The 42,524-nt window shown below is 72.1% G+C and carries 21 protein-coding genes and 2 pseudogenes (1 of these 23 cut by a window edge); 10 read left to right on the top strand and 13 right to left on the bottom strand.

Annotated features, from left to right (window positions below):
- A partial coding sequence (locus SM793_RS07370; RefSeq protein ID WP_320437221.1) for an RHS repeat-associated core domain-containing protein occupies positions 1-6,348 on the bottom strand: 6,348 nt, incomplete at its 3' end.
- 1,007 nt (positions 6,349-7,355) lie between these two features.
- Between SM793_RS07370 and SM793_RS07365 the strand changes: the two genes are divergently transcribed.
- The gene (locus SM793_RS07365) at positions 7,356-10,907 is read left to right on the top strand and encodes an RICIN domain-containing protein (RefSeq protein WP_320437220.1); all 3,552 of its coding nucleotides are present in this window, start codon (positions 7,356-7,358) and stop codon (positions 10,905-10,907) included.
- A 227-nt stretch (positions 10,908-11,134) separates the two neighbouring features.
- Complete coding sequence (locus SM793_RS07360) at positions 11,135-12,595, top strand: serine/threonine-protein kinase (protein WP_320437219.1); 1,461 nt, start codon at positions 11,135-11,137, stop codon at positions 12,593-12,595.
- A 20-nt stretch (positions 12,596-12,615) separates the two neighbouring features.
- Here the strand turns inward: SM793_RS07360 and SM793_RS07355 are convergent, their stop codons facing one another.
- Complete coding sequence (locus tag SM793_RS07355; RefSeq protein WP_320437218.1) at positions 12,616-13,365, bottom strand: TetR/AcrR family transcriptional regulator C-terminal domain-containing protein; 750 nt, start codon at positions 13,363-13,365, stop codon at positions 12,616-12,618.
- 453 nt (positions 13,366-13,818) lie between these two features.
- Between SM793_RS07355 and SM793_RS07350 the strand changes: the two genes are divergently transcribed.
- The 4 genes from SM793_RS07350 (at position 13,819) to SM793_RS07335 (ending at position 18,060) form a co-directional block, all read left to right on the top strand.
- Entirely contained in the window at positions 13,819-14,805 is a 987-nt protein-coding gene (locus SM793_RS07350) for an aldo/keto reductase (RefSeq protein WP_320437217.1), read from the top strand.
- A 325-nt stretch (positions 14,806-15,130) separates the two neighbouring features.
- A complete protein-coding gene (locus SM793_RS07345) occupies positions 15,131-16,669 on the top strand; it encodes an FAD-dependent monooxygenase (RefSeq protein ID WP_320437216.1) in 1,539 nt (512 codons plus the stop codon).
- Positions 16,670-16,709: 40 nt separating this feature from the next.
- Entirely contained in the window at positions 16,710-17,381 is a 672-nt protein-coding gene (locus tag SM793_RS07340) for a TetR/AcrR family transcriptional regulator (protein WP_320437215.1), read from the top strand.
- 136 nt (positions 17,382-17,517) lie between these two features.
- On the top strand, positions 17,518-18,060 hold the full coding sequence (locus SM793_RS07335) for a DUF4188 domain-containing protein (protein ID WP_320437214.1): 543 nt from the start codon (positions 17,518-17,520) through the stop codon (positions 18,058-18,060).
- A gap of 89 nt (positions 18,061-18,149) precedes the next feature.
- Here the strand turns inward: SM793_RS07335 and SM793_RS07330 are convergent, their stop codons facing one another.
- A complete protein-coding gene (locus SM793_RS07330; protein ID WP_320437213.1) occupies positions 18,150-19,010 on the bottom strand; it encodes an SCO6745 family protein in 861 nt (286 codons plus the stop codon).
- Positions 19,011-19,295: 285 nt separating this feature from the next.
- On the opposite strand from SM793_RS07330, the gene rpe reads away from it, so the two are divergent.
- On the top strand, positions 19,296-19,979 hold the full coding sequence (rpe, locus tag SM793_RS07325) for a ribulose-phosphate 3-epimerase (RefSeq protein ID WP_320437212.1): 684 nt from the start codon (positions 19,296-19,298) through the stop codon (positions 19,977-19,979).
- Positions 19,980-20,060: 81 nt separating this feature from the next.
- Here the strand turns inward: rpe and SM793_RS07320 are convergent, their stop codons facing one another.
- Complete coding sequence (locus SM793_RS07320) at positions 20,061-26,393, bottom strand: RHS repeat-associated core domain-containing protein (RefSeq protein WP_320437211.1); 6,333 nt, start codon at positions 26,391-26,393, stop codon at positions 20,061-20,063.
- Positions 26,394-27,117: 724 nt separating this feature from the next.
- Between SM793_RS07320 and SM793_RS07315 the strand changes: the two genes are divergently transcribed.
- Complete coding sequence (locus SM793_RS07315) at positions 27,118-31,854, top strand: FG-GAP-like repeat-containing protein (RefSeq protein ID WP_320437210.1); 4,737 nt, start codon at positions 27,118-27,120, stop codon at positions 31,852-31,854.
- 125 nt (positions 31,855-31,979) lie between these two features.
- Here the strand turns inward: SM793_RS07315 and SM793_RS07310 are convergent, their stop codons facing one another.
- The 4 genes from SM793_RS07310 to SM793_RS07295 are packed head-to-tail and all read right to left on the bottom strand — an operon-like array spanning position 31,980 to position 35,476.
- Positions 31,980-32,951: a hypothetical protein gene (locus SM793_RS07310; protein ID WP_320437209.1), complete on the bottom strand. Its 972-nt coding sequence runs from the start codon at positions 32,949-32,951 to the stop codon at positions 31,980-31,982.
- On the bottom strand, positions 32,948-33,736 hold the full coding sequence (locus tag SM793_RS07305; protein WP_320437208.1) for a hypothetical protein: 789 nt from the start codon (positions 33,734-33,736) through the stop codon (positions 32,948-32,950). The genes SM793_RS07310 and SM793_RS07305 overlap by 4 nt, the downstream gene beginning before the upstream one ends.
- Positions 33,733-34,557: a hypothetical protein gene (locus SM793_RS07300; RefSeq protein WP_320437207.1), complete on the bottom strand. Its 825-nt coding sequence runs from the start codon at positions 34,555-34,557 to the stop codon at positions 33,733-33,735. The genes SM793_RS07305 and SM793_RS07300 overlap by 4 nt, the downstream gene beginning before the upstream one ends.
- Positions 34,558-34,600: 43 nt before the next feature.
- Positions 34,601-35,476 (bottom strand): hypothetical protein, encoded by an 876-nt coding sequence (locus tag SM793_RS07295; protein ID WP_320437206.1) that lies wholly within the window; start codon positions 35,474-35,476, stop codon positions 34,601-34,603.
- Between the two features lie 501 nt (positions 35,477-35,977).
- On the opposite strand from SM793_RS07295, the pseudogene SM793_RS07290 reads away from it, so the two are divergent.
- Positions 35,978-36,769 (top strand): annotated as a pseudogene (locus SM793_RS07290) (MFS transporter); the annotation flags it as partial.
- 56 nt (positions 36,770-36,825) lie between these two features.
- Positions 36,826-38,079: pseudogene (locus tag SM793_RS07285) on the top strand (UDP-glucose dehydrogenase family protein).
- A gap of 58 nt (positions 38,080-38,137) precedes the next feature.
- Here the strand turns inward: SM793_RS07285 and SM793_RS07280 are convergent.
- From SM793_RS07280 to SM793_RS07260, 5 genes are all read right to left on the bottom strand, one after another.
- Positions 38,138-39,169, bottom strand: coding sequence for an ABC transporter substrate-binding protein (locus SM793_RS07280; RefSeq protein ID WP_320437205.1), 1,032 nt, complete (start codon positions 39,167-39,169; stop codon positions 38,138-38,140).
- A gap of 145 nt (positions 39,170-39,314) precedes the next feature.
- Positions 39,315-39,899: an ABC transporter permease gene (locus tag SM793_RS07275; RefSeq protein ID WP_320437227.1), complete on the bottom strand. Its 585-nt coding sequence runs from the start codon at positions 39,897-39,899 to the stop codon at positions 39,315-39,317.
- A 383-nt stretch (positions 39,900-40,282) separates the two neighbouring features.
- Positions 40,283-41,590, bottom strand: a complete 1,308-nt coding sequence (locus SM793_RS07270) for an MFS transporter (protein WP_320437204.1) — start codon at positions 41,588-41,590, stop codon at positions 40,283-40,285.
- Positions 41,587-42,417, bottom strand: coding sequence for an LLM class F420-dependent oxidoreductase (locus SM793_RS07265; protein WP_320437203.1), 831 nt, complete (start codon positions 42,415-42,417; stop codon positions 41,587-41,589). The genes SM793_RS07270 and SM793_RS07265 overlap by 4 nt, the downstream gene beginning before the upstream one ends.
- Before the next feature lie 90 nt (positions 42,418-42,507).
- Positions 42,508-42,524: the final stretch of a zinc-dependent alcohol dehydrogenase gene (locus tag SM793_RS07260; RefSeq protein ID WP_320437202.1), read on the bottom strand. It continues 1,012 nt past the right edge of the window; the window shows 17 of its 1,029 coding nt (coding positions 1,013-1,029); its start codon lies beyond the right edge, outside the window; it ends in the stop codon at positions 42,508-42,510.

Raw genomic sequence — 42,524 nt, 5'->3', positions numbered from 1 at the left:
GTCGAGGATCGGGTCCGGGCTGATGAAGCGGCCGGTGCTCGGGTCGTACTGGCGCGCTCCCAGGTTGGTGAAGCCGGTGGTGTCGTCCTTGCTGCCGCCGACGAAGCCCTTGGTGCCGGCCCAGGCGGAAGCGTTGGGCTGGGCGCCGCGGGGGTTGCCGAAGGGGTCGGTGGCGCGACGGGTAACCGACTGAGGGCCGTCCGCGGTGATCTGGACGCCGTTGGTGCCGTGCGGGTCGGAGGCCTGGATGACGACCGTGCCGCCGCCGATGGGGGCGGTGACGCGGGTGTAGGTGAGGCCGCCGCCGGCACCGACGGTGCGGACATTGCTCATCGCACCGGTGGCGGTGTCGAGCGTCAACTCGTCCGTGGGCAGGTTGAGCGTGATCTTGCCGGGGTTGCGGCGGATCAACTGGTTGCCGTCGGCGTCGTAGAGGTAGGTGGTGGCGCCGGCCTGGCCGGTCCTGGTGACGGAGCTGAGCTTGTCCTCGCCGTTCCAGGTCAGGCTGGTGGTGCCGCCGGTGTCGGTGATGGCGGTGGTGTTGCCCTTGGCGTCGTACTGGTAGCTGACGACCTTGGTACCGTCAGCCGTGACCGTGCTGGAGGCCAGCAGGGCGTGAGGCCCACCGGTTCCGCCACCGGTATTGGGCGCGTGGGTGGGGGTGTTACTGCTCCTGGCAGGCCCGAAGGTCTGAGTGGTGTTGCTGCCCCCTGTGGTGTAAGTCGGAACGCCTGACCAGGCCGACCAGTTCTTGGTCTCACCGTTGCGCACCGTCTGGTTGACCTTGCCCGATCCCAGGACGACAACCTTGAGATCGGCGCCTGGGCCTGCCGCACTGACGCCGGTGGCAGGGTCGAGCCGGCCGGCGACGGTGGTGATGTCCCCCCAGCTGGACCAACTTCCGGCACTGTCGCGGACGACGTGCCAGGGCCTGCCCTCGGCGAGTGCGACGACCTGAAGCCCGTCGGGAGTGTTGGCGAGTGCCAACTGTCCTTGGCCGGTCTGAGCTTCGGGAAGAGTCCCGGTCGCGCTGTAGACGTCGCCCCAGCCCTGTGCCTGCCAGTTCCCGTCGGGCTGGCGGACGGTGTGCCACAGCCTGCCGCCGGCGCCGACCGCGATCTCCAGGCCGGAGTTGGTGGCGGCGGCCGCCATCTGAGTGGGCGAGGCCAGTGTGCCGACGGCGCCGTAGACGTCGCCCCAGCCCTGTGCCTGCCAGTTGCCGTCCGGCTGGCGGACGGTGTGCCACAGCTTGCCACCCGCGAAGGTCAGGACTTCGAGTCCCGAGCCGGTGGCGGTCAGGGCGAGCTGGCTGGGCTGGGAGAGGGATCCGACGGCGCCGAAGACGTCGCCCCACCTCTGCCAGCCGTTGTCGCCCTGGACGGTGTGCCAGATCTTGCCGCCGGCGACGGCCATGACCTGCAGCCGGCCGTCGCTCACCGCGGCGGAGACGGCGGTGACGGTCGGAAGGGAGCCGGCTTCGGCCATCAGGTCGGTGAACTGCGACCAGGATCCGTCGCCGTTCTGTGTACCCAGCCAGAGACTGCCATTCGAAAGGGCCACGGACCACGTCCGGTCGCCGTTCGTCGCGCTTGCGATCTGGGTGATCTGAGCCGGGTCCAGAGGCGTAGTAGCAGTGGAACCATGCTGAGCAAGCGTGGTGCGGTTGCCGCTGGCGTCGTACTTGTAATCCTGCCAGTACGGTGCTGGACCACCGACAGTGTTGGAGCCGTTCGCCGCCGTCGTCGGACCGTCGGCGTTGTCACAACCACCGATGCCCGGCACGGTCGACGAGCTGCCCGTGCCGTGCGGGACACCTGATGAGTCGATCCAGTCGGCGGTGGTGTGGGTGCCCGCGATGTCTGTCCACGCCCGGGTCAGACGCCCGAGGTGGTCGTAGGTGAAGCACTGGTTGTCGCGGGCCGTCGCGTTCTGGAGGTCGGTGACGGAGGAAATCCGGCCGGACGGTGCGTAGGTGTAGCTGGTCTGGTCGAGCGAGACGGTTCCGAGCTGGCGGTCGAGGAAGGAGTTGATGACCCGACCTGTTGCCCAGTCGTACTGCTGAGTGGAGACCGCCTGGCTGCCGTACTCGCCCATCGTCGTCCGGGTCGGCCTGGCGAGCGCGTCGTAGGCGACCGCCGATACCACCAGCTTCTTGAGGCTGGCGGAGCTGGTAAGCAGGCCGGTCACCGTCCGGCCGTAGCTGACGGTCTCGGCGGGGAGTCCGCCCGCTGCGGAGATGCCGAGTGACTTCGGTGCGCCGAGAACGGGGCTGTAGGAGCTGCTGGTGGTGTAGGTCCCGGCCAGTGCGCCCTCGACGCCCTCCACCTTCGGGACGGTGACCGAGGTGCCAAGGGGCCGGTAGGCGGTGTCGTAGCCGGTGACACCCTTGGTGTAGGCCGCCCCGCCCGAGCCACCCACATAGCGGGTGGAGGAGGTCTGCTGACCCTTGGCGAGGGTGTCGTACGTCCAGCCCGCCAACTGATTCGCCGGCGCGACGCTTCCGGTGTACATGCCCGTCTTACGGCCGAGCAGGTCGTAGCTGTAGGCGAGGGTGTTGCCGGCGGCGTCGGTGGTGCGCTCGACCTGCGAGTCGGCGTTGTAGTACGTCCGGCTCACGCCCGTGTCCGGGTCGGACGCGGTCACCTGGCGCCCGCGAAGGTCGTACTCGTAGGTCCAGTTGTTACCGCTGCTGTCGGTCCGCCGCGAGGACAGGCCGCCGGCCGTGAAGCCGAACGTGGTGACGTCCGCGTCGGCGGCGCGGCCCGTGGCGGTCGGCGTACGGTACTGCCAGGCGGCGACCGTCCGCCCGCGGGCATCGGTCACGACCGAGGTCGGGGCGGCCCCGGCGGGCGGCGTGACGTCGGTGCGGTCCGCACCGGGGTACGAAGTGGTGCTGGCCCATTGGGGGTTCGCGTTGGAACGGAACTCCGAGCGGACGACCCGGCCGTTGCCGTCATAGGTGTTCCAGGTCGAGCTCGGTACCTGACTGTCCTGCGGCAGGAAGATCGTGCCGGTGGGGAAGGCCGTCCCCTCGTAGTACGGCGCGGTGGTCTTGATGACCCAGCCGTGCGAGTCGTACGCGGTGTCGCTGATCAGGCGACCGGTGGGCTTGGCGGCACTGGTGCTCTGTGTCTGTCGTGACCGGCCCAAGCCGTCCAGGATCTCTAGGGCCGCTTCGGACGTGGCCTTGTCGTCGTTGAGGGTCTCGGACATGACCCAGGACGGGCCATCGGTACCCCGTACCGCGTAGGTGAAGCTCTTGTTCGGGAGCTCATTGGTCGGCCGGTCCGGTGCCCACACCGCGGTGATGCGGCCCAGGGCGTCGTACCTGGCGGTGGTGACGCGCCCGTTGATGTCCAGATTGGTCAGCGGTGACCCGCGTGCCGGGTCCTGGGTGAGGCCGGTGGTCCAGCCGGCGCCCATCGGGCCGGTGGTCCACACCTCGGTCGGCAGTACGCCGGTGGCCGGGTAGAGGGCCACCGTCGTGACGGCGGGGGTGACCGAGGCGCCGCTGAGCTGGGCGCCGTCGCGGTTGTAGGTCGAACCGTCGGTGGTGGAACTGGTCAGGCTGCGACCGTAGGCATCGAAGGTCGCGCTGCCAGTGTTGACGTAGACGGGGTTGCCGGCCTGGTCGAAGTGGTCGAGAACCTGGGTGCTGGTCGGATCGCCGGCGGTGCGGAACTGCCCGAGCGGCTTTCCGTCGTAGAGCGTGCGGCTGCCGGTGATCGTGTTGGCGGCCGTGGGAGCGGTCCCGCACGGGCCCTGGACGGTGACCTGCTCCGAAGCGAGGGTCAGGGTCTGCGGGCTGTCGGTGGAGCTCGCGTACTTGGTGCTGGTGCAGGTTTCCGGGGTGGCGGCGGTGCCGTCGCCCTTGTCGTCGATCTGGAGGACGCGGTTGCCGTTGACCGGGTCGCTCACCGTGACGATCGTGACCAGGCGCCAGCTGTTGTCCGCGAGCTTGGCCGCCGAGAGCGTCGTGACCTGCGATTCGGGGCGGCGGGCGTAGCTGTTGGGCGCGCCTGCCTCCTGTTTGTGGGTCGCGCTGACCGGGTTCTCGCCCGGGGCCGTGCTCGACGTGCTTCCCGACACTGTGCGGACGGGCCCGTCTGCCTGGCTGTAGACCTCGGTGGCGAGGACCTGACCGTTCCGCCAGTCGCTGTCGAGGACCGAGGGTCCGCCGAGCGGGTTGGCCGCCGCGACGCTGCGCCGGGTGCCGTTGGCGAGGTAGTCGCCGTCCATGCCACGCAGGTAGGTGGCCTTCTGCTGGGACTGGGGAGCCTCGCCGGTGGCGCCGCTGCCGGTGGTCGTGGTGACCGTCGCGTAGCCGCGGAAGTTGTCCCAGGTCCGGGTCTTGGGGTCGGTGAACTCGGCGTCGTTGCGGTGCCAGGCGGCCCGGCGCACACCGTCGGCGTCGCGGTAGTCGTAGCTGGTGACCTTGCTGACGGCCGGGCTGGTGACCAGGTCCTGCTCGGTGATCGTCTCGACGACCGGCTTGTTGAACCAGTCGTTCACAGGGTCCGGGGAGGACTGGCCGGGCAGGTACCACTTGACCGGTATGCAGGCCAGGGTGTTGCCGTCCTCGGACGCCGGCATGCGGCCTCCGAGACGGGAGCACTCCGGGCTGCTGTAGACGACGTTGACCCGCCCGCCCGTCTCGGTGGTGATTCCCTTGAGGCGCGGGCGCATGAAGAGCTTGCCCTCTCGCACCCCGCTCTGCAGTTCGATGCCGTCGACGCGGTTCGCCATCATGTCGTACTCGAAGGCGACCGGCGGCAGGTTGTCGATCGCCGCCTGCCCGTTGCTGGGGACGCGCTGGACGGAGTCGAGCTGGAGGATGCGCGGGGTACCGTCACCGGGGTCCGCGAGGCGCTGGTTCAGCTTCCACGTGTCGACGGTGCGGTAGGCCGAGTCCACCAGGACCTGGGTGGAGATCTCGGTCAGCCGCTTGGTGGTGAAGAACGTCGGCGACGCGTTGTCGCAGGAGTCGCCGGCGCAGATCTGGTCGATCGGCACGTCCGGCCAGGCTTCCTGGTTGGCCGTGGTGCGCTGGCTCTCGTCGCAGCTCGACGCCTTGGCGGGGTCACAGCGTTCCTCGACCTTGAACAGGACCTTCGCCGCGGGGTTGAGGGTGCCCTTGGCCGCCCGCTGGTCGTCGAGGCGCTGGCCGTAGCCGATCTCGCGCAGGTAGCCGGCGCGCTCGTACTTGGTCGGGGTGCCGGTGCCGCCGCCCTGGACGTAGCCGCGGCTGTACTTGTTGACCTCGGCCGCGTAGCCGTAGTTGGTGAGGTTGCCGTGGGGGTCGACGACGTGGTCGAGCTGCCAGCGCCAGGCCATCTGGCACCACGAGTTGCTGCCGGTGGCGGCGTTGTAGCAGACGTCCTTGGCGTTCGGCGAGTACACCGGCATGGTCAGGACGGAGTTGGCCGCCGGGTCGGTGCCGTCGCCGCCGGGGAGGTGGTTGAGGCCGAAGTAGTACTGGGTACCGTCGGTGGTGGTGATCCGCCAGTACTCCATGGCGTGGTAGTCGACGTCGAGTCCGGTCCGCGGTGCGCCGGTCAGCCGCTCGACCTTGGAGCCGTCGTCGTTCTGCAGGTGCCAGCTGCCGGTGGCGTCGTCGCGCACGATGGTGCCGGAGCGGCCGCCCAGCACGAGGGTGGCGTTCTCGCCGCCCCAGCACTGGTCAGCAGAGTGGGCGATCCCGGCCTTGTCGCACGACTTGTAGGAGCGCTCGATGTAGCCGGGCTCGTACGTCCAGCCGTCGCCGATCCAGGACGGCTGGGCGTTGGTCGCCGAGGTCTTGCCGTCGACCGAGGCCGAGTTGTAGGCGAGGGAGACACCCGGCGCCGTGCCGCCGAGGGACGGCGGGACCTGGATCGGGTAGCTGTAGGTGAAGTTGCCGCTGTTGGAGCCGGCGCTCCAGGCCGCCGACGGCGAGAGCGGGGTCGCGGCGTAGTTGCCGAGGGCGCCGTTCGGCGCGGGCGCGGCGGCGAGCACCATCGCGCTGCCCGAGCCGGCGGCTGCTGCGGCCGCAGGGGCCTCGGCAGCAGCGAGCGAGGCCTTCCCGGCCCCGGCGGCATCTGAGGAGGACGCGGTGGCCTTGCCCGGAGGCAGGGTGATGTCGGCGGTGATCTTCCCCTTGCCGTCGGTCCGCGAGGGGACCCGCGTCGTCGTCCGGCATTCCGGACGCTCGGGGGTCGTCAGCGCACAGCCGGGCAGGGCGACGAGGACCGCTCGGTCGGACCACCCGGCGGCCTGCAGGGCCTTGAGGTCCAGGGTGACGCTCGCGCTGCGGCCTTCGGCGGTGGCTGCCGGCTCGGCGTCGGAGAGGGCGATCAGGGGCGCGTTCACGCCCGCTGCCTTGCCCCGGGCCGGTTCGGTCACCTGAACGGTGACCTTGCGGACGCTCTCGCCGTTCCCGGCGGCCGGGGCGATCTCGACCGCCAGCGGGCCGGCCTTGGCGGCCGATCCGCCGCCGGAGGCCGGGGCCGCACCGTCGGTCGCGGAGCGGGCCGCCTTGGCCCCGGGGCTGTCCGCCCCGATCGTGACCGTAGCCGTACCCGTGACGACCGGCGGCGCGACCTGGGGCTTCCAGTTGTCCGGTTTGGGGGCCGGCCTGCGGGCCGGCGGTTGGGCGTCATGACCCTGTACTGACGGAGTCCCGCTCCCCAGCGGTGTGTTCGGGGGCGTCCAGACCTTTCCCTTGGGTTCGGGGAACGTCCATGCCGCCGCGGGCGGGACCGTTACCCCCGTCAGTGCCAAGGCGACCATCGCCGCCGTCGCGGGTGAGCGCCATCGGCTCCCCGTTCGTCCACCAGCCCGTTGCCGGGCAGGCCAAAGTCTCACGGTGACTGCTCCTTATTGCTATCGACATGACGTCATATAGGCACAGAAATCCCAATGATCGACATGACGATATGTGACTGCTCCGATGCGATGCCAGGTCGTTTGGCTACCATGCATGTGATGTTTATGGATTCTTGACCTGGCAGGAAAGGCGGTTCCGGACATCTCCGCCCACATCGGTATTCGGTTTGACCTCTCTACGGGTCAGGGGTCATCGTTCCGACCCGAACGCTGCCCCAAAGTCGGGGCCGCCACCCGGGAGGGGTCACAGAATCGACATGTCCACCACCTCACGCCCACCTGCGGGCGCACCGATGTCACCACGCATACGCCAACGCGCTCTACGGATGGCCGCCCTCGGCGCCAGCTGCCTGCTCGGCCTTGGCTTGCTGACGGCACCGGTCTCCGCAGCCGCCGACGGCGTGCGACCCGCCTCCCACGGCCCGGCCGGAGGCGTGCCGCCGCTGGTTCCCCCGGCGACCGCACCGCAGCGGACCCCTGCACAGCAGGCGATGCTCGACGCCGTTGCGAAGGCCCGCTCCACCGGTAAGCCGGTGGTCGTCGAGGCGATGACTGACCAGGCCTCGCGAACGGTCGCGAACCCGGCCGGAACGCTGACGACCACGGACAATGCGCAGCCCGTCCGCACCAAGCACGACGGCGCGTGGGTCGACCTGGACGCCGCGTTGCGACCGAACGCGGACGGCACCGTCGGGCCGGCCGTGGCGAGCCTTCCGGTGGCGTTCTCCGGCGGTGGCGGCGGACCGATGGCGACCGTTTCGACCGTCGACGGCAAGAAGCTCGCCGTCGACGCCCCGTTCCCGTTGCCCCGCCCCACGCTGAACGGCGCGACCGCCACCTACTCCAACGTCCTTCCCGACGTCGACCTCCAGCTGACGGCGCTGCCGGTCGGTGGCTGGCGGGACGTGATCGTGGTCCACACGGCCCAGGCGGCCGAGCACCCCGCGCTGAGGACCCTGCGGTTCCCGCTCACCGCACAGGGACTGACGGTCACCTCCGACGAGCGCGGAGGCATCGACGTCAAGGACGACAAGGGCGCGCTGCGCTTCCGCTCCCCGGCACCGCTCCAGTGGGACTCCTCACGTCCCGTGGCGGGCTCCGGCACCACAGCCCCGGTCAAGGCGGCATTCGCCTCCTCCGCGGTGACCACCGCGAGTGAGCCGCAGGCCGCAGACGGGATCCGGTCCACGGCCGACGCTCCCGGGGACGGGGCCAAGGTCGCCGCGATCGGCAGCAAGGTCTCCGGCGGCGCCATCGAGCTGACTCCCGACCAGGACGCACTGGGTTCCGGGGCCGGCCCCTGGTACCTGGACCCGACCCTCACCGCGGTCACCAGCTCCGTCGAGGGCTCGGTCCAGGTCCAGGAGAACTACAAGGAGGTCGCCAACTACAACAAGAAGTCCAATCTCTCCACCGGCTTCTGCGGCTACCACAGTAGTGACCCGGCCCAGGACTGCATGAAAGAGGGACGCGAGCGGGCCTACTTCCAGTTCAAGGTGAACCCGGCGATCCACACCAAGGTCCCCGGCGCCGAGTACCCGCCCACCCTCTTCGCCTCCACCCTCAACGGGCAGGTCAGCGGCGCCTCCAGCCCCGGTACCCCGACCGACCTCGGTGTCTACTGGGCACCTAGGGGAATCGGTGAGCCCACCACCTGGAACAACCAGCCCTGCGGCACCAACGGCAATGTGGTGATGGAGGGTTGCTCCTACGTCGGCGGTCAGAAGATCACCGGCACCGGGCCCCTGGCTGTCGACGTCACCGACATCATGAAGCAGGCCGCGGCCGGTACCTGGAGCACTTGGACCATCGGCATAGCCCCGACGGCCACCGAGTGGGAGAAGCTCTACCGCCACGCCGTCGCGAGCAACCCGAGCATCACCACCACCTACGACATCACCCCCGCCGTCTGGTACCCGCGTACCAGCCCGGCGCCCGGCTTCGCGAGCAGCAACAGCACGGCCGAGTGCACCAGTGGTGGCGCCAACCCCTGGGACAACCCCGGTTGGGTCGGCAACAACCTGAACCTCTACCTGACCGTCAACAGTTGGTCCCCCGCCGGGCAGAACGTCTACACCGGCTACACCCTGTGGGACGACAATGATCCCAACTTCCGTATTGAACAGGGGAGCTGGGGCGGTGCGCAGAACAACCCCGGACCGTCACTGAGTGTCGGCTCGCTCGCCGACGGCCACCAGTACGGCTGGCTGGCGCGGGCGACGGACACCCTTCTCACCTCGCCCAACAGTGCCTGGTGCTACTTCCGCGTCGACCGTACCAACCCCCGGTTGAGCATCGCGTCCAGTGACTTCCCGCCCTCCGGCACCCCCAACGACCACCCCGCCCGCTATGCCGGTGACAGCGGCTCCTTCTTCGTCAACGCGGAGGACCCGGCGCCCGGAGACGGCCTCCAGGCCTCTGGAGTCGCGTGTGTGCGGTTCAGTGCCGACCCGACTCCGGTCGTCGGTTGGACGTGCGGTCAGCCGGGTACGTACGGACCTGGTGCGCAGGTCCCCTTCACCCCACGCAACTGGGGGACCAACATCGTCTACGCCTGGGCAATGGACAACGCGGGCAACTACAGCCAGCCCGCCTCGTACAGCTTCTACGCACCCTGGAAGCCCGGTACCCAGCCCCTGTTCGGTGATGTTGACAACGACCAGAAGCCCGACATCGTCGCATCGGACGCCAAGGGCGATCTGCGGATCATCGGTGGCACCACCGACCCGGTCAACTCTGCAGCTGCTCCGGCTGCGGCGGCCCCTGGCAATCGACAATTCGGAGCTTCCTGGGCGGACTTTCAGATCAGCCACCACGGAACTCTGGCCGCGGGGCAGGCTGTTGACCAGATCGTTGCTCACTACACCAAGGAATCTCCGAGCGAACTCAAGAATGCTCTCTATCTGGTGCACAACGACGGGACGGGGCGCTACGACCAACTGAAGGCCAGTGCTTTGACCCGTCCAACAACCTGCACGGTCTACGGCAGCGAGAGTGCGTGTCCCGACTATGTGGCGAGCGGCTGGGGCAGGGTCTCCCAGGTCGCTGCGATCGGAACACCCGAAGGTGAAGCTGTTGGCGGATCCCCTGTGGACCCGACCCGCACTATTATCATGAGCCAAACCGCCGTCCTGACCCTGGAGCAGGACAGTCTCTACCTTTTCCAGGCCGACGGTCTCGCCGATGACCTCCTGACCGCAACCCAGATCCCCACGGTGAGCGGAAGCTGGGCGGACTACGAACTCCTCAGCCCGGGCGCCGCCAACGGCGCCGGCGTCAAGCCTGGCTCGACGACCCCCGTCAACCAGACCACCGTCTGGGCCCGCCACCGAACCAACGGCAACATCTACTCCTACGCCCTCGGCTGGAACGCCGACGGATCGGTCGACTACTCCTCCCTGACCCGTCCGGACGCCGGCTTCCTCATCCTCTCCGGGGCCGACTGGACCACCGCGGCGCAGCCGCAGGTCGGTGCGGGAGACCTCAACAACGACGGCTTCCCCGACGTCTGGGCCATCGACAACAACCAGGCCATTACGGTCTACCCCGGCCGGAGCAGTGACGGCACCCAGAACAAGGTCGACGGCTTCAACCCCCTGCAGTACCTCGGCTACGCGAACGCAGGCGTGTCCATCCGCTCCAATCGCGTGAACTCGCGCTGCGTCGACGCGGAGGGCGGACCGCACGACGGAGCCACCGTCGCGCTGTGGGGTTGCTGGGAGACCGCGAACCAGCGGTTCAACTTCGCCACCGACGGCACGGTCCGAGCGGGCGGCTACTGCCTCTCGACCAAGGACGGCGGTCTCGGTGACGGGACGGCAGTCGTTCTCGCGTGGTGTCAGGACGGCAAGGGGCAGAAGTGGGCGCTGCGTCCCGACGGCCGCCTCTTCCTGCCCGCCACCGTCGATGGTGATCACCCCGCCGGCCGCTGCCTGGAACTCCCCGGCTGGGCGACCGATCCAGGCACCCGTCTCGACATCTACGAGTGCCCCGGGTTGCAGGACAACCAGCAGTGGTCGCTTGTCCCCGAGCGGACTCCCTGAGCTCAGCTCGCGGTGACGGGAGGCCATAGCCGGCCGTCACCTTCCACACCTCTGCCCGCCCGATCGTCCCACCGACGTGTGGAGCGATCGGGCGGGCATCGTGCTACCGGCCCGTCGGCGGCGGACCGCTGTCGACGGACTCGATGTGGGATGGGCATGGGGGATGGGGGAAACGATTTGCTGATCCGGCGTCAATGGTGGGTGGGGCAGCCGCTAGGGTTTGGCGCGTGGCAGCGGTGGTCGGGGCAGTGGTCGGGGGCCGGTATCAGCTCGTGGGGCTGATCGGCCAGGGTGGCATGGGGCGGGTCTGGCGGGGGTGGGACACCACCTTGGGCCGGGATGTCGCGGTGAAGGAGGTGCTGCTGCCGCAGGGCGTGACGGACGCGGAGCGGGAGCAGCTCGTGCAGCGGGTGCTGCGGGAGGCGCGGGCGGCCGCGCGGTTGAACCATCCCGGGATCATCACGGTGCACGATGTGGCCGAGTACGAGGGTGCGCCGGTGATCGTGATGGAGTTCGTCGACGGGGAGTCGCTCGCGGCGGCCGTCGCCCGGGGTGGGGCGTTGCCGGTGGCGCGGGTGGCGGAGCTCGGGGCGGCGATGGTGAAGGCGCTTCTGCAGGCCCATGGCGCGGGCATCGTGCACCGGGACCTCAAGCCGGACAATGTGCTGCTGATGGGTGAGCGGGTGATCCTCACCGATTTCGGGATCGCGCACATGGCGGATGCCACCACGGCGCTCACCCGGACCGGGGCGGTCATCGGCACGCCCGCGTACATGGCGCCGGAGCAGTTGGAGGGGCGGCCCGCGGCTCCCGCCAACGACCTGTGGGCGCTGGGCGCGACGCTGTACTCCGCGGTGGAGGGCGAGGCGCCGTTCAGTGGGGACACCTTCGGCGCGCTGTGCGTGGCAGTGGTGACCAAGGAGCCGCGGCCGGCGGTGCGGGCGGGGGCGCTGGCGCCGCTGCTGGGTGCGCTGTTGGCGAAGGACCCGGCGGCGCGGCCGTCGGCGGAGCAGGCGTTGGCGGCGCTGGAGGCGGTGGCACGGGCGGGTGCGGGTGCGGCGGGTGCGGTTGCGCCGGGGTTCGGGGCGTTCGGGCCGCCGCCGGTGATGTCCGGGGGTGTGCCGCTGGGGCCGGTGCGGATCCCGCCGCAGGTCGGCCCCGGGCCGCTGGCGTCGGCCCGGCCGACGGGCGAGTTCCCGCACGGGGGTTGGCAGGATCCGGTGGCGGTGGGGTGGGGGAGCCCGATAGCGGAGACGGCGGCACCGGTACCGGTACCGGCACCGGCACCGGTGCCGGAGCGGTCCAGCGCGAATCCGGCGGTGGCGGTGCTGGTGCGCTTCATCGGGTGTCTGGCGCTGATCTGGACGGTGGGCTCGGTCCTGCCGTGGAACTACCTCGACCGAGTCGTCGGGGGGTTCACGCCGTTGGCGATGGCCATCACCGGCGTACTGGCTCTGGCCAACGCGCTGCCCCGGCCGCGTTGGCACCCGGCGGCGGTGTGGGTCGCGGCCGTCGTCGCGGACTTCGCCCTCTGGTACCTGACCGCCGTCCTGCTGGAGGTCAAGTACGGCGGCTGGTTCACCGGATTCGGCGAACTGCCCTGGCAGATCGCCGTGAACATGCTGCTGCTCGGCACGGGTGCCTGGCTGCTCTGGATGTTCGTCCCGGGCAGCCGCCGTAGGTCGTAGGCGTTAGGCCGTAGCGGGGGTCAGACGGGCCCGACCGGGGTCAGGGCGGCTGTGATCACGCGGTCGAGTGAGCGGTCGAACACGGCGTCGGGGGTGTCGGCCGACGGTCCGAGGTTGGCGAACGCGGCTGCCAGGTGCGGGAATTCGCCGCCGGCGGCGGCGCGGCCGAGGTAACGGGCCAGGTCCGCCTGCCACTTGGCGCCGGCCGCCGCCGTGCGTTCGTACTGCGCGTACTGGCACACGAACCCGTTGAGCAGGGCGAGCGCCTCCATGCGGGTGGTGCCGTCCAGGCCGCTCGGCTCGGTGACGGCGAGGAAGTGCTCGGTGTAGCGCAGGGCATTGGGGCCGAGTCCCGGCCGGGCGATCACCAGGGCGGGCACCCAGGGGTGGCGGCGCAGGGCGGCGAGCTGCTCGTGCGCGAGGCGGCGGAGGTCGGCCCGGCAGTCACCCGTGGGGGCGAGGCCGGAGTAGTCGTACTCACCGGCGACGGCGTCGAGCATGAGGTCGAGCAGGTGCTCCTTCTTCGGCACGTAGTTGTAGAGCGACATGGTGCCCGCGCCGAGCGCGCCCGCGACCCGGCGCATGGAGACCGCGTCCAGGCCCTCGGCGTCGGCGATGACGATCGCGGCGGCGGCGATGGACGTCCGGCTGTGGGCGGGGCGGGGGCCCCGGCCGGTGCGCTCGGGGCGCAGCCAGATCAGTTCGGGGGACTCGCCGGGGGTCGGCGCGCCGGCGGGGCTGCTGCTGTTCGGGGGCTTGCTGGACGGCACTGGTTGATCACCTCGGTTCCCCATCTTAGATACGTACGGCGTACGTAGTACGATGCGCTTGCGTTCGTTTCTACGTACGCTGTACCTAGTGAGAGGGTGGAGAGGTATGTCCGGTACCGCCTGGGGTCTGCTCGGCTGGCTGTGCCACCTCGGTGGCCGGACCGCCGGGAGCCGCGCCGAGGAGTTGCCCGTCACCCGGGGGCCTGGGGAGGCCGACCGGGTTGCCGAAGCCGTCGTCATGGTCGACCGCGGCGCCGCCATCGCGACCGGCCCGCCCGAGGAGTCCGAGGGGTTCGGGCAGTCCGAGGGGTCCGAGGGGTCCGAGGGGCCGATCGGGCGATTCGGCCCGGGGTCCGGCGGTCATCGGGCGGACCAAGGCCGACCCGGGCAGCCCGCTGCCCACGGGGCGGAATGTGCTGGACAGCACGGCCGGTGCGGCGGAGGGTGGGGCGCATGGAGTTCACCCACCTCGGCCGCACCGGCCTGACCGTTTCCCGACTCTGCCTGGGCACCATGAACTTCGGTCCGCACACCGAGGAGTCCGACGCCCACCTGATCATGGACAGCGCCCACGAACGGGGCATCAACTTCTTCGACACCTCGAACAGTTACGGCCGCGACTCCGAGGGCAACCACAAGGGGCGCACCGAGGAGATCATCGGCCGCTGGTTCGCCAAGGGCGACGGCCGCCGGGAGCGGACCGTGCTCGCTACCAAGGCCTATGCGCCGATGGGCGATTGGCCGAACGAGGGGCGGCTGTCCGCCCTCGCGATCCGCCGTGCCGTCGAGGGCAGCCTGCGCCGGCTGGGCACCGACCACATCGACCTCTACCAGATGCACCACATCGACCGGGACACGCCCTGGGAGGAGATCTGGCAGGCGATGGAGGTCCTGGTCGCCCAGGGCAAGATCATCTACGTCGGCTCCAGCAACTTCGCCGGCTGGCACCTCGCGCAGGCCCAGGAGGCCGCCAAGGCACGGCACTTCCTCGGCCTGGTCAGCGAGCAGTCCCTCTACAACCTGCTGGACCGGACCATCGAACTCGAAGTGATCCCCGCCGTCGAGCACTACGGGCTCGGCCTGCTGCCGTGGTCCCCGCTGCGCAGCGGTGTGCTGGGCGGTGCGCTGCGCAAGGAGCGCGAGGGGGGCCTGGTCCGGAGCGGTCTCCAGCACGCGGGCGAGATCCTGGCGGCCAACCGGGACCGCATCCAGGCCTACGAGGACCTCGCGGACGAACTCGGCGAGCACCCCGCGGACCTGGCCCTCGCCTGGCTGCTGTCGCGCCCCGCCGTCACCGCCCCGATCGTCGGCCCGCGTACCCTCGGCCACCTCGACGCGGCCGTGCACGCGCTGGACATCAAGCTCGACGACGAGCTTCTCGCCCGCCTGGACACGCTCTTCCCGGGCCACCGGCCCGCCCCGGAGGACTACGCCTGGTAGGAGGAGCCGGAGTTGTCCGTCGCCCCCGTGCCCGCCGACCGGTGATGGGCACGGGGGCGACGTTCGTCGACGGCCGAAGCAGGGGCAAAAACAAAGGCAACGAGGAAAACCCACTCGTTGCCACTCTCAACTTATAGCGGGTGGGGGGCCTTGCCGCAAGGGGGTGGGGGTGGCGCAGAATGACCGACCTGAACCGGGCGAGGATGAAAACGGCTGATTCATGGAGTTTGGTCTTCTTTGTCTTCCCTGGTGGATGACAGGGCACGGCGGGACGGGGCAATCGGTGATGGATATGCGGTCGACGACAGATGCGGATGTGCGGTCGGTGACGGATGTGATCGTGGTCGGCGGCGGGCCGACCGGGCTGATGCTCGCGTGCGAGTTGCGGCTGCACGGCGTCGGCGTCGTGGTGCTGGAGCGGCTGGCGGAGCGGACGGCCGAGTCGCGCGGACGCGGTCTGCACGCGCGCAGCGTGGAGATCATGGACCAGCGGGGGCTGCTGGAGCGGTTCCTCGCGGTGAGCGAGAAGTTCCAGGTGGGGGGACTGTTCGGCGGCGTCATGGCGGCCTGGCCGGACGGCCTGGACACCGCTCATCCGTACGGGCTGGCGACGCCGCAGGCGGTCACCGAGCGGCTGCTGGAGGAACGGGCGCGCGAGCTGGGCGCCGGGATCCGGCGCGGCCACGAGGTGGTCGGGCTGGACCAGGACGCGGACGGGGTGGACGTCGAACTGGCGGACGGCACCCGGCTGCGCTCGCGCTACCTCGTCGGGTGCGACGGTGGGCGCAGCACGGTGCGCAGGGCGCTCGGGGTGGGCTTCCCCGGTGAGCCGGCCACGGTCGAGACGCTGATCGGGGACCTGGAGCTCACCGAGGACCGGGCGAAGGTCGCCGAGGTGGTCGAGCGGGTGCGCCGGACCGAGCTGCGGTTCGGCGTGGCGCCGGACGTCGACGGCCGTCCGGGGGTCGCGCGGATGATCGTGCCGGCGGAGGGGGTGGCCGAGGACCGGTCGGCGCCGCCGACGCTGGAGGAGTTCAGGGCGCGGCTGCGGGCCGTCGCGGGCACCGACTTCGGCGCGCACTCGCCGCACTGGCTGTCCCGCTTCGGCGACGCGACCCGGCAGGCCGAGCGCTACCGGGTCGGCCGGGTGCTGCTGGCCGGCGACGCCGCCCACATCCACCCGCCGACCGGTGGGCAGGGGCTCAACCTCGGGGTGCAGGACGCGTTCAACCTGGGCTGGAAGCTCGCCGCCGAGGTCGCCGGGTGGGCGCCGGAGGGCCTGTTGGACAGCTACCACGCGGAGCGCCATCCGGTCGGCGCCCGGGTGCTGACGAACACCCGCGCGCAGATGACGCTGCTCGGCGCCGAGTCGGGGCCGACCGCGCTGCGCGAACTGCTCACGCGGTTGATGGAGTTCGAGGAGGTCAACCGCTACATCACCGGCATGATCACCGCGGTCGACGTCCGCTACGACTTCGGCGGCGGCCTCCCGGACGACCAGGACGGCGACCAGGACGGCGGCGGCCACGAACTGCTCGGCCGGCGGCTGCGGGACGTGCCGCTGTCCGGTGGCCGCCGCCTCTACGAGCTGATGCACGGTGGCCGGGGCCTGCTGCTCGACCGCACCGGCGGGGGACTGTCGGTCGACGGTTGGGCGGACCGCGTCGACCACGTCGTCGACCACGTCGTCGACCACGTCGTCGACAACGAGGACGGCGAGGGCGGCGACCACGAAGCGACCGTGGACGCGCCCGCGCTGCTGCTGCGGCCCGACGGCCACGCGGTCTGGGTCGGCGAGGACCGGCAGGAGCTGGAGGCCGCGCTGACCCGCTGGTGGGGCGCCCCGACCGGCCGGGCGCGGTAACGGCGGCGGCGCCCGCCGGTGGTGTGATAGCACTGCCCGCATGACGGAGAGGCCCGCGGGGCGCGGGAGTTACCACCACGGGGCGCTGCCCGAGGCGCTGGTCGGGGTGGCGTTCGAGCTGCTGGACGAGGTGGGGCAGGACCAGGTCACCATGCGGGAGGTGGCCCGGCGGGCAGGGGTGTCGGCGGGGGCGCCGTTCCGGCACTTCGCGGACCGGCGGGCGCTGCTGACGGCGGTGGCGGACCGGGTGCTGGCGGACTTCGAGGGCTGGCAGCGGGCCGAGGTCGCGGCGGCCACGGGATCCGGGCAGGGATCCTGGCAGGGGGCGGGGCCGGAGCCGAGGGCCGGCGGTGGGGCGGGGGACCGGCGGGCCGTGCTGCGGGCGCTCGGGCTCGGCTTCGTCCGGTACGCCGTCCGGCACCCGCACCGGTTCGCGCTGGTGCGGTCGCGGGTGTTCGCACCGTCCCCGCAGCCGGAGCTGCGGGAGCGGCTGTCGGGGATCGACCGCGCGTACACCGAGGTGATCGTGGCGGACCAGGCGGCGGGCCTGCTGCGGCCCGGTGATCCGGAGCTGGTCGGGTTCGCGGGGCAGGCGCTGGTGTACGGGCTGGCGCAGATGGTCCTGGACGGGTACCTGCCGGCCGAGAAGGCGGAGGAGGTGGCCGCGCAGGTGCTCGACACCTTCGGCCGGGGGATCGCCAACCCCCGCTGAGCGGAGGGAATTTCGCGTGCGCGGAGGGTTGACCTGGTCGGTCCGCGCTGATGTAATCACCGCTTACATCGACCTCTACCCGCGAGTAGCCCAAGGGGCGGGAGGGTCGGAAGAGCCGACAGGGCTGGGGGTAGACGTGTTCGCGAAACCGACTCCGGGCTTCACCACCGCGGCCGCCACCGGGGATACCGTCGTCCTGCTCATCGGGATGCGGATCAACCGGTTCTGGGCCGTCCACCAGTGGCTGCCGATGCTGCTGGCGATGTTCCGGATGCTGCACGAGCTGGGCCGGGACCCGGACCGCGGCCTGCGCGGGAAGGTCCTGCTGACCGCCTCGCCGCGCACCTACTACGCCGTCCAGTACTGGGAGTCCGAGGAGAAGCTCTACGCGTACGCGACCGCGCCGGACGCCTTCCACCACCGGGTCTGGAAGATCGCCGACAACAAGCTCAAGAAGGGCAGCATGCGCGGGCACGTCGGCCTCTGGCACGAGGCGTACATCGTGCCGGAGGGCGGCTACGAGTCCGTGTACTTCGACATGCCGCCGTTCGGGCTCGCGGGCGCGACCGGGGTGCTGCCGGTGGAGGGCCGGGGGCGCAGCGCGCGGCAGCGGCTGGCCTTCCGTTCGGGGAAGGGCGCAGCTGCGACCCCGGGGGACGCGTCGGACACGTCGGAGTGAACGACGGCGGCCCCCCGCGGACTCCCTCCGCGGGGGGCCGCCACCGGTCGGGCGGTGGTCCGCGAGGCTCGGGCAGCGGTGCGCGAGGCTCAGGCGGTGGTGGTCGCCGGGAGGCCGATCGGGTTGATCGGCGGCAGTGCGGCGCGACAGAGTGCCGAGATCGGCTTGAGCGCCGCGGCGAGGCGGTCGAGTTCGGCCCGCTGGTGGTGCTCCCAGACCCGGGCGGCGGCGAGGTCGGTGGCGGCCTCCAGTGCCTGGTGCCGGATCCGGCCGCACTCGGTGATGGTGCCGCGCTCGGTGATCCAGCCGCGCTCGACCAGCCGGGCCGCCGCCGCGTCCCACTCCTCGTCCGTCCAGCCGCGCACCGGCTGCAGCGCCTCGCGCCGCACGTCCAGGGCGCAGCGCACCACCAGCGCCTCGCAGCCGTCCAGGCCGGCCGCGACCAGGGCGGCGACGTGGCCGTCACCCCGGTGCTCGCGCATCACCGTGGCGGCCTGCCAGAGCCGCCCGTGCGGGTCGGACGGGCTGGGGAGGGCGGCGTTGGCGGCGGCCAGCACCCGGCCGGCGCAGTCCAGCCGGGTGACCGCGTCCGCCAGCAGGTCCGCCGCCAGCTCGATCTGCGCCGGGTCGACGTGCTCCAGCAGCCGCTTCAGGGCTGCCGAGGCGCCGCCGATCCGGGCGGCGAGCGCGGCCTCCGGGGCGGCCAGCTTCCAGATCGCCGGGAGGGCGCGCTCGATCGGGGCGGGCGCGAAGTTGAAGAACGCGGCGATCACCGGTGCGGCGTCCACGGGGCCGAGCGGGGCGGCCCGGCCGCCGAAGTAGCTGCGGGCGACGCCGCGCAGGCCGGCCTCCTCGAAGGCGGCGAGGCCCTCGGGGGTGAAGTAGGTGACGGCGTGCACGGGTTCGAAGAGCCACCACAGGGCGCGGGCGGGGTGGACCAGTTCGGCCAACGGAGGACCTTCCTCGAAGGGGCGCGGGGAGCGCGAGGGGGAGGGATGCGGTGTCGTACAGGCCTGATGACCACGGTGGCCGTCACGATAACCCTGCCCCCGGTGTGATGACGGTCACGGGGAGGTCTCGCTGGTGACACGCCCCCGACGGCGCGAGGGATGATGGGCGCGGGTGCGCCCCGCGCGCGCCCCGGACCCCCGGTCCTGGGCCCCGAACCGCCGGGCCCCGGACCCCCGGGACTCCGAACACCCCCGGCACGCAGGCAAGAAGAGGTAACAGGCCCCATGGCGCAGATCAACCCCAGCATCCTGTCCGCGGACTTCGCCCGCCTCGCCCAGGAGGCCGAGGCCGTGCGGGGCTCGGACTGGCTGCACGTCGACGTGATGGACAACCACTTCGTGCCGAACCTGACCCTCGGCGTCCCGATCGTCGAATCGCTCGCCCGGGCCACCGACATCCCGCTCGACTGCCACCTCATGATCGAGGACCCGGACCGCTGGGCGCCCCAGTACGTCGAGGCGGGCGCCGGCTCGGTCACCTTCCACGCCGAGGCCGCCGCCGCCCCCGTCCGGCTCGCCCGCGAGATCCGCGCCAAGGGCGCCCGGGCGTCGATGGCGCTCAAGCCGGCCACGCCGATCGAGCCCTACGAGGACCTGCTGCCGGAACTCGACATGCTGCTGATCATGACCGTCGAGCCCGGCTTCGGCGGCCAGGCGTTCCTGGACATCATGCTGCCGAAGATCCGCCGGACCAGGGAGCTGATCTCCAAGCACGGCCTCGAACTGTGGCTCCAGGTCGACGGCGGGGTGTCGGCGAGCACCATCGAGCGCTGCGCCGAGGCGGGCGCGGACGTCTTCGTCGCCGGTTCCGCGGTGTACGGGGCGCAGGACCCGGCCGAGGCGGTCGCCAAGCTGCGCGCCCTCGCGGAGGGCGCCACCGCCGCCGCCGGGTGGGCCTGCGCGCACTGAGGCCCGGCCGCCCGGAGCGGACGGGGTCGGTCCGGGGGCGTGCCCGACGCGGCACGCCCCCGGACCTGCGGACGCCGGGGCTCAGGACCCCGGTCCGTGCGGGGTCGACCAGGAGTCGTTCGGGACCTTCCACTTGAGGTCGCGTCCGTCGACCCCGGGGATCCACTTCGTCCATCCCTGGGTGGCCGCGACGCCGAGACCGGAGGCCTTGTCGGTCCCGATCATCCGGGGTGGCCGGCTGGCCCGGTACTGGATGGCCTCCACGTGCGGGTAGTCGTCGCCCTTGACCTTCACGGAGATGCCTTCGTCGAAGCCGCAGTTGTTCTTCGGCACGCCCAGTTCGACGTTGTAGTTGACGGAGAACTGGTTGGCGCCCCGTTTGTTCGGGATGAAGCCGTCCAGGCCCTTGATGGTGGCCTTGAAGCCGTCGCCGGTCAGTTTCAGGTTCTTCAGGTCGGTGCCGTCGCCTTCCGGGTGCGCTCCGATCTCCGGCTGGTAGGTCCTGGGCGGACCGGCGGGAACCCCGAACGGGACCGTGTGGCTCGGGGACACGTCCATGACCACTTCGCCGGTGTCGGTGTCCCAGGCCAGGATGAACCGGTAGGGCGCGTCACCGTCGGTGGTGAACCCCCGGTCGTCCCCGGCGAAGGCGCCGCCGGCGGTCTTTCCCGCGATGAAGAAGCGCACGACGACGATGCCGTTCCCCGGACGGACCGGGCCGCTCCTCCTGATCTTCGTGTGGCCGGGCTGCTGGGGCTGCGTGAAGAGCTTCTTGACCTCCTGGTAGTCCTGGTCGATCGCCAGGAGGCCGATGGCCAGTGCGATCGCCCCGATCCCGGGGATCAGCCCGCCCGCCAGCAGGCCCGTCGGGTCGGACGCGCTCGCCGGTGCGTTGTTCGCGTAGGCGTAGCCGTTCATCTGCTGGGGGTCGCTCAGGTCCATGACGGGATCGACGCTGACGAAGCGGCCGAGCGCCGGATCGTACTCGCGGGCCCCGATGTGGGTGAGCCCGCTGCTGTCCTGCGGTTTGCCGAGGAAGCCCTTGTCGTCCGGCCAGCTGCCGGCCGCTGCGCCCTGCGGGGGCTGGGCGCCCCGGGGCGCCCCGAACGGTGTCTGCTTGCGCCTGGTGACCTGCTGGCCGGCGCCGTCGATGCTCGTCGTGGCCGTCCCGTGCTGGTCGGCGGTCTGGAAGGTGACGACGGTGCCGCCGGTCGCCGTGGCGGTGCGGACGGCGACGACGACGCCGTCGTGGCTGTAGCTGCGCGTCCCGAGGACCTGGACCGACACCTTGTCCCAGGTCAGCTCCGTCTCGCCCAAATAGAGGGTGACGAGGCCGGCGTCCTTGCGGAGCAGGCGGTTGCCGTCGGCGTCGTACACGTAGGTCGAGCCGCCGCTGCCGCCCGTGGGGCTGTTCGCGGCGAGGTGCCCCTGGTCGTTCCAGGTGAGCGTCTGGTCGAAGACGTTCCCCGATCCGCCGGCCGTCCGGCGCCGGATGTTGCCCGTGGCGTCGTAGGCGTAGCTCTCGGTCCTGGTCCCGCCGGGGCCGGACTCGTGCACCCCGGTGGTGCGGTGGCCGGTGTTGCTGTAGGTGCGCACGGTGTCGCCGGTGCCGGCCGGCCCGCCGGTCGGTCCGTGCCGGGTCTCGGCGCTGCGGTTGCCGGAGGCGTCGTAGGCGTAGCTGGTCCAGTAGGCGTCCGGGCCGCCGACGTTGGCCGCCGGGCCGGTGGTCGTCGGCGGTGCGGCGCACTGGTCGGTCGCCGTCCAGGCCTCCGTCGTCCGGCGCAGGGCGTCGTAGGCGAAGCACTGGGTGTCGGTCTGTTCGGGACCGGCGCCGGCCTTCTGCTGCTCGCCGATCGCGGTGACGTTGCCCGCGGGATCGTAGGTGTAGTGCGTGTCGGTGAGGTCGACCGGTGCGGTGTCGCGCTTGACGCTGACGTCGGTCAGCCGGCCGGTGTGCAGGTCGTGGCCGAGGCGCTGGTAGACGCGCCTTCCGGTGATCGAGGAGTCGACGCCGTTGATCCGGCCGTAGTTGTCGTACGTCGTGTTCTGGACGTACGGCACGAGGCCGGCGGTGGTCAGCGGCAGGCCGAGGAGGTTGTCGTAGGTGTGGCCGACGGTCTCCGCGCCGAAGCCGCCGGCCGCCGGGAGGTCGGTGCCTTCGAGCTTGCCGGTCTGCTGGTTGTAGGAGTACTTCCAGGTGTAGGTACCGGCCAGTCTCTGTTCGGCGGCGGGGACGGTGACCGTCCGGCCGGTCGGCTGCCCGCGGTCGTCGTACCCGGTGACCGCGGTGGTGTAGGCCTGGCCGTTCTCGAAGCTGGTGGACGAGGTCAGCTGCCCCTTGGCGACCGTGTCGAACACCCAACTGGACCGCAGGACAGCGGCGTTGCGGACAGCAGTGGTTCGTCCGAGGGCGTCGTACTCGGTGGTCAGGGTGTCGCCCCGGGCGTCGGTCGCGGTGACCGGGCGGTCGAGGGCGTCGTAGGTGAGGGTCAGTGCGCCCTTGTCGGGGTCGACGGTCGTGGTCCTCCGTCCCCGGACGTCGTAGGCGTACGTCCACACGCTGCCGCCGGGGGCGGTGACCTTGGTGAGCAGGCCGCGGTCGCCGTACTCGTAGCCGGTCGTCGCCCAGGCCGTCCGGGCGGCGTCGGTGTACTCGCGCAGTTCGGTGGTGTTGCCGCGGACGTCCGTCAGCTTCGTGGTGGCGGTGCCGCCGTTCGGGGGGAGGACGGTGGTGCGGTCGCCGCCGTACAGGGTGGTGGTGCGGGTCTTCTCCTGATTGAGGTACTTGGAGACGACCGCGGTCGGGCGGCCCACCCCGTCGTACTCGGTGACCTGCTGGTTCACCACGCCGTACGGGTCACCGGAGACGAGTCTCGGTTCCGGCGCACCGGTCGTCCAGTACGGCTTGAACTCGATCGGCGTCCAGCCGTGCGTGTCGTAGAACTTCTCCGTGATCAGCCGGCCCCCGGGGGTGGGCTCCTGGGTCTGGCGCTCGCGGAGCAGCGAGTCGTAGACCGTGTGGCTCGTCCGGTAGGCCCCGTTGGGCAGGAGGTTCTTCGCGGTGATGACCGCGGGGCCGGTCCGGGTGATGTCGTAGGTGTACTGGACGCTGGGGTAGGACTGGTGGTCGGACTTGCTCCAGCCCGCGGTCCAGCCGCGGACGAGGCGACCGAGGGCGTCGTACACCGAGTCGGTCCGCTTGCCGTTGGGGTCCACGGTCGCGGTGGTGAGGGCGCGGCGCGGGTCGAACTCGCTGGTGACGGTGTGGCCGAGGGGGTTGGTGACCACGCTCCTCGCCGCGGGTTCGCCCTGCGCGGGTGTGTAGGCGGTGGTCGTGGTGGCGCCGGCGGCGTCGGCCATGGACGTCGCGCGACCGTAGAGGTCGTATCCGACGGTCGTGACCGGGGCGTAGCCGGATCCGTCGCCCTTGATCTGCTCGGTCGCGGTGAGGAGCCCGCGGGTCGGCGCCGTGCCCGGTGTGCCGCCGTCGTAGCCGCTCCGGTTGTCGGCGACCACGTCGCGCGGCCTGGCAGGGGTGTTCGCGCACCCGGTGGCGACGGTTTCGACGCGGGACGGGAGGTCGAGCAGGTTCGCCGCGGTGTCGCGGGCGTACTCGGTGCGGGTGCAGCGGTCGTCGGTGGGGACGGCGAGGTCGCCGGAGTCGTCGACCGCGGTGACCATCCCGTAGGCGTCGTAGGCCGTCGCGGTCGAGTTCCGGCGCCAGGTGCCGCCGTCGACGAGGACGCGGGTGGTGGTGCGGGCGGTGCCGGAGTAGCGGGCGACGAGGTCGGGAAGGCCGGGCCGGGTACGGGTGGCGGTGGGGTCGGACTGCCAGGGGGTGCTGGTGGTGGCGCTGACGAGGGGGCCGCCGTCGCCGAGATAGCTGCGGGTTTCGCGGGCCATGCCCTGGAAGGCGGTGTCGTCGTCGACGGTGTTGCCTTCGGAGTCGGGGACCTTGGCGCCGGGGATGCCGCGCAGGTAGACGGTCTCGGCGAGGGTGCGTCGGTCGTTGCCGGCGCCGGTACGGGTCTGGACGGTGCCGTAGCCGCGGTACTCGGACCAGGTGCGGTGTTCGGGCTTGCTGAGTTCGTCGGTGGACTTCGCCCAGGCGGCCCCGCCGAGGTAGGCGTAGTCGGTGACCTTGGCCGGGGCACCGCCGGTGTTGTCCTCCTCGCGGACCTGGGTGACCACGTACTTGTGGAACCAGTCGAGGGTGGGTTTGGTGTCGGAGGGTTTCTGCCAGAAGACCGGGTAGCAGCGGCGGCTGTTGGTCTCGGGGGCGGGGAGGTCGGTGGGGGTGCAGTCCTGTCCGGAGTAGACGGCGGCGATGGTGGCGCCGGTCTCGGTGGTGATGCTGTTGACGCGTCGGCGCAGGAAGGGCGGTGCGCCGTCGCCGGTGCCGTCGACGCGGTTGGCGAGTTGGATGCCGTTGAAACTGACCGGGGGGAGGGTGATCGGGCCGCCGGTGCCGGCGGTGCCGGTGCGGGTGATGGCTTCCAGCCAGAGGGGGAACTCCTTGGCGGTGTCCCCGGTGGGCGGGAAGGTCTGGGTGAGGTTCCAGGTGTCGACGTCCTGGTAGCCGCCGCCCACCAGGACCTTGGTGGTGATGCCGGTGAGGCGTTTGCGGGTCCAGAAGGAGGGTGAGAACTGTCCCTTGCACTCCTTGCCGTCGGCGCAGTCGAGGTCGAAGGGGACGTCCGGCCACCAGCGGGTGGTGTCCTTGGCCGGGTCGGGGTCGGTCTTCAACTCGCCCGGGGCGCAGGTGATCCGGGCCGCGGCGTCGGGTATGCAGCGTTCGGAGACGGTGAGGTCGACCCGGGCGGCGGGGGTGGCGTACACGGCGTCGGCGCGCAGGCCGTACTCCATCCGCAGGGGGTGGCCGCCGCGTATGTAGGGGGTGGCGGTGGAGGCGCCGGTGGTGAGGTTGCCGTTGCGGCCGTAGTTGTTGGTCTCCTTGGCGTAGTAGACCGCCATGGCGTTGCCGCGCGGGTCGACGACGTGGTCGAGGTTCCAGCGCCATCCCTGCTGGCACCACGAACCTGGTTGATTTCCGGGCTTGTTGCAGTCCTCGCCGGGGTTGTTGCCGAAGACGGGGACGGTCCAGGCGGAGTTGGTCTCGTCCTTGCCGGTGGTCCAGCCGGGCAGTCGGTTGAGGCCGAAGTAGTACTGGATGCCCTTGGCGTCGGTGACCTTCCAGTACTCGCCGTCGTTGTCGCCGTTCACGGCGCCGATCAGCTTCTCGACCTTCGCGGCGGTGTCGTTGACGGGGCGCCAGGTGCCGTCGGCGCCGCGGACGAGTTCGGCGGTGGTGCCGTTGAGCGAGAGGGTGGCGTTGTCGGTGTACCAGCAGAGGTCGCCGCTCTTGGCGGTGTTGGTGGCGGTGCCCCCCATGTCGTCGGAGCAGGTGCGGTAGCGGCGTTCGATGAAGTTCTCGGCGAACGACCAGCCGTCGCCGACCCAGTTGGACTGGTTGTTGCTGACCGAGGTGCGGCCGTCGACGGCCTGCGAGGAGTAGGACAGCGCGAGGTCGGGCCGCGGGCCGCCGAACACGTCGGGCGTGGGGACGGGGTACGTCCAGGCGAACCCGCCCGCCGAACTGCCGCCGGTCCACGAGCCCGAGGGTGCGAGGCCGGTGGCCTTGAAGTCGCCGCTCCCGCCGGCGGCCTGCGGCTCCGCCGCCAGCACCGCCGGTGCGGCCGCTCCGAGGGACGGCGGCGCGGGTGCGTCGCCTCCAGGGGACGGTGTTGCGGGCGCGTCGGCCCGGGCGCCGGGCAGGTGCGCGGTCACGGTCGCGGCCCCGGCGTCGTTGACCGAGGCGAGGTCGGTGCGGACCTGGCAGGCCGGGACCTCGGGGGTGGTCAGTATGCAGGCGGGGAGCCGTACCAGCCGTAGCCGGGACCCCCAGCCCGCGCCGCTCGACCCGGCGACCGACCGGTAGTCGACGCGCACCGAGAGCGGACTGTCGCCGAGCGCGCCGGTGTCCACCGTGAGCAGCAGGCCGTTGACGCCGGCGGCGCGCGCCTTCCCGGCGTCCAGCACCTTCACCCGCACCGAGGGGTTCGTCGGCCCGTCGGCAGTCTCGGCAGTCTCGGCAGCTTCGGCCGTGTCGGGTGCGCCGGGCCCGGCGTCGAGCGAGAGCTGCACGGGCAGCTGGCCGGCCGCCGCGAAGCTGCCCGGTCCGGTGGGGCCAGCCGCGAAGTCGACCGTGGCCTCCGCCTCCTGCGGCCAGGCCACGGCGGGCGGCGGCGTCACGGTCTCGGTGTCCGCCGGCAAGTGCTTGGGCGTGACCGGTCGCACCCGGGCCGGCGCCGCGGCCGGACCGACCGCCCCGGGCGGTGACGACTTCGCGGCGAACGCCGCGGTCGGGCCGAGCAGGCCCCCGAGCAGCAGCCCGGCCAGCCCTGAGGCGGTCATCAGCCGCAGGGGTCCTCTTCCCCTGCGTGGTAACGGCATTGGAGTGCGGCTGTTGTCCCTGAAGGCGAATGCCACGGCGGTTCCCCCGTCCCGGTGATGCCCCGCCCCCGCGTGACACATCGATGTGGGACCGTACGAACGGAGCACTCGAAGATCAGCAATGCACCGTCAATTCTCGCCGGGCATGACGCTGCGTCAATCAGGCGTAAGCGCCCAGGTATTGGGGGTCGGGGTGAAGGTGTGACCTGCGTCATATCGGAGGGCGCCGTTTTGTCGATGTCTGCGGCACTGCATCCGGAGCGACACGAACGGCGCGTTATACGGCACTTGCGTGCGGGTCAATGGGGGCGAAGGGTGCATCCGGCTCGCCTGTCGGCCACTGCGGGATCCGGAAGGTGTCCGACCGCTCTCCGAATGTGATCCTCGTCACATCCCGGCGCGGGGCCCGTGCACGCTAGTCTCCGAACTCCCGCAGCGCCCAAGGCTCTTCACGCAGTCGCGCGCGGGGACCGGGGCGCGCATGGTCCGGACCCTGGAGGTCGCCTTGACCGCCCGTACCCCGCGCAAGGAGCGAATGCGGCACCGGTGGAGGCCGGTCGCCATCGCCGCAGCAGCAGCCGTGGTGACGGCTGTTCCCGTTCACTTACCGGCGGCCGCCGCCGCACCCGCACCGGCACCGGCCGCGCCCGCGCCGGCCGTTGCCGGTGCCTCGAACGACCCGGAGGTGAGGGCCACCCGCGCCGAGGCGGCGGCGGAGGCCCGGCGCACCGGTCGCAGGATCGAAGTCGGGTCGGCCCGGACCGAGTACACCCAGGTGTTCGCGAACCCCTCGGGCACCTTCACCGTCGAACAGGCCTTCCAGCCGCAGCGGGTGAAGGTCGACGGCCGATGGACCGCGATCGACCCGACGCTCCGGTTCGCCCCGGACGGAAGCGTTCGGCCCGCCGCCACTCCGCTCGGTATGAGCTTCTCGGGCGGCAGACCCGGGCAGGCGCTCGCAGAGCTGAACCGTGCGGGGCGCCGGCTGGCCTTCTCCTGGGACGTCCCGCTTCCCGTCCCGACACTCGCGGGTCCGGTGGCGACGTACGCGAACGTGCTCCCGGACGTGGACCTGGTCGTCACCGCGCACGCCGAGGAGTTCTCCGAAGTCCTGGTCGTCAGGACCCCGGAGGCGGCCAGGAACCCGAAGCTCGAACGGCTGACGTTCACCACAAGGGGCACCGGCGTCACCGTGCGCACCGAGGCCGACGGCACGCTCCGGGCCGCGGACTCCACCGGCAAGGAGTTCTTCACCGGGTCCCGGCCGCTCATGTGGGACTCCAGGGCGGACGCCGAGGTGAAGCGCTCCGCCGCGCCCGAGGTCGCGCCGGAAGCGGTGCCCGGAGCGGTGCCCGGAGCGGGGTCCGAGACCACGGCGGAAGCCGCACCCGGCGCGGAGCCGGGAGCCGCACCCGGCGCGTCGCCCTCGGACGCCCCCCGGGAGGCCCGCCCGATGGCGGCCACGATCTCCGGCGCGGGCGACGACGCCAAGCTCACGATCACCCCCGAGCGGTCGCTGCTCACCGCGCCGGACACGGTGTTCCCGGTCGTGATCGACCCGACCTTCCCCGGCCGGCTGCAGAACTGGACGACCGCGTACAAGCCCACGCCCAACACCGGCTACTGGAACGGCGCGGGCTTCAACGAGGGCGACGGCAACAGCTATACGACCGTCGCCCGGGTCGGCCACGAGACCGACACCAACGGCACCGCCCGCTCGTTCTTCGAGTTGGACACCACGAACCTGTGGGACGCCGGCATCATCAGATCGACGTTCCGGCTGCGGGCCACCCACAGCTGGTCGTGCACCGCGAAGCCGATCACGCTCTACGACACCCCCAAGATCAGCCCGTCGACCAACTGGAACAACTCGGCCGGCTGGTGGGGCTATCCGGTGTCCACCGCGAAGACCGGTGCGGGCGGCGGCGCAAACTGCCCGGGCGGCGACGTCGAGTGGGACACCACCGGCCCGGCCCGGCTCGCCGCCGGCAACCACTGGTACAACTGGTCGCTGGGCCTGCGCGCGAACGACGAGAGCACCGCCTACTCGTGGACGAAGTTTCAGGCCAACAGCGCCATCCTGTCCACGGAGGCGAACTACCCGCCGGAGACGCCGGACTGGCTGTCCACGGACCCCGGGACCAGCTGCGACGGCTCCGTCGTCCTCGGCGACGCCCCGGCGGTCCGGCTGCGCGCCCGGGGCCAGGACCGCGACGGCGGCACCGTCAAGCTGCACTTCCGGCTCTACCCGACGGGCGGTCCGGTACGGGACGCCGGGATGGTGGCGGTCTCGGCCGGGAACGTCGGGACGCTCGACGTGCGGACCCAGGACCTGCCCACCGGTGAGTACACCTGGGACGTGGTGGCGTTCGACGACGCGGCGTGGTCCGGGTGGTCCCCGCCGTGCCGCTTCACCATCGACCGCTCCAGGCCCTCCAGGCCGCCGGTGGTGACCTCCACCGCCTACGTCCCCGACCCGGCCAGGACGGGTCCCGCGCGCGGCACCGGACCGTTCGGCTTCACCGCCAACGGGGTGAACGACGTCGCCCGGTACGAGTACTGGACGGAGTGGGACCCCGACCACCGGGCGGTCGACGCGCCGTGCGCGGGCTGCGACCGCGGCATCAGCCTCCGGATCCCGAACCCGGGACCGCACACCCTGTCCGTCCGCAGCAAGGACCGGGCGGGCAACTACTCGGACGTCGCGACGTACGACTTCTGGGCCAGGGGCAGCGGCGCGGTCGACGCGCCGGGCGACCTCGACGGCGACGGAAAGGTGGACGTCCTCACCACGGACCCGGACGGCCGGCTCCTGTTCTACCCGGGCACCGGCGCCGGCCTCGGCACACCCGCCCGCGCCTCCCAGTACACCGACACCCTCCCCAACAACGCCACGGCCTGGAAGGGCAATCTCGTCACCAGCCGCGGCGACTGGAACAGCGACGGCTACGCCGACGCCCTCGTGCGCCGCACCGACCCGACCACGGGCACAGTGGAGATGTACCTGCACCCCGGTCTCGGCGACGGACGCGTCTGCGTCGACAAGGAGTGTTCCGGATACCAGCGGATGCCCGTCCGCGACGACGCGAACCGCGCCCGGATCGCGGCCGCCACCGACCTGCTGGCCGTCGACAACGCCACCGGTGACGACACCGGCCTCGGGCTGGGCTACCCGGACCTGCTCGTGCTCTCCGGCGGCGAACTGTGGCTCTACCAGGGCGACGGCTCGGGCGCCCTGGACGCCGCGGGCCGAAGCCCGGTGCTGCTCGGCTCCGGGTGGGCCGACACCACCCTCAGCACGCCCGGTGACCTGACCGGAGACGGTCGGCCGGAAGTGTGGGCACGGAACGGCACCACCGGAGCGCTCACCCAGTACTCGCTCACCACCGCGGGCAGCACCCTGGTGCTCGGCCCCGGCACCGCCGTCGGCGGCACCTTCCGGACCGCCGCCCAGCCGTTGCTGGGCAGCGGCGGCGACCTCACCGGCGACGGAAAGCCGGACCTGTGGGCGCGCGGCGCCGACAAGCACATGTCCCTGTACGCCGGCACCGGCACGGGCACGGGAACCGGCGGCGGATTCGGCGCCGCCGTACCGCTCGCCGACAGCGTCAGCCTGTGGACCGACTGCCGGACCTTCTCCGGCCAGAGCGTCTGCGGACCGATCCTCGACAAGTACCTCGCCCTCGGCGGACCGGCCGGGCCGCTGCGCGACCCGGTGACCGGCACCACCGTCACCCCCGACGGGATCGGCCGCTACGTGCACTTCCGGTCCGGCGCGGCCGACGGCGGCTCGGCCGGCTCCGTCTACTGGTCGCCCGACACCGGCGCCCACTTCGTCAACGGCAACATCCGCAACAAATGGGCCGAACTCGGATGGGAGCAGAGTTACCTGGGATACCCCACCAGCGACGAACTCGACATCGGCGGCCTGGGCACCTCCTGGATCTCCACCTTCGCCGGCGCCCCCGGGGCGACGCCCGGTGCGATCACGTTCACCGGCTCGGCGGGCACCCACGAGATGCACGGCGCCATCTACGAGCACTACCTCGCCCTCGGCGGGCACAACGTCGTCGGATTCCCCACGACGGACGAGACACCCACCCCGGTCAAGCCCGGGTGGTACAACCACTTCGTGCTGCCCTCCGGCGGCACCGAGCCGTACCTGTCGATCTACTGGAGTCAGGACACCGGCGCGCACGAGGTGCACGGCGACATCCGCACCAAGTGGTCCCAACTCGGCTGGGAGAACAGCTACCTGGGCTTCCCGACCAGCGACGAGTTCACCGTCGCCGCCGGGCGCCGCTCCAGCTTCACCGGCGGCTACATCCGCTGGAACGGCATCGCCGGCGGCTCGACGGACTACCACGGCGGGGACGAACGCCCGATGGCCCGCACCAGTGTGGCGGGCGACTTCGACGGCGACGGGCGCGACGACGTCGCGACCTTCGTCGACTACGGCACCTGCGCCATGGGCATCTGGACGTTCACCACCGGACCCGACGGCAAGCCCGCGAACCCGGTCGAGCGCAAGAGCTGGCCCAAGGACTGGTGGTGCTACGGCGACGCCAAGTACCTGGCAGGCGACTTCAACGGCGACGGACGCGACGACCTGGCCGCCGTCTACGGCTACGGGGACGGCCGGGTGAAGATCTTCACCTGGCTCGTCCGCCCGGACGGGTCCTTCGACGAGCAGCTGGGCCGCGAGGTGCCGCCCGGCAGCTGGAGCTGGAACGCGATCAAACCGGTCACCGGCGACTTCAACGGCGACCACCGCGACGACATCGCCTTCCTGTACGACTTCGGCGACTGCGACTCCGGCCTCTTCACCCTCTACGGCCAGACCAGCGGCGGCTTCGCCACCGAACTCGCGAGCTACCGCTCCGGCGCGGGCAACTGGTGCGCGTCGGCCTCGACCCTGCTGGCCGGCGACTTCGACAGGGACGGCCGAACCGACATCACCGTCATGTACAACTTCGGCAACGGCAACGCCCGGCTGCTGACCTTCCGCGCCCGCCCGGACGGGGGATTCAACGCCGCGTCCATCGCCTGGACCGGCGCCCCGAACGACTGGTGGCCCGAACGCGCCAAATACGCCGCCGGTGACTTCAACGGCGACGGCTACGCCGACATCGGTGCGGTCTACAGCTACCCCGACGGCCGCGTCCGGTTCTTCACCTTCACCGGCCGGCCCGACGGCACCGTCAACGGCTTCACCGGCGGCTGGGACATCCCGCCCGGTAACTGGGACTGGAACGCCCTCACCCTCACCGGAGGCAAGTACGACGGCGACAACCGTGCCGATCTGACGTACATGTACGACTTCGGCGACACCCGCTTCAGCCTCGCCGTCGTCCCCGGCCGCCCCGACGGCACGTTCACCGGCAACCTGCCCGGCTGGGAGACCTCGGCGGGCCTCTGGTAACCGCCGGCCGCACCACCTGAACGGCCACCGGCGCCGGAACCACCCCTCGCCGCCCGGTCGCGCGCAGCACAGCAGCGTGACCGGGCGGCGAGGGGTGCCCCGGGTGTTCGACGGGGCCGGGTTGGTCAGGTCAGCAGGGCGGACTGGAAGGTGACCACCTGCTGGAACGCCGCTGCGGAGACTCCCCCGGGGTTGGTCATGGTGATCACGGCCACGATGTCGCCCGCGGAGAGGTAGGCCAGCCGGGCGGCCGGCTGGGTGCCGGGGGCGCCGGGCGGGGTCTCGCGGACCGTGAAGTTGACGCCGTAGAGCATGTCCCAGTCCGGTGGTGTGACACTCCGGAGGCCGTCGATGTCCTTCGGGTTGCCGTGGTCGCGCAACTCGACGAACGGGGGCCAGGCTTCCTTGGAGGAGCCGAAGGCCATGAGCCGGATCCGCGTGCGGGTGCCGTCGGAGGCGGTCCACTCCCGGGCGGTGGCGGCCCGGCAGGCGTACTGGACCAGGAGGGCGTGCAGCTTGGCCGGGTCCTTCTCGTCGGCGAGGAGTGTCGTGCAGTCGAGCCGCTCCGCGAGGGCGGGTGCGGTTCCGGAGGCACTCGGGCTCGTACCTCCGGTCGGACTTGCCGTCGGGCTCGCGGTCGCGGCCGGGGCGAGCGTCCCGACCGCCTCCCGAGGAGCCGGGAGGAGGAGGCGCCGCAGGTCGGCGGCGTGCCGGCTCTTGTTCTCCCTGGGTACGGCCGAACCGGACGGCAGCGGCGGCAGGGTCAGTGCGGGGAAGACGTAGCGCCCGTCGCTCCTGGTGGCCAGGCCCGGTATGTCGGTGCGTTCGGGCGCGGTGACGGCGAGCGCGCTCCCCGTGCCGGCCAGCGCGCACACCAGCGCGGCGGCACTCCACCGCAGTGCGGCCTTCCGGCGCCGGGTGCGGCGGGCCGCCGGGTCCTCCTCGGCCCGGGGCGCGTCGACGGCCGCCGGCGCGGCCCCGGGGGCCTGCGCGGGGGCGTCCGGAAGGACGTCGGCGGGGGCGTCCTCGGGCGCGTGCGGTGCGGGCGGGCCGGGCAGCGGTTCCTCCGGCGCGGCAGGGCTCTCGCGGTCGGTCATACGGAGGCTCCTGGGCGGGCGAGTCGGTCGAGTTGTCGGGTGAGCAGGGTGACGATCGCATCCTTGGGCAGCGGTGCCACGCCCTCGGCGTTAAGCACCACCAGGAGGTCGCCCTCGGCGGCCGAGCACTCCATCCGGTCGATCGGTGCGGACGGTGCGGCGGGCATCAGGTAGCAGTGCGCCTCGGGGTGCCCCGGAACGGCCGGGCCGGTGCGGAAGAGCCCGGTGTCCCCGGTGAACACGGCGGTGTACTCGTTCGTCTTCTGCACCTCCTGCTGGTTGAACTGGTGCAGCTTGATGCCGACGACGAGGCTGTTCAGGCGGTTCTTGTAGGTGCGCACGCCGATGGCCCGGACGTGCAGGCTCTCCCAGTACTGGCGGAGCTTGTCCTGCTGCGCCTTGGGGACCGCTACGAGGTCGTCGTCGAGCCCGGCCTTGAGCTTCTCGCCCGTCAGCTCGGTGTCGTTGCCGTAGCTGCCGTCGTCCGGACCGAGCCCGTAGTCGCCGGTGGCGGGCAGCAGGAGGTCCCGCAGGGAGCCGAAGTGGCTGCCGTTCGACTTCGCACCGAACGGGGCCGCGGTGGGTGTCGGGGATATCGGGGACGTCGTCGGGGCGGGCGGGGCAGCCGTGACGGGGGCGGGATCGTCGTACCGGACCTGGATGAACCCGACGCCGATGACCACGCCGACCAGCGCGGCCGCGACGGTCGCCCCGGCGGCCCGCAGGGCGAGGCGTCCGGGCCTTGGTTCGGACCGCGGGTGTTCGGTCGGATCGATGTCGGTCATACCAGTCGCTCCCACTGCTGCTTGGCGAGGCCCTTGACGACCTCGGCGTCGACCGGTTGCGTCCCGAACACCTCAACCTGCATCTGCACGGTGCCGCGCTGGGCGACGGCGGTTCCCAGGTAGTACTTCTCGGTGGTCTCGTTCCAGTACAGGGGCGCGGCCGCGATCCGGTAGCCGCCGTTGGCGTCCGCGGTGAAGGGCTGCAGATCGGTGTCGCGCATGCCTGCTTCGGCAGCGAAGTCGGCCGAGCGCTGGATCAACGTGATCCGGACCTTCAGGCCGTTCTGCTTCCAGTCGACCTCGGCCGCGCGCCGGAAGCCGTGCTCGTTGAGGGAGATGAAGTTGTGGGCGACGCCCGCGGTGCGATCGGCGCGTTCACCGACCGTGATCCAGCTCGGCGTCGTCGGGTATTCGTTCCAACTGGTGCTGCCCGGCGGCGCGGTGAGCAGCAGCTTGCGCAGGTCCCCGTCGATGGCCAGCGGCGCCGGAGCGGCCTCGGCGGCCGCGGCGGCCGCGGCGGGGTCCAGCACCTCGGCCGGGTAGGTCGGCACGGTCGCCTGGATCCGCGGCAGCGGGGTCGGGGGCCGGTTCGACTGGACGGCGTAGCCGATGCCGCCGCCGGCCGCCGTTCCGAGCAGCAGCCCGCAGACCAGCAGCAGGACCGGCCTCGGGCGGCGCGGCTTGCGCGCCAGAGCCGGAGCCGGGGCCGGGGTGGCCGGATCGGTGGGTGGCGAGGAGGTGGGTGGTTCTTCCGGCTGCCCCGGGAACGGGCCGGCCGGCGGCGGGTCGGCGTGCGACGGCGCCGCGGATTCGATGGTCACGCGGTGGCTCCAGTCGGAGAGGGGAGGGCGGGGCGGCGGGGATTCAGCGCCCGGAGGTCAGCCAGTCCCGCTGACGCTTCATCACTTCGTTCAGCAGTGCCTTGTCCGGGGTGCCCTTCACGTCGACGTCGACCGTGTACTCCACGTCGCCCTGGACGGAGATGCCGCTCATCGAGCCGGTGTAGGCCTGCTCCTTGGGCTTGCGGACGTATCCGTGGGCGGCCGGGTCCCCGGTGATCTCCAGCGGGTCGCCGTTCATGGTGTGGCTCTTGGCGTAGTCGCGCGCGTCCGCGGCCGAACCGAAACGCAGCAGCGTGACGGTGACCTCGGTCTTGCCGTCCGCGGTCCGGTACACGCGGGTCGCGGCGTCCTTGAACTTGTAGGACTTGAGGACGTCCATGATGTCCAGCCCCTCCTCGTACGCCGCGGACAGGTCCTCGTCGGTCATCGGCATGCCGTCGACCGGCCCGTAGGACTCGCCGCCGGCGGGGACGGGGAGCAGGAAGTAGCGCAGGTCTCCCTCGTGCCGCCCACCGCTGACGGTGCCCTTGACGGTGCTTGCCGGAGCCGGCGCGGCCGGCGGGACGGTGGGCGGGGTCGACGGTGCCGGATCCGGGGGCGAGGCGGGTGCGGCGCTCGTGGACGGGGTCACGGCCGTCGGCGAGGCTCCGGCCGCTCCGGCGGCGGCGGTGACCGCCGGTCGGCCGTCCGGCCTGCCGACGGCGACCGTGACGACGGCGCTGGTCGCGGTCACCGCGAGCAGCCCGGCGGTGGCCAGGGCCACGGCGACGGATCGCGGCACTCTCCGGCGGCGTTCGGTGGCCGGTCCGGCCGGTGGGTCCTGTGCTGCGGCGACATCGTGGAGTGCCGCCTCCGGCATCGGATCGACGGCGGAGGGCGCATGGTCGGGCGTGGACAAGGGACTCCCCGGGACAGCTCACGAATTCGCGCGCGGACTGCCCGCGGTGGTGCCTCGGCGGCTCCGGGGGCGCTCGAAACGCGTCAGACCGGAATTATGCGAGCGGCCGGGCCCGGGTGCCAACAAGATCAATCACCACAGTCCCGGCCATTGACCGACCAAAGGGACACACCGTGACCGAACCGAAATCGGCCGACGGCTCCGACGATGTCGCGGCTGCCTGCCGCCGCCGGCGCGGGGTGAGCCGCGGTCGGTGGGCGAGGGCCGGTCGCTCGGGCCGGGGGCGGTGCGAGTGTGGCCGAGGGGGCCGGTGGGGCGCCAGTTCCGTGGTCCCGGGGAGTGGTGGCGCGGGGGTCGGGGTGACCGTTGCGGGGCGGTCGCACCGGGGCTGGGCTGCGGGTTCTGACGCGGCCATGTCTCGCCGGCGGGACGGCGGGCAGGGCACGGGTGCTCTCCCTCGGCTTCGGGGTCGGCGCCCTCGGCGTCGCGCTGGGCGCCTGGATGGGCGCGTTCGCCCTGTTCGTGGTGTTCGGCGGGGTGTTCGCCGACCGCTTCCACCCCCGGCCGCAGATGATCGCCGCGGACGGGGCGCGCTGCGCGGTCCAGGCCGGACTCGCGCTCTGCCTCTGGCTCGGCCACCCGCCGCTGTGGCTGCTGGTCCTCGCGTCGGTGCTCGGCGGGCTCGCCACCGCGATGTTCCAACCGGGGCTGACCAGCCTGGTCCCCCAGGTCGCCACCGACCCGCAGCAGGCCAACGGCGTGCTGCGGGTCAGCCAGGGCGTCGCCACGATGGCCGGCCCGGCCCTCGCCGGCACCCTGGTCGCGGTGGTCTCCCCGGCGTCGGTCTTCGCCGCGACGGCGGTCGCCTTCGTGGTCAGCGGGCTCTGTCTGACGGCCCTGCGGCTGCCGTACGTCGAACCCGACCGCAGCGCCTCCACCCTGCAGAACCTGCGCGAGGGCTGGACGGAGTTCCGCTCCCGCTCCTGGCTGTGGTCGGTGATCCTGATCTGGTGGGTCCTCGGCGTCGCGGTCTGGGGCCCGATCACCCCGGTCGGCGCGGTCTCCATCATCGACGCCCACGGCAAGGCGGCCTTCGGCTGGGCGGAGAGCGCCTTCGGTGTCGGCTGCGTGTTCGGCGGCCTGGTCGCGATCCGGCTGCGCCCGTCCCGTCCGCTGTTCGGCGGGGCGGTGGCGATGCTGCTCTTCCCGCTGATGCCGCTGTCCGCCGCGCTGGTGCCGCCGGTGCCGCTGCTGATGGCGGGCTACCTGGTCAGCGGCATCGGGTGGGCGTTCTGGGGCGTCCAGTGGGCGACGGCAGCGGCTACCTCGGCATCACCCACGCCGCCTGCATGGCCGAACTCGGCCACGACGTCCTCGGACTGGACATCGACGAGGACCGGGTCCACTCCCTCAACCGCGGTGAACTGCCCATCCACGAGCAGGGACTGGGAGAACGTTGCGCCGCAACCTGGCCGCCGGGCGGCTGCGCTTCGGCACCGACCCGAAGGAGGCCGCCGCCTTCGGCGACCTGCACTTCCTCTGCCTCGGCACGCCGCAGAGCAAGGACTCCGGAGCCGCCGACCTCTCCCAACTCGACGCCGCCCTGGCCGCCCTGGCCCCGCACCTGGACCGGCCCTGCGTGGTCGTCGGCAAGTCCACCGTCCCGGTCGGCACGGGCCGAGCGGCTGGCCGCCCGGCTCACTGCGCTGGCGCCCGCCGGAGAGGCCGCCGAACTCGCCTGGAACCCGGAGTTCCTGAGGGAGGGTCATGCGGTGGAGGACACCCTGATGCCCGACCGGATCGTGCTCGGGGTGCGCCCCGGCCGGGCCGAGGGTCTGCTGCGCGACCTGTACGGGCCGCTGGGCGACATCCCGACCGTGGTCACCGACTACGCCACCGCCGAACTGGTCAAGACCGCCGCGAACGCCTTCCTGGCGACCAAGATCTTGTACATCAACGCGATCGCCGAGGTCTGCGAGGCGGCCGGCGCCGATGTGGTGCGGCTGGCCGAGGCGCTGGGTCACGACGAGCGGATCGGCCGGCGCTTCCTCGCCGCCGGACTCGGCTTCGGCGGCGGCTGCCTGCCCAAGGACATCCGGGCCTTCGTCGCCCGCGCCGAGGAGTTGGGCACCGGCGAGTCGCTGGAGTTCCTGCGGCAGGTGGACGCGATCAACCTGCGCCGCCGCACCCGCGCCGTCGACCACGCCCGGGAACTGGTGGCCGGCTCCTTCGCCGGCCGCAGGGTCGCGGTGCTCGGCGCCGCCTTCAAGCCCGAGTCGGACGACATCCGTGACTCGCCCGCGCTCGACGTCGCCGCGGCGATCGCGCGCGAGGGCGGGCAGGTCTCGGTGTACGACCCGGCGGCCCTGGACAATGCCCGCAAGGCCTTCCCCGACCTGGCCTACGCCGCCTCCGCCGCGGCGGCCGCGCGCGGGGCCGAGGTGGTGCTGCTGCTGACCGAGTGGCGCGAGTTCGTGGAACTCGACCCGGCGGCCCTGGGCGAGGAGGTCGCCGTCCGGGCCGTCGTCGACGGCCGCAACGTCCTGGACCCCCGGGCGTGGCGGGCGGCCGGCTGGACGTACCGCTCCCTCGGCCGCCGCTGACCGGGGTGGGGGCCGGGCCGGGCCGGGCCGGCCCCCACGGTGCCCGACCGTCCGGGACCTACGGGAGGTACTCGTTGCTGAACGCCTCGGCGGGGGTGGCGGGCTTCTCGATCAGGCCCTGCTCCTGCATGAAGGCGGCCATCCGGTCCCAGGTGGCCGGGTCGTTGAGGCCCGGCTTCCCGGTGGCGGGCGGCTGCATCAGGGGGACGGTGGCGCGGAGGACGGCGAGCGCGGCGTCCTGCTGCTTCTGGTCGTTCATGCCCGGGATGTGGGTCTTGCTGATCGACACCGCCTCGTCGGGGTGCTCGACGGTGTACTGGACGCCGCGCAGCGTGGCCGCCACGAACTTGCGCACGTCGTCGCCGCGCTTGTCCAGGGTGGCCCTGGTGGCGCCGAGGCCGGCCGCGACCAGCGGCAGGGCCGAGGCGCCGCCGGTGCCCTCGACGGCGCGGACGGCCAGGCCGGCCTGCTGGAACTGGACGGCGTCGTTGTTGAGGTAGCCCATCACGGCGTCGACCTTCTTGCCGACCAGGGCGGCCTGCTGGGTGAAGCCGATGTGCTGGACGTCGACGTCCTTGGTGGTCAGTCCGCCGGCCTTCAGCTGGGCCAGCAGGCCGAAGTAGGTCTCGCCGTAGGGGCCGGGGGTGCCGATGCTGTGACCGCGCAGGTCCGCGACGGTGTGGATCGGGGAGTCCTGCGGCACCAGCATCGCCACCGGGTAGGTGTGGTAGAGGGTGGCGATGTCCACCACCGGCACGTCCTTGGCCCGGGCCTGGAGCATTTCGTCGCCGCCGGCGAAGACCACGTCCTCCTGGCCGCCGGTCATGGCGCCGAACAGGTCGTCGGTGAAGCTGTGATGACGAAGCGTCACCTTGAGACCGGCCTCCTTGTAGAAGCCCTTGCTCTCCGCCACGTAGAAGGGGGCGAACTGGATGTTGGGGATATAGGTGAGGCCGACGGTGAGGGCGCCGCCGGCCTTGCCGTCCGAGGACTTGGCGGCGGTCGGGTCGGAGGCGCAGGCCGAGAGCGTGGCGCTGCCCGCGAGGAGGAGGGCGAGCGCCCCGGCGGCGCGGGCGGTGGTCTTGGGCATGCGACAGTCCTTGTTCGTAGGGATTTCGACGGGAGCAGGCACGGGGAGCGGAAGTGGAGGTGGATGCCGAACCGGCGGCGGAAGCGGAAGCGGAGGCGGAAGCGGAGGCGCGAGGTGCGAGGCGCGAGGAACGAGGAGCCGGTGCTCAGCGGTCCACGGTCAACTCGACCAGCCGGACGGTTCCGTAGGTGGCGGCGGCCAGCAGGGTGAGGGTGAGCAGCGAGACGAACAGGCCGGTGGAGTCGGCCTGGCCGCGCTGGACGGCGAGCAGTTGGCCGAGGCCCTCGCCGCCCATCACGAACTCGCCGACCACCGCGCCGGTGATCGAGAGCGTGCACCCGGTGCGGACCCCGGCGAGGATGCTCGGCAGCGCCAGCGGGAACTCGATGTGGCGCAGCATGCCCCACCGGCCCACCCCGTCGACCCGGGCGGCGTTGAGCACCTCGGGGTCGAGTTCACGCAGGCCGAGCATGGTGTTGACCAGCATCGGGAAGAAGACCAGCAGCGCGCAGAGGATGGCGATCGGCAGCAGCCCGTACCCGATCCACAGGGCGAGCAGCGGCGCGAGCGCCACCGCCGGTACGGCCTGGGAGGCGGCGAGGTAGGGCTGCAGGGCTCGTGCGGCGACGGTGCTGCGGGCCATCAGGTAGCCGAGCGGCAGGGCCGCCGCGATGCCCAGGCCGCTGCCGGCGGCGCTCTCCACGACGGTCTGCCAGGCGTAGCCGAGCAGTCCGCCGTCGGTGACCGCGTGGACGAAGGCCTGGGCGACGGTGCCGGGGGAGGGCAGGAAGAACGCCGAGACGGCTTTGGTCCGGGTGACGACGTCCCAGGTGCCCACCAGGATCAGGCCGAACACCAGCGGCGGCAGGACCGTCGCGAGTCGGCCGGTGGCCCGTGCGGACCGGCCGGTGACGGACCGGCCGGTGGCGGACCGGCCGGTGGCGGACCGGCCGGTGGCGGACCGGCCGGTGGCGGTGGCCCGGGGCACCGGGGTGGCGTCCGGTGCCGGTGGCGTCCGGTGGGCGGTCTTCGGCTCTGACACGGAAGCTCCGTTCGTCTCCCCGTACGCAGGGTGGGTGGTTCTGGCGCCGGGCCGCGGCCGGCTCGGTGCGTTCATCGGGCCGTGCGGCGCAGCAGGAGGGTGACGGCCAGGACCGCCGCGGCGCCCGCGGCGAGCGCGAGCCAGCCCGTTCCGGTGCCGGTGGCCGTCACGACCGCGATGCCCAGCGGTGGCCCGACGGCCGTCCCCGTGCTCCAGGCCAGCGAGGACAGTGCACTGCCCCGGCCGAGCGAGGCGGGGCCCGAGAACCGTACCAGCAGCGGAAAGAACGCCGAGGAGTAGGCGATTTCGCCGATCGCGAAGAGCGCGGCGAAGGCGGCCAGCAGGGCGGTCCTGGCCGCGCCGCCGGTGGCCGCCGCGAGGGCGCCCGCGCCGAACGCGGCGCACCACAGCAGTGGCGCCGCGATCAGGGCGGCCTCCTCGGCCAGCGCTTCGAGGCGCCGGGCGACGGGGTGCTGGAGCAGGAGCAGGACGAGGGCGTTGCCGACGGTGACCGCGCTGACGCCGGCCAGGCCGATGCCCATGCCGTGGTGCAGCAGCAGCGGGACGGTCGCCTCGATCTGGGTGAAGCCGGCGGTCGCGAAGAGCGCCTGGGCGAGCATCAGCAGGGCGATCGGACGGCTGCGCAGCAGGGTCCGGTAGCCCGGCGGGTCCGGTTCCCGGTCCGTGGCACCGCCGCCGGGCGCGGTGGGCATATCCGGTGTGCCCGCCATGCTCGGTATGTCCGCCGTGTTCGGCAGCTCGGGCACGCCCGGCCCGTCGGGCGCGGCCGGGCGGCGCCGGTGGAGCAGCAGGAAGAGCACGGCGAGCGGCACCGAGGCGGCCGCCGCCGCCTCGTACAGCCAGGGCAGGGTGCCCGCCGGGTGCCCGGCGGCGAGCAGCAGCCCGCCGCCGGTGGCGCCCAGACCCATGCCCGCGTTGGTCATCACATGGCGCAGCACGAAGGCGCGGCGTTGCCCCGCGGCCGGCACCAGGGCGGTGACCACCCCGGTGACAGCCGCGTACTGCAGGCCGTAGCCGACGCCCGCGAGCAGGCCGGAGGCCGTCACGGGCAGGCTGCCGCCCGCGGCGCCGAGCAGCGCGTAGGAGAGGACCAGCGAGGTGGTGCCGACCGCGCCGACCGCCGCCGCGCTGCCCCGGTCGGCCCGGGGGCCTCCGAGGACCGCGGCGGCGCACCCGGCGGCGGCCATCGCCACGAAGTAGCCGCCGGCGCCGGTCCCGCCCAGCCCGAGCTGGTCGCTGATGTAGATGCTGGTGAGCGGGAAGACCAGGCCGATGCCGGCGCTGGACGCCAGCAGGGCGGCCATCAGGCCGTGGAACCCGGAGCCGGGACGCCCGTCCGGCTGTCCGGATCCGCTCATCGGCCGGTCGGGCCGGTCGGGCCGGTCAGGCCGTCGCGCAGCGCGAGCAGCTCGCGGACCGGGGCGAGGTCGAACGGGCCGGGGACGGAGACGATGATCTCGGTGGCGCCGGCCGCCGCGAAAGCCTCGGCCAGGCCGGTCTGCGGGGCGTCGATCATCACGGTGCGGCCGATCTCGCGCGGGTCGCGGCCGACCTCGGCGCACCAGTCGTCGAGCAGGCCGCTGCGGCGGGCGAACTCGGCCACCGGGTCGGTGGAGTCCCAGCCGTACCAGTTCCACAGGTCGGCGTACCGGGCCACGGCCTGGAGGGTGCGCTTCTCGCCGCCGCCGCCGATGAGGATCGGCAGCGGGCCGACCGGCGCGGGGTTGAGCCGGGTCAGGCGGTCGCGGATCGCGGTGACGGCTTCCTCGAAGGCGTCGATCCGGCCGCCGGGGCCGGGGAACGGGTAGCCGTACTCGCGGTGCTCCTGCTCGAACCAGCCGGCGCCGACGCCGAGCACCAGGCGGCCGCCGCTGAGCAGGTCGACGGTGCGGGCCTGGTCGGCGAGCAGGTGGGGGTTGCGGTAGGCGGTGCAGGTCACCAGGGAGCCGATGGTGGCCCGGCTGGTCTCGACGGCCATCGCGGCCAGCAGCGACCAGCACTCGTAGTGGCGGCCGTCGAGGTCGCCGGTCTGCGGCATGAAGTGGTCCCAGGTCCACAGCGAGTCGACGCCGAGCTCGTCGGCGGCGCGCCAGGCGGCCCGCAGGTCGGCCAGGTCGCAGTGCTGGGGGTGGAGCTGGGCGCCGATCCGCAGGGTGGGGCGGGTGGCGGCGGGGGTGGTGCTCACGGGGGTCTCCTGGTGGTGCGGGTGCGGGTGGGTGTCCGACGCCTGGAGGGCGCCCGACGGGGTGTCAGGAGGGTGTGGGGAGTGGGGGGGTCAGCGGGGTTCGACGA

The sequence above is a fragment of the Kitasatospora purpeofusca genome, assembly GCF_034043715.1.
GTDB classification, from domain to species: domain Bacteria; phylum Actinomycetota; class Actinomycetes; order Streptomycetales; family Streptomycetaceae; genus Kitasatospora; species Kitasatospora purpeofusca_A.
Note: the sequence above shows the minus strand (reverse complement) of the source record. Positions and strands in the feature narration are given on the sequence as shown.

Bases quoted from the DNA above. Each gene is read 5' to 3' on its own strand.
- SM793_RS07365 (WP_320437220.1), top strand. From the start codon at position 7,356: ATGCTCGACGCCGTTGCGAAGGCCCGCTCCACCGGTAAGCCGGTGGTC.
- SM793_RS07350 (WP_320437217.1), top strand. From the start codon at position 13,819: ATGGAGTTCACCCACCTCGGCCGCACCGGCCTGACCGTTTCCCGACTC.
- SM793_RS07340 (WP_320437215.1), top strand. From the start codon at position 16,710: ATGACGGAGAGGCCCGCGGGGCGCGGGAGTTACCACCACGGGGCGCTG.
- rpe (WP_320437212.1), top strand. From the start codon at position 19,296: ATGGCGCAGATCAACCCCAGCATCCTGTCCGCGGACTTCGCCCGCCTC.
- SM793_RS07320 (WP_320437211.1), bottom strand. From the start codon at position 26,393: ATGACCGCCTCAGGGCTGGCCGGGCTGCTGCTCGGGGGCCTGCTCGGC.
- SM793_RS07310 (WP_320437209.1), bottom strand. From the start codon at position 32,951: ATGACCGACCGCGAGAGCCCTGCCGCGCCGGAGGAACCGCTGCCCGGC.
- SM793_RS07305 (WP_320437208.1), bottom strand. From the start codon at position 33,736: ATGACCGACATCGATCCGACCGAACACCCGCGGTCCGAACCAAGGCCC.
- SM793_RS07280 (WP_320437205.1), bottom strand. From the start codon at position 39,169: ATGCCCAAGACCACCGCCCGCGCCGCCGGGGCGCTCGCCCTCCTCCTC.
- SM793_RS07270 (WP_320437204.1), bottom strand. From the start codon at position 41,590: ATGAGCGGATCCGGACAGCCGGACGGGCGTCCCGGCTCCGGGTTCCAC.